Consider the following 55,597-nt stretch of genomic DNA (forward strand, 5'->3'; position numbering starts at 1 on the left):
GCTTCGCGTTTGCAACCCCGTGTTCCCGGAGTGTTTCCGCACCGCCCGAATCCTCAGTCTGGCTCGGCGTCACCGCCACCATCCTGATGCCCGCTCTCGGCCGGTTTGCCCGGCTTCCCGCGTGCAGAGAGAAAGTTACGCGGAGGTGCTCCGGAAGGCAAATCAATGATCGTCATTATCTGTGGCGACACGGGTTCCGGGGATGGCGCTCGCGGGGAGGGTCCGGATCGGGACCCGCCGTGCCAGAGTGGTCCGCATGGCTGACCTGTCCCGGCTCCCGGCCCTCGCCGAGGAGGCTCTGCTCGGTCTCCTGCTGCCGTTCTGGCAGCTGGTCATCGGCGCGTTCGTGCTCGCCGTGCTGGTGCTGTCGGTGGGACGGCTGGTCCGCCGGGGCCCGTCCCGGATGGCCACCGCGCTGCTGGTCACCGCCGCGGCCATCGCCTGCTTCGCGGTGCTGGGTGTGCTCCTGGAGACCTGAGCCGGGTCAGAGCCGGCGGTTGGCGAGACTGGGCAGCTCGGCCCGGATGGTCCGCAGCCGCTCCAGGTCCACCTCGGCGACCGCCAGGCCCGGGCCGTCCGGAACCTGGCTCACCACCGTCCCCCACGGGTCCACCACCATGCTCCGCCCGAAACAGGTCCGGCCCGGGTCGTGGTCACCGGTCTGGCCGGCCGCCGCCACGAAGCACTGGTTCTCGATCGCCCGGGCCCGCAGCAGCACCTCCCAGTGGTCCCGCCCGGTGTGCATCATGAACGCGGCCGGCACGACCAGGAGTTCGGCGCCGCCGTCGACGGCGAGTTGCCGGTAGAGCTCCGGAAACCGCAGGTCGTAACAGATCGACAGGCCGACGCGGAGACCCTCGACGTCGACCACCACGGGCTTCTCCCCCGGAGCGACAGTGGCCGACTCCTGATAGGAGACCCGGCCGGGAATCTCCACGTCGTACAGGTGGATCTTCCGGTACGCGGCGGCGAGCGCGCCCGCACGGTCGAAGACCAGCGAGGTGTTCCAGGTGTGCGCCGGGTCCGGGCCGGCCTCGTGGAACGAGCCCGCGATCACCCAGAGGCCGAGCCGGCGGGCGGTCTCGGCGAAGAACCGGCCCACCGCGCCGTCGACCGGTTCGGCCGGCGGCATCCGGTCGGCGTGGCCGAGGTAGTCCACGTACTCCGGCAGGAGGGCCAGGTCGGCGCCGGCCGCCGCGGCCCGGACCAGCAGGGCCTCGGCGGCGGCGAGGTTCGCCGCCCGGTCGTCGCGGGCGTTGAGCTGGCAGACGGCGACGCGCATGAGGAGAGGGTACGGCTGCCGGCCGCTGGACGACAGGGCTCAGACGCTGGCCAGCACGAGCGCGGCGGCGGCGAATCCGAGCCCGGCCAGTTGCACCGGTCGTAGCCGTTCCCGATCCACGGCGAGCGCGAGCAGCACCGTGCTCGCCGGGTAGAGCGACGCGATGGCCGCCACCACACTGAGATGGCCCCGCGCGGCGGCGGCGAGGTAGAGCGCGTTCGCCGCGGAGTCGAGCAGTCCGGCCGCGGCGGCCCAGCCGAGCACCCGCCGGCCCAGCCGCAGGCGGACACCGGCGCGGGCGGCGAGCGCCAGACCGAACGCGATGGAGCTGACGCGCAGTGCCAGCACCGGCCACATGCCGGCGCGTTCGTCGGCCTGCCCGAGCAGCGCGAAGAAGATGCCGAAGAGCAGGCCGGCGGCGAGCGCGGTGCCGATGATCCGCCCCGAGACGCGGCCGGCGCCGCCGCGCTCGCCGAGGCTCACCAGAGCGATCGCCACCACGGCCAGCCCGGCGCCGCCCAGCGCGACGGTGCCCGGGGAGTCGGCGACGAGCAGGCCGGCGACGATCGGCACGATAGCGGCGGTGATCGCGGTGACCGGTGCCACGACGGCCATCACGCCGGTGGCGAGCGCGCGGTAGAGCAGCACCACGCCGGCCGCGCCGGCCACGCCGGCGAGCAGGCCCCAGGCCAGGTCGCCGGCGGTCGGTGCGCCGGGCACGACGAGCACCAGCACACCGAGCAGCGGCAGGCTGATCATCTGCGACACCACGGTCACGGCGATCGGGTCGGCGTGCCGGGAGGCCTTGCCGCCGGAGAAGTCGGCCGTGCCGAACGCGATCGCGGAGACCGCGGCGAGCACAATGGGAAGCATCCGGCAGTCGTATCACAATAGTGACCGTGAAGGATAGTATGATGACCGAAAGCGGTGGGCGGGTGGGCGCGGTGACCGCCGCGGTCGCCCGGCAGGTACGCGAACTGCGAGCCGCGCGCGGCTGGTCCTTCGAGGAACTCGCCGGCCGGTCCGGGGTCAGCAAGGGGATGCTGGTGCAGATCGAGGGCGCCCGCACCAACCCGAGCATCGGCACGCTCTGCCGGGTGGCCGACGCGTTCGGGGTCAGCATGGCCCGGTTGCTGGAGCCGGCCGAGGAGAGCACCGTCCGGATCACCCCGGCGGACCAGGCGCCGGTGCTGTGGCGCGGCGCGCACGGTGGCGTCGCCCGCCTGCTCAGCGGCCTGGGCGAGCCCGACCTGGTGGAGCTCTGGGACTGGCGGATGCGGCCCGGCGAGGCGTTGCACTCCCCCGACCACGCCCACGGCACGCGGGAGATCCTGCACGTGCTGGACGGCGCCGTCACGGTCACCGTCGACGGCGTCGACCACCGGGTGGACGCCGGCGAGACGGTGGAGTTCCACGCCGACCGGGAGCACGGCTACCGCACGGCCGGCGACGAGCCGGTGCGACTGATGATGGTGGCGGTCACCCCGTCGGGCGAGTGGGACCGCCGGACCCGTTCACGCGGACCGCGCCCGAGCTGACCCGGGCGCGGTCGCGACGGGCGGTCAGGCCGACTTCTCCTCGCGGTCCCGGCGACGCCGGCCGGTGAACTCGCGGGGCACGATCGTCGGGTTGACGTTCTCCAGGACGGCCTCGCGGGTGATCAGCACCCGGGCGGCGTCGGGGTTGCTCGGCACCTCGTACATCACGGAGAGGAGCACCTCCTCCATGATCGCCCGCAGGCCACGGGCGCCGGTGCCGCGGAGCATGGCCTGGTCGGCGATGGCCTCCAGCGCCGGCTCTTCGAACTCCAGCTCGACGCCGTCCAGCTCGAAGAGGCGCTGATATTGCCGGACGAGCGCGTTGCGCGGCTCGGTGAGGATCCGGACCAGCGCGCTGCGGTCGAGGCTGCGCACGTTGGTGATCACCGGGAGTCGGCCGATGAACTCCGGGATCAGGCCGAACTTCAGCATGTCCTCCGGCATGACCTGGCTGAAGATGTCGTCGGTCGACCGCTCCGAGACCGACCGGAGCCGGGCGCCGAAGCCGGTGCCGCCGGAGCCGGTGCGGGACTCGATGATCTGGTCGAGGCCGGCGAACGCGCCACCGCAGATGAACAGCACGTTTGTGGTGTCGATCTGGATGAACTCCTGGTGCGGGTGCTTCCGACCGCCCTGCGGCGGCACGTTGGCCACCGTGCCCTCCAGCATCTTCAGCAGGGCCTGCTGCACGCCCTCGCCGGAGACGTCGCGCGTGATCGACGGATTCTCCGACTTGCGGGCGATCTTGTCGACCTCGTCGATGTAGATGATGCCGGTCTCGGCGCGCTTGATGTCGTAGTCGGCGGCCTGGATCAGCTTGAGGAGGATGTTCTCCACGTCCTCGCCGACGTAGCCCGCCTCGGTGAGCGCGGTGGCGTCGGCGATCGCGAACGGGACGTTGAGCATCCGGGCCAGCGTCTGCGCCAGGTGGGTCTTGCCGCAACCGGTCGGGCCGAGCAGCAGGATGTTGGACTTGGCCAGCTCGACGCCGTCACTGCCGGAACCGGGCGCGCCCGCGGCCTCGGCCTGGATCCGCTTGTAGTGGTTGTAGACCGCGACGGCGAGCGCCTTCTTGGCCTGCTCCTGACCGACGACGTAGTTGTCGAGGAACTGGCAGATCTCCATCGGCTTGGGAAGCTCTTCCCACTTCACCTCGCCGGACTCGGCCAGCTCCTCCTCGATGATCTCGTTGCAGAGATCGATGCACTCGTCGCAGATGTAGACCCCGGGGCCCGCGATGAGCTTCTTGACCTGCTTCTGTGACTTGCCACAGAAGGAGCACTTCAGTAGGTCGCCGCCGTCACCGATCCGTGCCACCTACGTTCTCCCTGCACTCATCGGCCGGAGCGCCGGCCCTGACCTGCGGACGCCACCGCGCCCGTCCGTCCTGTCGTCCTGCTGTGCTGTCGGATCCCCCGATCCGACCCCGGAGCGGTACAGACCCGACGTTACCCGGTGGCCGGGTTTTCTCCGACCCCCAAAACGGGTGTGTCAGAGGTCGGCCGGGAACCGCCCCCGGCCGACCTCCGATCCCCGTTCGTGCTCAGCCCGCGGCGTGAGTCGCCAGCAGACCCTTCTTGCGGCTGGTCAGGATGGTGTCGACAAGCCCGTACTCCTTGGACTCCTCGGCCGTCATGATCTTGTCACGGTCGATGTCCTTACGGACCTGCTCGATCGGCCGGTTGCAGTGACGGGACAGCATGTCCTCCAACTGCGTCCGCATCCGCAGGATCTCCCGGGCCTGGATCTCGATGTCCGAGCCCTGGCCGTAGCCGCCCTCGGTGGCCGGCTGGTGGATGATGATCCGCGAGTTCGGCAGCGCCATGCGCTTGCCCGGCGTACCGGCCGCGAGCAACACCGCCGCCGCGCTGGCCGCCTGCCCGAGGCAGACGGTCTGGATGTCCGGCCGGACGTACTGCATGGTGTCGTAGATCGCCGTCATGGCGGTGAAGGAGCCGCCGGGCGAGTTGATGTACATGATGATGTCGCGGTCCGGGTCGGTGCCCTCAAGCGTCAGCAGCTGGGCCATCACGTCGTTGGCCGACGCGTCGTCCACCTGGACCCCGAGGAAGATGATCCGGTCCTCGAAGAGCTTGTTGTAGGGGTTGGACTCCTTCATCCCGTACGACGTGCGCTCGACGAACGACGGCAGGACGTAGCGGTTGTGCACGGCCGCGAACTGGGGCGGCAGGCTCAGGTCGGTCATCGTCAGCTCCTCGGTCAGCTCAGGGTCCCGGCGCCATCCGGAACCTGCGTGGCCCCGATGATCACCTTGTCGATGAAGCCGTAGTCCATGGCCTCCTGGGCGGTGAACCAGCGGTCGCGGTCCGAGTCCGCCTCGATCTGCGCCTGGGACTGGCCGGTGTGGTGCGCGACCCGCTCCTGGAACATCCGCTTGGTGTAGAGCATCTGCTCGGCCTGGATCGCGATGTCCGACGCGGTGCCGCCGAGGCCACCCGAGGGCTGGTGCATCATGATCCGCGCGTGCGGCAGGGCGTAGCGCTTGCCCTTGGTGCCGGCGCAGAGCAGCAGCTGACCCATCGAGGCGGCCATGCCCATGGCCACGGTCGACACGTCGTTGTCGATGTACTGCATGGTGTCGTAGATCGCCATGCCGGAGTAGACCGAGCCACCCGGCGAGTTGATCCAGAGGAAGATGTCGCGGTCCGGGTCCTCCGCGGCGAGCAGCAGCAGCTGCGCGCAGATGCGGTTGGCCACCTGGTCGTTCACCTCGCTGCCCAGGAAGATGATGCGTTCCTTGAGCAACCGGTTGTAGACCGAGTCGTCGAGGTTGCCAATGGAGTCGCCACCGCGGGCCTCGATCGCCCGGAGCGACTTCTTGGGGATGTGCATGTCGGTCATGGCAGCCCTTCGCTCTCCGTACCGTCCTGTCCGACACTAACCGCTCGCCCTACGGGCGTACTCCCGGTCGGGGCACTGTTCGCTCTCAGCGCAGTCACCCGCACGGCGTACCCCGGAAAGGGTTTCGGCCGCCGCCCGGCGCACAGCGCGGGACGACGGCCGTCGCCGGAACGATCAGTGCTGGTGGTCGTGCTCGGCCTCGTTCTGGGCCCGCAGCGCGTCGAGGGAGACCTCGTTGCCCGCCGCGTCCTTGATCTTGATCTTCTCCATCACCGCGGCGAGCGCCTTGCCCCGCCGGACGTCACCGAAGACGGCCGCGGCGGCGCCGGAGCGGGCGAGCTGGTCGTAGTACTGCTGCGGGGCCATGCCGGCGCGCTGCGCCCGGTGCACGATCTCGTGGCCGAACTCGTCGTCGGAGACCTGCACGTCCTCCGCGTCGGCGAGCGTGTCCAGCAGCAGCTGGATCTTGACGCCGTCGGTCGCCGCCTCGGTCAGCTCGGCGTCGATCTGCTCCTCGGTCTTCTCCTCCGCCGCGAGGTACTCCTCCAGGGAGGCGCCGATGCGCTCGAGCTGGTCGACCATCGCGGCCTTGCGGCTCTCGACCTCCTCCTTGACGACACCCTCCGGCGCCGGCACCTCGGCGGCGGCCACCATCTGCTCCAGCGCCTTGTCGCGGGCGGCGTAGATCTGCTCGACCTGCTTGCCGCGGGTGACCCGCTCGCGCAGGTCGGCGCGCAGCTCCTCGATGGTGTCGAACTCGCTGGCCATCTGCGCGAAGTCGTCATCGAGCTCGGGGAGCTCCTTCTCCTTCACCGTGCGGACGGTCACCGCCACCTCGGCGTCGCGGCCGGCGAAGTCACCGCCGACGAGCTGGGTGGTGAAGGTGGTGCTGTCCCCGGCAGCCAGGCCGACCAGCGCCTCGTCCAGCCCCGGCAGGAGCTGCTTGCTGCCGACCTCGTGCGAGATGTTGCTCGCCGAACCGCCGGGGACGTCCTCGCCGTCGACGGTCGCGTTCAGGTCGATCTGGACGAAGTCGCCGTCCTGGGCGGCGCGCTCCACCGTCTTCAGCGTGGCGAACCGCTCGCGCAGGCTGTTGACCTGCTCGTCGATCTCGCTGTCGGCGATCTCGATCTCGTCGACGGTCACCTCGATGGTGGCCGGGTCCGGCAGGGTGATCTCCGGACGGACGTCGACCTCGGCGGTGAAGTTGAGCGAGTCACCGTCGTTGAACTCGGTGATGTCGACCTCGGGGCGGCCGAGCGTCTTGAGGTCGTGCTCCCGGACCGCGGCGAGGATGTTCTGCGGGATGGCCTCCTGGATCGCCTCGTTGAGGACGGTCCCCCGGCCCACCCGCTGGTCGATCACGGCGCTGGGAACCTTGCCCCGGCGGAAGCCGGGAACCTGGACCTGCTGCCCGATCTCCCGGTACGCCTTCTTGAGGCTCGGCTCGAGCTCGACGAACGGCACCTCGATGGCGAGCCGCACGCGCGTCGGGCTCAGAGTCTCGACGGTGCTCTTCACAGGCGTACTCCTTGACGGATCTGGGTGTCGATTCTGGGGCGTGATTGCGCGCATCGAGTGTAGGCGAGTCGGCCTGCGGCATCGGCAGGGCCCGGGTACCGCGCGGAGAAACCGGCGGTTCCCGGGACGATCCGGTCGCGAACGACAGTCGGGGTGGCGGGATTTGAACCCACGGCCCCTCGCTCCCAAAGCGAGTGCGCTACCAAGCTGCGCCACACCCCGTGGCGACAAAGAGTGTATGCCGTCCGGGCCCTCCCGCGGGTGACCGGGGCACCACGTGCCCGCGTGGGGCGCGCGGTCCGCCGGTGGGGGATGCGCGTGCGGCCCGGAGGATTCGGTACGCTGTCGCGTGTGCCCCGTCGACGCGGGGCGCTCGCGGGCGTAGCTCAATGGTAGAGCTTCAGTCTTCCAAACTGACTACGCGGGTTCGATTCCCGTCGCCCGCTCCACCGGCGTTCAGGCGTCGATTCGTCTCCGGATCCGTTCCGCGTCCTCCGCCGGCAGCGCGTCGGCCACCAGCACCCGGGGCAGCAGGTCCGGCTCCGTCGTCACGGCCCGGAACAGGAACGCCACGGTCACCTCGTGGTCCGGCCGGTGCACGACCTCCACCGGATCGCCGGCCCGGACCGCGCCCGGCTCGACCACCCGCAGGTACGCCCCCGGCACCGCGGCCCGGGTGAACCGCCTGATCCAGCCCTGCTCGCCCAGCCAGCCCTGGAACGTGCCGCACGGGATGCGCGCGCAGGAGACCTCCAGGACCAGCTCCGCCCCGACCCGCCACCGCTCGCCGACCAGCGCGCCGTTCACGTCCACCCCGGCGGTGGTCAGGTTCTCGCCGAAGCTGCCGTTGCCCAGCGGCCGCCCCAGCTCGGCCTGCCAGCGGTCCAGATCCTCCCGGGCGTACGCGTAGACCGCCTGGTCGGTGCCGCCGTGGTGGGCCACGTCGTAGACCCGGTCGCCGGCCAGACCGACCTCGCCGGCGCCCTTCGGGCCGGGCGCGCTGACCGCGACCGGGCCGTCGACGGGTCGCTTGTCGATGCCGGTCGCCCCGAGCCCCTTCCAGGGGTTGGGTCGGGGCCGGCCCACGTTCACGGAGAGCACCTTCATGGCGGCGACGGTAGGCGCTGACCGACCGACCGGGCCACCCGATTCCGCGTACCGGGCGAGGTCCGGTGCGGCGCGGGCTGCGTACGATGCGGGGCCGGACGTGCCCTCGTCGGGTGGAGGTAGTGACGGATGTCAGGCCAGCAGGACGGTTTCGCCCTCGGCGTGGACCTCGGCACCTCGAACACGGTGGCGGTGCTGCGCCGGCCGGACGGGACCACCCGACCGCTGCTGGTGGACGGCCACCCGATCCTGCCGTCCGGCGTGTACGCCGACACCGCCGGCCACCTGCACGTCGGGCGGGACGCCCAGCGCCTGGCCCAGGCCGACCCGGCCGGCTACGAGCCGAACCCGAAGCGGCGGGTCGACGAGGAGACCGTCGAGCTGGGCGGACGGGCGTACCGGCCGGCGGAGCTGCTGGCCACGGCGCTGCGGACGGTCGCGGACGCCGCGGTGGCCGCGGTCGGTCTGCTGCCCCCGGCGGTGGTGACGCATCCGGCGGTCTGGCCGCCGGCCCGGCGGCAGGTGCTGCACGACGCGCTGGAGCTGGCCGGCTGGCCGGCTGCGGCCGAGCACACGCTCGCCGGACCGATCGCGCCCGGCACCCGCCTGCTGCGCGAGCCGGTGGCCGCGGCCCGCTACTTCACCCAGGTGCTGCGCCGGCCGGTGCCGGTGGGCGGCGCGGTGGCGGTGTTCGACTTCGGCGGCGGCACGCTCGACGTGGCCGTGCTGCGCAACGAGGGTGCCGACCCGTGGGGCGACTCCGGCTTCCACCTGGTCGCCACCGGCGGGATCGACGACCTGGGCGGCCTCGACCTGGACGCGGCCCTGCTCGGGCGGCTCGGCGAGCTGGTGGGTCCGGCCCACCCCGGGCGCTGGGCCCGGCTGACCGACCCGGCGACCACCGCCGACCGGCGCGACCGGCAGCAGCTCTGGGACAACGTGCGCGGGGCCAAGGAGATGCTCTCCCGGGTGATGGTCGCGCCGGTGGCCGTGCCGGGGGTGGAGGCGGCCGTGCCGCTGACCCGGGAGGACTTCGAGCGTCTCGCCGCGCCGCTGCTCGCCCGCGCGGTCGCCGAGACCCGGCAGGTGACCGCCGCCGCCGGGGTGCGGCCCGAGCAGCTCTCCGGCCTGTTCCTGGTCGGCGGCTCCACCCGGATCCCGCTGGTGGCCCGGCTGCTCCACGCCGAGCTGGGCATCGCGCCGACCGTGCTGGAGCAGCCGGAACTCCCGGTCGCCGAGGGGGCGCTGACCGATCTGCCGCTGCCCCGCCGGGCCGGCCGGCCCGGTGCCCGGCCGCCCGCCGGAAGCCCCGCCGCACCGGCCGGGGCCGCGGGAGCACCGGCCGCCGGCTCGTTGACGCCGGACCCGACCGTGGCCCACCCGACGCCCGGCCCGACGTCCGAGGACCGGGCGGCGACCGTCGGCGCGGCGACCACCGTCGCCGGCCCGACCGCCGGAGCGGCGACCACCGCGCCCGGCGGCCCGCACGGCACGCTGGTCGCCGACGTGGCCGGCCACACCCTTGCGGGGTACGCCGCGCCGGCGTACGCCGGGAGTGGTGCTCCCGCGACGTCGGCCGGGCAGCCCGCGCCGACGTACGCCGCGCCCGGCGTACCCCCGGGTTGGGCGCCCCCGGCGGGCGGTCCCGGCACGCCGGACGGCGCGTCCTCCGGCGGCGGCCGGCGCGGCCGGTGGCTCGCGCTGGGCGCCGCGCTCGCGGTGGTCGGCGTGACGGCGGCGACGCTGCTCTGGGTGTTCCGGGACCGGCACCCGGCGCTGGACTTCCACCCGCCGGAGCTGGTCGGGACCGTGGCCGCGGGCGACGAGCGGCCGGGTGAGATGTTCACCGCGACGCTTGCCGACCGCGCCTACCTGGCCTGGTCGCTGCCCGACGACCGGCTGAACGTGGTCGCGGTGGACGCCGCCACCGGCCGGCGGATCTGGGAGAAGCAGACCCGGGCGAGCGCCGACCGGTGGGCGGGGGTCCGGGCGCTGCCGGACGGGGTGGCCGTGGTGGCCGACGCCTCCGGCACCAGCACCCCCCGACCGTTCGCGGTGCTCGACGGCGACTCGGGCGAGCAGCGGTGGACCATGGACATCCAGGGCGACGACCAGATCTTCGTCAGCGCCGACACCGTGGTCCGGCTGGACCGCGCCGGCAACCGCCTGGTCGGGTTGCGGTTGGACAACGGCCGGCAGCGGTGGGAGCGGGCCAACCCGCGCACCGAGTACGGCGACGCCCGGACCGTGGTGGTGCCGGTCGCCACCGGGGCGGCGCTCGACGGCACGGCGTACCGGGACGGCTCGCCCCGTGCGCCCTGGTCGGGCGAGGCCGACCGGCTGGTCCAGGTGGGCGCGGACCGGTCGGTGCGGGTGGTGGCCATGGACGACGGGAAGATCCTGCGCAGCCGGGGCAACGTGGCCGACCTGGACGACCCGGTGGCCGCCCGGGACGACCGGCTGTACGTGGCGGAGAGCGACCGGGGCCTGCGGTTGGTCTCCTACGACCTCGGCAGTCTCGGCACGCCGGACGTGCGGTACGAGGCGACGGAACGGGACAGCCGGGCGCGGGCGCTGGTCACCTGTGGTGAGCACCGCGCCTGCCTGTTGGAGGTGCCGAGCGCGGGCGCCGACGACACCCGGGTGGTGGTCGTGGCGGACGGCGAGGACAGCCGGCGCTGGCCGGCCCCGGGCGCGCAGCGGCTGGTCCCGCTCGGCGACCACCTGCTGGCCGCGCGGGACTCGCCCCGGGACGCGGTGACGGTGTTCACCCCGGACGGCACGGCGGTGCTGCGCGACCGGGACGGGGTGGCGGTCCGGCTGGACGCCGGCAACCTGCTGCTCTTCGGCAAGGCGCCCAGCGGCTACGAGGACGACCAGGTCCTCGCCGGGCTGGCGGTGGACGGCAAGCCGGTCGAGATGGGCGAGGTGAAGCAGATCCGCGGCGAGTCGTGTTCCTGGACCACCGAGGTGCTGGTGTGCGGCGCGGAGAAGGAGTTCCGGCTGTACCGGTTCGCCGGCTGACCGGTGCCGCCGGTGCGCCGCCGGCCGCCGTGAACCACGGCCCGACCGGCGCGACCGAAAGTGAGCTTGACAGGCGTCGATGTCTCGACTGGTCTGGTGGGCAGTGAGATCGACGTCCGTCAGGAGGCACCTTGTTCGTCCGACGACGGTGGACCGCACTCGCCACCACCGGCATCCTGATCACCGCCGCCCTGTCCCACCCCGGTCCCGGCGTGGCCGCGCCGGCCGCACCCGCGATCACCCTCGCCCCCACCGAGACCGCCCTGGTCCGGGTGCGCCTGGCCGACGAGGCGCAACTCGCCCGCCTGGTCGCCGCCGGCGCTGACCTGGCCAACCGCCCCCGCTACCGCGACGGCCACCCGGTCGCCGACCTCGTCCTCACCGGCCGGCAGCTCGCCGACCTCACCCGGCAGGGGGCGGACGCGCTACAGGTGGTGCAGCGCGCCGACGACGGCGCCCGGCGGCTCGCCGAGAGCGCCCGCGCCGCGCAGGCCCGTACCCGCGCCGGACTGCGCGCCGCCGACGGCGCCGACACGCTCCAGTTCCTCCAGGCGTACTGGTGGACCACCGGCGGGAAGACGTTCCTCCAGGCCCAGGTGGCCACCACCGCCACCGACGACCCGGACGTGGAGATCACGGTGAGCTGGCGGACGGCGGACGGCGCCACCGGCTCCTTCCCGCTGTACCGGTTCGAGGACTCCGGCGAGTACCAGTACCACTACGCGCTGCCGCAGCCGGCGCCCGGCCGGCCGGTGCAGTTCACCGCCACCTCCAGCCTGGGTGGCACGAGCCGGCCGGTCACCCCGGCGCGCTGGCCGGACGCCACCCCGCCGCCGCAGCCGGCCGGCTACCAGAAGGACTTCATCGACGCCTACCTGACGCCCGTCGACATCAAGGCGCGGATCGCCCGGCTGGGCCGCCAGTACCGCGACCTGGTCGACGTCATCGACCTGCCGAACCGCACCCAGGGCTACCGCCGCACCGCCGCCGCGTACCTCGGCGACCCGGCCGTCGCCGCCCTGGTCGTGGAGTCGGTGCGCTTCGGCGACCAGGGCATGAACGGCGTGCAGGCGCGTACCGTCGACCCGGGTCGGGCCAGCCGGCCGCTGACCGTCCGGTACCGGGACCGGGTGCTCACGGTCTCCCTGGCCACCGACGCCGCAGGCAAGGTGACCAGCAGCACCGACGACGTCGCCGCCGCGATCAACGCGCGGCAGGGCAGCCGCTTCCGGGCCACCGTGGAGGACGGCTCGGCCGGACTGCCGATGCCGGTGGCCGGCCCGGTACGCCTCGACGACGGCCTCCAGGGCACCGAGGTGCCGACCCGTCCGTGGACCGTGCAGGCGCTGCGGATCGGCAGGCACCGGGACGGCTCCCGGGTCGGGGTGCTCGCGTACTCGCAGGAACACGCCAGGGAGTGGGCGACGCCGCTGGTCACGCTGGAGTTCGCGGAACGGCTGCTGGCCAACGCCCGCACCGACGCGGCGACCCGGCAACTGCTGGAGCAGGTCGACGTGTTCGTGATCCCGACCGTGAACCCGGACGGCGCGAACTACTCGTTCCACGACTACAACCTCCAGCGCAAGAACCTGGTCAACCACTGCACCGGCACCGCCCGCGACCCGAAGTACCGCAGCACCTGGGGCGTGGACGTCAACCGCAACTACACGGTCGGGTCGCTGTTCGACGGGTACGTGGGCGCCAGCGCCAACTGCCTGTCCGGCAACTACGCGGGCACCGCCGAGCTGTCCGAGGCGGAGAGCCGCAACGTGATCGACCTGGCCCGGGCGCATCCCAACATCAAGTTCGCGATGAACGTGCACTCCTACGGCGGCTACTTCATGTGGCCGCCCGGCGCGTACCGGGCGGACGGCCGGGTGACGCTGCCGCGGCCGTCGATCGACGAGTCGACGCTGTTCCTGGCCAGCGCGCGCCGCATCGTCGGGGCCATCGCCACCGAACGCGGCACGGTCACCTGGCCGTCGCAGACCGGCCCGGTCGCCGACGTGCTCTACTCGGCGGCCGGCAACTCGGCCGACCAGCTCTACTACGAGCTGGGCATCTTCGCCTGGGACTTCGAGGTCGGCAACGACCGCTGGAACGAGGCCACCGGGCAGTGGGAGGGCGTCGGCTTCCAGCCGCCCTTCGACGAGGCGCACGGCGAGTCCCAGGAGTACGCCGGTGGCCTGGTGGAACTGGTCCGGGTGGCCCGCGACTACGCGGCCGGGGCGCGTTGACCCGGGCGGTCCCCGGCCGGCACCTCGGCCGGGGACCGCGGTTTCCGGCCACGGCCGGGGGTAGGGCGGTCACGGCGAGCCGGGTGTCGAGGATCCCGCCGCGCGGGTCGCCTCACCGAAGGCCGACGCCGAGGAGCAGTGAGCCCTCAGCCCAACGGGCGACGGATGAACCGGGCGGCGCGGGGTAATGCGAGCGCCGTCCTGGTGGAGTGACGGCCGGCGTCGCGGCGTACCGCGACCGGGGCCCGGGCGGGCGGCGGCAGCGTCGCCCGCCCGCGGCGAGCGCCCGCGCATCCTCGTCGATCATGGAACCGGCACCGACCAGCGTGCGCTCACGTGAAACCGGTGCGCATCCTCCCTGTTCTCCTGGCCTGCGTCGCGGTCACGGCGCTCACCGCCTGCGGCGGCGAGGACACCTCGACGAACGACGCGCGGGCGGCGGCACCGAAGCCGACCGACCCGCGCGTCCCGGACGTCAGTTGCCGGTGACCCAGTTCCAGGCCGAGACCACCCACTCGGTCTGCTGGAGGTAGGCCACCCCGACGCCGGCCAGGAACAGCGCGGTGATCATGTGCGCGCCCCGCGCGCTGCGGCGCACCCGGCCGAGCTGCCGCTCCAGGATCAGCCGGCCGAGCAGCCGGGCCAGCGCGAACAGGCCGACGGCGGTGAGCAGGCTGAGCACGAACGTGAGCAGCGGGGCGACCAGGTTGCCCCGGCCGGAGATCGCCCAGATGCCCCAACAGACGAACGTGAACAGGGCGCCCGCCGCGCTCCACTCCCCGCCCCGGCGGGCCTGGGCGAGGTGCCAGCTCATCGACCGGCGGGGCGTCGAGGCGTCGGCCCAGTCGCCGGACGCCCCGTGCTCGACGGTGGGGAACTGTTCCGTCCGGGGCGTACGCGGCCGGCCGACCGCCGCCACCCCGCGCTGGAACGCGTCCCGCTGGGAGGGCACCACCCCCGGCTGGGGCGGCACCTCCACGGTGCGCTCCGCCCACGGCTGTGTCTGGTCCGCCATGCTTCGTCCTCCCCCTCGACCGACGTCCGCCTCCGCTGTCGAGGGTAGCCACCCGGCAAATAGGGTGCCGACCCCGGCGGCGATGGGGTAGACACGGGCGATGACCGACGCGGTGGTGCCCCGGGCCGACGACTTCGACGAGATCGCCGCCTTCCTGGCGCTCTGCTTCCACGGCGACACCGACCCCGAGGTGCAGGAGGTCGAGCGCCCGATCTTCGAGCCGGAACGTTCCCTGCTGATCCGCGACGGCGGGACGGCGGTCGCGCACGCCGGCGCGTTCAGCCGCGACCTGGCCGTACCGGGCGGGAGCGTGCCGGCCGCGCACGTGAGCATGGTGGCGGTCGCCCCGACGCATCGCCGTCGCGGCCTGCTCACCGGCCTGATGCGGCGGCAGTTGCGCGAGATCCGCGACGCCGGGCGGGAGCCGGTCGCGGTGCTCTGGGCCAGCGAGGGCCGCATCTATCCCCGCTTCGGCTACGGCTCGGCGGCGCAGCGGCTGATGCTGACCGCGGACACCACCGGGCTGCGGCTGCCCGCCCCGACGCCCGCCGAGGGCACGCTGCGCCTGGACCGGCCGGCCCCGCACACCGACGAGTTGGCCCGACTGTACGAGCGGGCGCGCGCCGACCGCCCCGGCTGGTCCCGACGGGACGAGCGCTGGTGGGCGTACGTGCTGTTGGACGCGAAGGGACGCCGGGGCGGCGCCACGGAGCGCCGGGTGCTGTTGCACCACGGGCCGGACGGGCTCGACGGCTATGCGCTCTACCGGACGAAGGAGGACTGGGTCGGCGACGTCCCCCGGGGCGAGGTGCAGGTCGGCGAGGTGGTGGCCGTCACCCCGGAGGCGTCGCTGGCGCTGTGGCGGCTGCTGCTCTCGGTCGACCTGACCCGGCGGCTGTCGTTCCCGACCGCCGCCGTGGACGAGCCGCTGCTGCGCCTGGTGGACGAGCCGCGCCAACTGGCCCCCCAGCTCGCCGACGCGCTCTGGGTGCGGGTGGTGGACGTGCCGGCCGCGCTCGCCGCCCGCCGGTACGCCACCGACGTGGACGTGGTGATCGAGGTCACCGACGATCTGCTGCCGGAGAACACCGGCCGGTGGCGGCTGGTCGGCGGGCCGGCCGGCGCCGAGTGCACGGCCACCACCTCGCCGGCCGGGCTGGCCTGCGACGTCCGCGCGCTCGGCGAACTTCTGCTGAGCGGCACCACGCCGGCCGCGCTGGCCGCCGCCGGCCGCGTCCGCGAACTACTCCCGAACACGTTGACCGCCGCCACCCCCGCATTCACCTGGCACCGTGCCCCGTCCCCGATGGAGAACTTCTGACCCATCCGGTCCCGCCCCTCGTCGACGATCATGAGGTTGGCGGTGCGGTGTGTCCGGATCGTCCCCGCCAACTTCATGATCGTCCGGCGTGGACGCGGACGGACGAGGCCGGTGGGCGGCGCGGTTGGGCGGTACGGTCGGGGGGTGGGTGAGGCGGAGCGGCGGCGGCGGAGACTGCGGCATCACGGCGAGGCGACCGAGCCGTCGGCGGCCGGGGAGACGAGCGCGGCCACGGCCGCGGTCGACGACGATGTCGCCCCCCGACCGCCGCGCGGCGTCAGACGCGCCGAGCCGGAATCGTCGGACGACGGCTCCAGGGCGCCGCGCGGCGTCAGACGCGCCGAGCTGGAGTCGTCGGAGCCTCGCGGGCGTCGCGGCGCCCCGTCCGCCGACGACGGCGAACGGGGGCTACGCGGTCTCGTCGGCTCGGGGTCGTCGCAGGTGAGCGTCACCGCCGCGCTGCGGGCCCGGGACGCCGCCCGCCCCAGCGAGGACGACCTCGCCGCGGCCGAGGCACGGGTGGTGCTGGTGCGCCGCAACTGGGTGCCCCGCGAGGACCTGCCGCGCGGCGGACGCTGACCACCACGCCGGGCCGCGCCGGGCCCGGCCGGACGCGTCAGGCCGGCAGCTCGGGCAGCCGGCGGCTCTGCTCGTAGTCGGCCACCTGGGCGATGCGCCGGCTGTGCCGGGGATTGCCGGAGAACGCCGTGGTCAGGAACGCCTCGACCAGGGCGGTTGCCTCGTCCAGCGTGTGCTGTCGCGCGCCGATCGCGACGACGTTGGCGTCGTTGTGCTCCCGGGACAGCTGCGCGGTGTCGATGTTCCAGGCGAGCGCCGCCCGGACGCCGGCCACCTTGTTCGCGGCGATCTGCTCGCCGTTGCCGGACCCGCCGATCACCACGCCGAGGCTGCCCGGGTCGCCGACCACCCGGTCGCCGGTGTGCAGGCAGAACGCCGGGTAGTCGTCGTCCGGGTCGAAGGCGTGCGGACCCACGTCCACCACCTCGTAGCCCTGCTTGGCCAAGTGGTTGGCCAGGTGCACCTTCAGCTCGAAACCGGCGTGGTCGGATCCCAGATAGACGCGCATACCGCGCAGTCTGACAGGCCCGCCCCCGGGCCGACGCGCGGGCGGCGACCCGGAGGCGGATTCGTCACACGGGTGCTCAGCGGGGCAGCTCGGCGACGACCAGGCCGGCCCGCGCCTTCGGGGTGAACCAGGTGCTCTTGCGCGGCATCTTCTCCCGGGCCAGGTTGACCGCGACGAAGTCGTCCACGGTCACCGGCGCCACCAGCACGGCCAGCTCGGCCCGGCCGGCGTCGACCTCACCGGTGAGCCAGCTCGCCGGGTAGTCGCCGCCCACGTACGTGATCCGCTTGTCGCCCGGGTCGAGGCCCAGCGCGTCGCGCAGCAGCAGCCGCTCGACGAGCGCGTGGTCGAGGTTCTCCAGCCGGCCGGCGCCGACGTGCGGCAGCGCCACCGCGTACCCCCGGCCGGCGAGGTGCAGGTGCACGACGCCGCCGGTGGCCGGGACGCCGACCGGGCCGGCGGCCTCGGTGACCTCGGCGCCGGCGGCGCGGAGCCGGTCGAGCAGCTCGTCCGGGGTGGTGGTCAGCTCGCTGACCAGCCGGTTGTAGGGCTGGATGGCGACCGACGCGGGCGTGGTGACCACCGCGAGGAAGCGCGGGAAGCCGCCGGTCTGCGCGGCCAGGCTGCGGTGGTTGCCGTCCGCGACCACCAGCTCGCCGCCACCGGCCAGCGCGGTCAGCTCGTCCTGCGCGGGGCCGGGGCCGACCAGCCAGATCGCGTGCGTCCGGCCGGACTGGTCGACGTCGGTCGCGGCGGGCGCGCCGGCCGTCTCGGTCGCCGCCGCGAGCGCCGCGTGCAGCTCGTCGCCGCGTCCGGTCTGAAGCAGGAGTACGGGTGAGAGCAGGTGGCCGACGGCCTCCGCCAGCGCGACGCGCTCCCGCACCTTGGCGATGAACACGTCCTCGTTGCGGATCACCAGGCCCGGCTCGTCGGCGCGGGTGGAGATCTGGTCGGTGTCGACCATGGCCCACAGCCCGTACGCGTTCTCCTCCCCCGGCGCGCTGATCCGGTAGAGCACCACCACCTGCTCGGCCGGGGTGTAGCTGCCGTCCGCCTTGGCCTCGGCGAGGCGGGACACCGCGTCCGGGAGCGCGTCGAGGAAGGACTTCCCCAGGCTGCCCGGCGCCCGGTGGGGCATCTCGATGCCCAGGGCACTGTGCGGATTCGCCTCGACGATGGCGGTGATCTCCGCGTCGTCGGCGAACTCGTCGTAGTTCTGCGCGCCGGTGCCGCCAGTGGTGATCCAGGCCCGGGCGATCGGATGCACGACCGTCATGTCCGCTGACGCTACCCGCGCCCGTTCCGACCCCGCCGCCGGACTCGCCCCCTTCCACCAGGTGAAAGGAGGGGCCCCCGATTAACGCCTGAGGTAGAGGTGGGGCCCCTTCTCAACGGCCGGGCGGCTCAGGCGACGGGGTCACGGTGGCGGCCGGGACCGACCGGTCGACGGGGTGGCGTGGACGGGCGGGAGCCGGCGTTGAGGCGTACCGTCGTCGCCCCGGCGAGGGCCGGCGGGGCGGCGGGGCCGAACCGGGTCGGGACGCGGGCGGGGCGGTCCGCCTCGGGCGGGGTGATCCGCGAGGTGGCCACCACCCGGGCCACCCCGACCACGATCGGCGGGGCCAGCAGGTCGGCCAGCCCGGCCGGCCCGGCGGGCCAGTCGCCTTCGGCCACCGACCAGTACGTCGCACCGGAATCCTCGGTCGCCGGCTGCGTCGCGTCGTCGGACAGGCGGCGGTGCTTACCCATTCAGAACGCCTCCAGGAGCTGCCGTGGTGCGGCCAGAAGCGGGCCGCCGGCTGGGACACCCGGTGAAACGAGCCCCGCACCGGCCTGGTGACGGGCGGCGCGGGGCTCGGCACGGTGTCAGTAAGGGCCCCCGCCTATACCGGAGGCGTTAAGCGGGGGCCCCTCCTTGCACCTCAGTCGAAGATGGGGTTCTGGGTACGGGTGCGCTTGAGTTCGTAGAAGCCGGGGGTGGCGCTCACCAGCAGCACGCCGTCCCAGAGCCGGCCGGCGGCCTCGCCCTTCGGCGCCGGCGTGATCACCGGGCCGAAGAACGCGACCTGACCGCCGTCCGGACCGGGCGCGTGCACCACGGGGGTGCCGACCTCGGTGCCGACCGGACGCATGCCGGCCTCGTGGCTGGCCCGCAACGCGTCGTCGTACTGCGTCGACTCGGCGGCGTCGGCGAGCGCCGGGTCCAGCCCGACCTCGGTGAGCGCGCCGACCAGCATGTCCCGGTCCAGGTCCTGCCGGCCGAGATGGATCCGGGTGCCCATGGCGGTGTAGAGCTTCGCCAGCTTCTCGGCGCCGTGCGCCTGCTCGACGGCGATGCACACCCGTACCGGACCCCAGCCCTTGCGCATGATGTCCTGGTACTCCTCGGGCAGGTCCCGGCCTTCGTTGAGCACGGACAGGCTCATCACGTGGAACCGGATGTCCACGTCCCGGACCTGCTCGACCTCGAGCAGCCAGCGGGAGGTGATCCAGGCCCACGGACAGAGCGGGTCGAACCACATGTCCGCGGTGATACGTTCGGTCACGGTATCGTCCCTTCGCGTATTCCCCCCCGCGCCGGCCTTCCGGCGCCTTCTCCTGTCGAGTCTCACCCCGCACCGCATCGACACGCACCCGAATGAGAGCCTGACCTCGGCCGCCGAATGGGGCGTCTGCATGGAAGACTCGGTTTCGGACCGCCCGTCACGAGCGGACGGGGAGGCCGGTGCCGCGGGGCGCGGCGAGACGACTGGGATGGAGACGAACAGTGCCGGGAGTGCGCAACCTGACCCAGGTCGAGGCGATCGAGCGGGCCCGCCTGCTCGAGGTGACCGGGTACGACATCAGCCTCGACCTGTCGACCGCCGTGCAGCCCACCGGCCGCACGTTCCGCTCGGTGACCGAGGTCCGGTTCCGCTGCGCCGAACCGGGGGCGACCACGTTCATCGAGGCCGCCGCCGACACGGTGCGGTCGGCCACGCTGAACGGTGAGCCGGTCGACCTGTCCGACTGGTCCGCCGAGCGGGGTCTCACGCTGACCGGCCTGGCCGCCGAGAACGTCCTCGTGGTCGACGCCGACTTCGGTTACTCGAACAGCGGTCAGGGCCTGCACCGCACCGTCGACCCGGTCGACGGCGAGACCTACCTGTACAGCCAGTTCGAGACCGCCGACGCGCAGCGGGTCTTCGCCTGCTTCGACCAGCCCGACCTGAAGAGCGTCTACACCTGGCACGCCACCGTCCCGGACCACTGGAAGGTCGTGTCGAACATGCCGGTGGCCCGCGAGGAGGCCGCCGACGAGGGCATGAAGACGCTGCACTTCGCCCGCTCCGAGCGGATGAGCACCTACATCACCGCGCTGTGCGCCGGGCCGTACCACGAGGTGCGCCACACCCACGACGGCATCGACATGGGCTACTTCTGCCGGGCCAGCATGGCGCCCCACCTCGACGCGGACGACCTGCACCTGATCACCACGCAGGGCTTCGACTTCTTCCAGGAGAAGTTCGGCGTGCGCTACCCGCTGCCCAAGTACGACCAGCTCTGGGTGCCGGACTTCAACGCCGGCGCGATGGAGAACTTCGGCTGCGTCACGCACGCCGAGTCGCACTACATCTTCCGCTCACAGGTCACCGACTTCGAGTACGAGCAGCGCGCCAACACGATCCTGCACGAGTTGGCACACATGTGGTTCGGTGACCTGGTCACCATGCGCTGGTGGAACGACCTGTGGCTGAACGAGTCGTTCGCCGAGTGGGCCAGCCACTGGTGCAACACCCACGCCACCCGCTTCACCGACGCCTGGACGACGTTCCTGTCGATCCGGAAGAACTGGGGCTACCGGCAGGACCAGCTCTCCTCCACCCACCCGGTCTACTGCGAGATGCCGGACCTGGAGGCGGTCGAGGTCAACTTCGACGGCATCACGTACGCCAAGGGCGCCAGCGTGCTCAAGCAGCTCGTCGCGTACGTGGGCGAGGAGCCGTTCCTGGCCGGCCTGCGGGCCTACTTCGGCAAGCACGCCTGGGGCAACGCCACCTTCGACGACCTGCTCTCCGAGCTGGAGGCGGCCTCCGGCCGGGAGCTGCGCAAGTTCGCCGCCCAGTGGTTGGAGACCGCGCAGGTCAACACGCTGCGCCCGGACGTGGCCATCGGCGCCGACGGTGCGTACGAGCGGGTGGTGGTGCGGCAGGAGGCGCCGGCCGGGCACCCGACGCTGCGTACCCACCGGATCGGGGTGGGCCTCTACGACCTGACCGACGGCCGGCTGGTCCGGCGCGAGCTGGTCGAGGTGGACGTGACCGGCGAGCTGACCGAGCTGTCCGCGCTGCACGGCAAGCCCGCGGCCGACGTGCTGCTGCTCAACGACGAGGACCTCACCTACACCAAGCTGCGGCTGGACGAGCGGTCCATGTCGACAGTGGTGCAGCACATCGCCGGTTTCGACTCGTCGCTGGCCCGGGCGCTGTGCTGGACGGCCGCCTGGGACATGACCCGGGACGCCGAGCTGTCGGCGCGCGACTACGTGGCGCTGGTGCTGGCCGGGCTGACCGCCGAGACCGACATCAACCTGGTGACCGCCACGCTGCGGCAGGCGTCCACCGCGCTCACGTTCTACGCCGACCCGGAGTGGGCGCCGACCGGCTGGGCCGACCTGGCCCGGACCGCGCGGACCGCGCTGGCCGCGGCGGAGCCGGGCAGCGGCTTCCAGCTCGCCTGGGCCCGGGCGTACGCCTCGTCGGCCCGCTCCGGCGAGGACCTGGCGACGCTGCGCGGCTGGCTGGACGGCAGCGGGGTGCCGGCCGGTCTGACCGTCGACACCGAGCTGCGGTGGACCGTGCTCCAGTCGCTTGTCGCCAACGGCGCGGCCGGGGTCGCCGAGGTGGAGGCCGAGCTGGCGAGCGACCGCACCGCCAGCGGCGAGCGGGAGGCCGCGTACGCGTACGCGCTGGTGCCGACCGAGGCGAACAAGGCCGCCGTGTGGGCGCAGCTCACCGGCCCGGACGCGCTGCCCAACTGGCGCAACCGCGCGCTGTTGCAGGGCTTGACCCACCCGGCGCAGGTGGAGCTGACCGCGCCCTACCGGGAGCGCTACTTCGCCGTCGTCGACCAGGTGTGGGCCCAGCGGGACAGCGAGCCGGCGCAGGAGTTCGTGCAGCTCGCCTACCCGGCGTACCTGGTCGACGAGGACACCGTCGCGGCCACCGACGCGTGGCTGGCCCGCGACGGCCGGCCGGCGTCGCTGCGCCGGCTGGTGGCCGAGGGCCGCGACGGCGTGGTCCGTGCGTTGAAGGCCCGCGAGCGGGACGCCCGCAGCGCCTGAGCAGGGATACGACGGCCGGGGCCGGCGTGGGCGGAAGCCCGCGCCGGCCCCGGCCTTTATCGTGTACGGAGGAGGTGGACGTGATGGCACAGCCGATCTACGAGTGGCGGCCGCCCGAGCGCGACTGGCGGGAGCAGGATCTGTTCAGCCTGCCCGAGGACGGGAACCGCTACGAGATCATCGACGGGAGCCTCCACGTGACTCCACCTCCGGGGTTCGCCCACCAGGAGCTGGCGGACGATCTGCGCATGGCGTTACGTCTCACTGCGCCTGAAGGATGGCGGGTCATCCGGGAAGCCGGTCTCCGCGCGCCTGGCAGCAATCTCATTCCGGACATCAGCGTGGTCAAGCCGAATGCGCCGCGCGACGGCCTGTGGCTGCACGCGGCCGACGTGGCGCTGGTGGTGGAGGTGGAGTCGCCGAGCAGTCGGCGGCACGACCGCTTCACCAAGCCGTCCGTCTACGCCGAGGCCGGCATCCAGCACTACTGGCGGGTGGAGCGGGGTGAATTCGGGCCGGTCATCTATCGCTACCAACTGACCAAGGGCGTCCACTACGACTCGCTCGGCACCATCGGGCCCGACGACCCCGTGGAGATCGACGAGCCGTGGCCGATGCGGCTGGACCCCTCCGCCTGGCCCCGCTGAGCCCACGAGAAAGCCCGGTCCACGCGTTACGCGCGGGCCGGGCTTCGTCGTGTGTGCGGTCGGCTGCTCAGCCCTTGCCGGCGTGGCTGGCGAGCTGGTCGAGGCCCTGGATGACGCCGCCGGCCAGGTCGCCGCCGCCGAAGGACGCCACCATGGAGAGCGCGGCCAGCTTCGCGTACGTGTCCGGGATGCGCTTGCGGGCGTACTTGCCGGTGACGATCTCCAGCTGCCGCTGGTTGGGCGACACCGCGATCAGCACCGACTTGTCCGGCTCGGCGAGCTGCCGGTGCAGCCGTTCGGCGTGCTCCCGGATCGGCTCGTCGAGGCCGCCCACGTAGACCGAGAAGACCAGGCCGGTGCCCTGGTCGGCCAGGCGGAGCGCCTCGTCGATGCGGAGCAGCTGTCGGGTCGAGAACGGCCCGTCCAGCACGTCGGGCGGGGTGCCCGTCCCGGTCGTGGGCCGCGCTTCACCAACGGTCACTTGCGCCTCCGGTTCCACCGGCCGGCGCCTCCCGGCCGGCCTGCTCCTGCTTGTGGCTGGTCAGCGCCGGCGCCTGCGCGCCGGCGGTCAGCGCGGTGCCGGCCGAGTCGGCCAGCTGCTCCGGGCGGCCCAGGAACCAGACCGGAGTGAAGTCGAAGGGCCGACCCGGCCGGTAGCGCTTGACGCCGCCACCGTGGCCACGGCTGCCGGCGGCCGCCAGACCGGCGATCACCAGCACCGCGGCGACCGGGATGCCGACGAAGACCACCAACGTCTCGGTAACAGACAATCCCAACGCCCCCAGGCGGAAGAGAGACCAGGAATGTTCCGGGTCGGGTGGACGGTCACGACGGGCCGCGCCCGACCTCGCTTGTGATGTTCACGTTAGCGGAGTCGACGGCCCGCCAGATTGCGGGGTGCTGATCCCACCCGCCACAGCAGTGCTCCAGTTGCGCGGCAGTGGCGATCAGCGTGGCGTCGTCGCCGTACCGGCCGGTGAGCAGCACCCCGACCGGCAGGCCCTCGGCGGTCCGGCCGACCGGCAGCGAAACGGACGGGTCGCCGGTGACGTTGAAGACCGCGCAGTACGGCGAGAAACGCCGCTGCCTGTCGAAATCCGTTGCCGGGTCGAGCGCGGCGAACGCGCCGACCGGCGCCTGCGGGGCCGTCAGCGTGGGGCAGAGCAGCAGGTCACAGCCGGCGGTCCGGCGCGCGCCCCGGCGGACCTGGGCCTGGAGCTCGCCGAGCGCGGCCATCAGTCGGGCGGCGCCGATCGCCTCGCCCCGCTCGCGCAGGAACCGGGTCAGCGGCAGCAACTCGTCCTCCCGACCGGCCGGGACGGGGGCGAGCGCCAGCGCGTACCAGACGGTCTCGAACATCGGCCACGCCTCCGGGCCGAGCGGCGCGGGAACCTCGACCACGTCGTGGCCGGCGTCGGCGAGCAGCGCGGCGGCCCGGTCGACGGCGGCCACGCAGTCGGGGTGGACCGGCTCGTCGGCGAGCATCCCGGTGGTGAAGCGGCCGATCCGCAGCCGGCCGGGCCCGGCGGCGCGGGCGGCGCCGAGGTAGCCGCCGGCGGGCGCGGCCGGCGGCAGGTAGGGCTCGCCGGGCACCGGTTGCGCCAGCACGTCGAGCAGCGCCGCCACGTCGGCGACGGTGCGGCCGAGCGGGCCGTTGGTGGGCAGCCCGAACGCGCCGAAGCCGAGCGGGCCGCCGGAGACCAGGCCCCGGCTGGGCTTGTGGCCGACCAGGCCGCAGAGCGCGGCCGGGATGCGCAACGAGCCGCCGCCGTCGGAGCCCTGCGCGACCGGCACCAGGCCGGCGGCGACCGCGGCCGCCGCGCCGCCGCTGGATCCACCCGCGGTGTACGCCAGGTCCCACGGGTTGCGGGCCGGCGGCGCGACCCGCCCCTCGGAGTAGAGCGAGCAGCCCAGCTCGGAGGTGCTGGTCTTGCCGAGGCTGACCAGCCCGGCACCGGCCAGGAAACGCACCACGTCGGCGTCGACGGGCGGGACGAAGTCGGCGAACGCGGCCGAGCCGAACGTGGTCCGGACGCCGGCGGTCAGCGTGAGGTCCTTGATCGCGGTCGGCACCCCGTGCAGCGGCCCGCGCGCGTCCGTCGGCACGGCGTCGGCGGCCCGCGCGGCGGCTCGGGCGCGCTCGGCGGTGACCGTGACGAACGCGCCGACGGTGTCGCCGAGCGCGTCGACCCGGCGCAGGTGGTGCTCGACCAGTTCCAGGCTGGACAGTTCGCCCCGGCGGATCGCGGCGGCCTGCTCCAGCGCGGTCAGGTCGTGCGGCTCGGCCATGGCCACCATCCTGCCCGCTTCGTGGCGGGATCGCCGGCCGACACGTCCGGCCGGGCGGCGGCCCGGCCATACCCGGCTGGCATGACCGGATCGGGATTGCCGCGCGACGGACGCGGGACGGACCATCAATTAATCGGTCATCTTCGATCGATTTTCACCCCGACCACCGCCAGGAGCATGCCGTGCAACCCATCACCGCCCCGCACGACCCCCCGCCCCGGGGCCGGCCGGCCCACCGCCGCCGTCTCGCGCGTACCCTCCGCCCGCTGCTCGCCCTCGCCCTGGCCGCCGCCGGGCTCACCGCGCTGCCCGCCGTGCCGGCCGGGGCCCGCGACGGCGCCCCGGTCGCCCCGCTGGCCGCGAACCCCTACGAGCGGGGTCCCGCGCCCACGGTGGCCAGCATCGAGGCCACCCGGGGTCCGTTCGCCATCGCCCAGACCACGGTCGCCGCGTCGGCCGTGAGCGGATTCCGGGGTGGCACGATCTACTACCCGACCAGCACCGCCGAGGGCACGTTCGGCGCGGTGGCCGTCTCCCCCGGGTTCACCGCCAGCCAGTCCTCGGTCGCCTGGCTCGGGCCGCGCCTGGCCTCCCAGGGCTTCGTGGTCATCACCATCGACACGCTCTCCGTCTACGACCAGCCGGCCAGCCGGGGCACCCAACTGCTGGCCGCCCTGGACTACCTGACCACCACCAGCGCGGTACGGACCCGGATCGACCGCAACCGGCTCGCGGTGATGGGGCACTCGATGGGCGGCGGCGGCAGCCTGTCCGCGGCCAACACCCGCCCCACGCTCCAGGCGGCGATCCCGCTGACCGGTTGGCACACCGTGAAGAACTGGTCGTCGGTACGCGTGCCGACGCTCGTCGTCGGCGCCGAGAACGACACGGTGGCGCCGGTGTCGTCGCACTCGGAGCCGTTCTACACCAGCCTGCCGGCCACCCTGGACAAGGCGTACCTGGAGCTGAACGCGGCGACCCACTCCGCGCCGACCTCGCCGAACGTGACGGTCGCGAAGTACAGCATCTCCTGGCTCAAGCGGTTCGTCGACGACGACACCCGCTACGAGCAGTTCCTCTGCCCGGCGCCCCGGGGCAGCGCCATCGAGGAGTACCGCGACACCTGCCCGCACTCCTGAGCCGCGCGGCCGTCCGCGGTTGCTGGCGACCGTCAGGGCGATGGGGACTTGTCGTCGATGAGCCCTGTCCAGTCCCGGTCGATCGCCAGCAACTCGCGGACGGCGGTCCGCCGGTCGAGGCCGAGGAAGCGCAGGGCGTTGCCGCCCAACAGCGCGGTCCGCTGCGCGTCGGTGAGGAAGTCGGACCGGTGCACGACCTGCCCGACCGGCCGCTCCCCCAGCGGGTACGGGTAGTCGCTGCCGAGCAGCACCCGGTCGACGCCCATGGTGTCCACCAGCAGCCGCAACGCGGCGGGCTCGAACACCACCGAGTCGACGCTGAACCGGTCGACGTACGAGCTGGGCGGCGCGGCGGACGCGCCGCGTACCAGGTCGCCGCGGCGGTGCCAGGCGTTGTCGGCGCGGCCCAGCCAGAACGGGAAGCTGCCGCCGCCGTGCGCGAAACAGATCCGCAGCGTCTCCGGCACCCGGTCGAACACGCCGCCGAGGATCAACGCCAGCACCGACAGGTGTGTCTCCGCCGGCATGCCGGTCAGCCAGCGGGCCATCCACCGGTTCAGGCGGGGCCCGCCGGGCATGTCCCACGGGTGCACGAAGACCGGCGCGCCGACCTCGGCGCAGTGGGTCAGGAACGCCACGATGCCGGCGTCGTCGAGGTCCCGGTCGCCGACGTGGTTGCCGATCTCCACACCGGCGTGCCCGGCCGCGAGGCAGCGGTCCAGCTCGGCACAGGCGGCGTCCGGGTCCTGCAACGGCACCTGGCAGAACGGCACCAGCCGGTCGCCACCGGCGGCGGTGACCTCCAGCGTGAGGTCGTTGAAGATCCGGGCCACCTTGACCGCCTGGTCGGCCGGACGGTCGTAGCCGAAGAAGACCGGGGTCGGCGAGACGACCTGGACGTCGACGCCGTCGGTGGTCATGTCGGCGAGCCGGGTGGGCGCGTCCCAGCACGCCGCGCCGACCGGCCGGAACTCCGTCTCCCCCACCATGATCATGGCGGCGCGCTCGGAGTCGACCCGCAACCAGGGCCAACCGGACCCGCCGCAGGCCGCGTCGAGGTCCGGCCATCCCTTCGGTACGACGTGCGTGTGCACGTCGACGACCGGCACCGGCATCAGCCCTTGCCCGGGTGCAGCGCGCCGCAGTTGTCGCAGGTGCGGGCCTTCTCGTCGGCGTAGAACGCGGCGAAGACCGGGGGCAGGTCGGCGGCGATGTCGCGCACCTGCAACTCGACCTCGTGCACCTTGTTGCTGCACTCGGCGCAGTACCACTGGAACTTCTCCAGCGTGCCCTCCTCGCGGACCCGCTCGATCACCATGCCGATCGAACCGGCCTCCGGACGCTGCGGCGAGTGCGGGGTGTTGCGCGGCAGCATCCACATCTGACCCTCGCGCACGTGCACCGTACGCGGCCCTTCGGGCGTCATCAGGTTGATGTGCATGTTGCCCTTGACCTGGTAGAAGAACTCCTCGTACGGGTCGACGTGGAAGTCGGTGCGCTGGTTCGGCCCGCCCACCACCATGACGATGAAGTCGTCGCTGCCGGGCAGCATCTCCTTGTTGCCCACCGGGGGCTTGAGCAGGTGCTGGTTCTCGCCGATCCAGCCGGAGAAGCTGAACGGCTCGGCGATCTCACTCATGGGAACCTCCCGACGGAAGTAGGGCGACGGCCTGCATCTCGATCAGCAGGTGCGGGTGCGGAAGCTGGTGCACGGCCACCGTGGTCCGGGTCGGCCCGGCGGCGTCGAAGAACTCCGCCCACACCTCGTTGTAGCCGCCGAAGTCGTTCATGTTGACCAGGTAGCTGGTGACCTGCACCAGGTCGGTCAGCTCCGCGCCCACCGACCGGAGCAGGTCCCGGATGTTCTCGACCACGGCCCGGGTCTGCGCCCGGATGTCCAGGTCGGTGGTGCCGAACTCGTCCACCGACACACCGGCGAACGTGTTGTCCGGCCGGCGCGACGACGTACCGGAGACGAAGACGAACCCGCCCGCCACCTTGACGTGCGGGAACGCGCCGCGCGGCACGGCCTTCCCGGCCACCACGCGGCTGCTCATGGGCGGGCCCTCAGGGTGGCGGCGCCGAGCTTCTCCACCACGGCGCGGACGTGCGCGCCCGGACGCAGCGGCACCGCGGCGGTGGCCGCGCCGGCCAGGAACACCCAGCCCTTGCGCAGCCGCACACCGTACCGGCCGGCCAGCCGCAGGCCCTCGTCCAGCGCGCGGCGCGGGTCACCGAGGATGGCGGCGGTCGAGCCGACCTGCGCCACCCGCCCGTCGATCTCCAGCAGCACGCCCAGATTGTCCAGCCCGTCGGGCACCGGTGACCAGGGCCCGATCGCGAACGCGGCGGCCGAGGTGTTGTCCGCGACCACGTCCGGCAGCGAGAACGTGAAGTTCGCGTACCGGGAGTCGATCAGCTCGATCGCCGGGGCGACCGCGCGGACGGCCCGGGTGAACGAGCCGACCGGCTCGCCGGGCTCGGGCAGCCGGTCCAGCAGGAACGCCACCTCCGGCTCGACCCGGGGGTGGATGAGGCCGCCGGTGTCGACCGTCCCGCCGTCCGGCACCCGCATCACGTCGGTGAGCCGGCCCCAGATCACCTCGTCCACGCCGACCTGGGCCATCTTGGCCCTGCTGGTCAACCCCATCTTCAGCCCGACCAGCCGCTCGCCCCGGTCGAGGCGGCGCTGCACCAACGCGGCCTGCACCGCGTACGCGGCGTCCACGTCGAGGCCGGTCTCGGCGGCGAGCTGCGGGATGGCGGTGGCGGAGTCGGCCGCCGCGCCCAGCTTCTCGGCGATCCCCGCGACGTCCGGCCCGATCATGAGTTCTCCTTACCGGCCAGGTCCAGTGCCACGTCCACGATCATGTCCTCCTGGCCGCCGACCATCCGGCGGCGACCCAGCTCGACCAGGATCGAGCGCACGTCCACGCCGTACTTCGCCGAGGCCCGCTCGGCGTGGCGCAGGAAGCTGGAGTAGACGCCCGCGTACCCCAGGGAGAGCGTCTCCCGGTCCACCTGGACCGGCCGGTCCTGCAACGGGCGGACCAGGTCGTCGGCGGCGTCCATCAGCGCGAACACGTCGCAGCCGTGCTTCCAGCCGTGCAGCTCGGCGACCGCCACGAACACCTCCAGCGGGGCGTTGCCGGCGCCCGCGCCCATGCCGGCCAGCGACGCGTCCACCCGCACGGTGCGCCCGGACGGCGAGCCGACCGGACCGTCGCCGAGCACGCGGCCGTGCTCGACCGCCAGCACGCTGTTCGCCACGCCCAGCGACAGGTTGTGGTGCGCGTGGATGCCGATCTGCGTCTCCGGCGCCAGCACCTGCCGGTACGCGTCGACGCGCTGCGCCACGTCGGACATCAGCAGCCGGCCGCCGGAGTCGGTGACGTAGACGCAGTGCGCGCCGTACGACTCCATGAGCCGGGCCTGGGCGGCCAGCCCGGCCGGGTCGTTCAGGTGCGACATCATCAGGAACCCGGCGACGTCCATGTCGTTCTCCCGGGCCCAGGCGATGTGCTGGGCGGAGATGTCCGCCTCGGTGCAGTGGGTGGCGATCCGCACGCTTGTCACGCCGAGCGCCTTCGCCGCCTTCAGGTCGGCGATGGTGCCGATGCCGGGCAGCAGCAGCGTGGTGAGCCGGGCGTTCGTCAGCACCTCGGCGGCGGCCGAGATCCACTCCGCGTCGGAGGCCGCGCCGTGGCCGTAGTTGACGCTGGAGCCGGCCAGCCCGTCGCCGTGCGCGACCTCGATGGCGGCCACCCCGGCGGCGTCGAGCGCGGCGGCGATGGTGCGGACCTGGTCGACTGTGTATCGGTGGGCGATGGCGTGCATGCCGTCGCGCAGCGTCACGTCCTGGATGTAGAGGTCGGTCATCGCACAGCCGCCTTCCGGAGCGTGACCAGCCGCTCGGCGGTGCGCAGCGCGGCCGACGTCATGATGTCCAGGTTGCCGGCGTACGCGGGCAGGTAGTGCCCGGCGCCGGAGACCTCCAGGAACACCGAGACCTGGAGCCCGGAGACGTGCCGCCCGAGCACCGGCGCGTACGTGTCCACCGGGTCGAACTGCACCTCCTGCTTGAGCCGGTAGCCGGGCACGTACTCCTGCACGGTCTGCACCATGTCGGCCACCGAGGCGGCGATCGCGGCCCGGTCGGCGTCGGCGTCCGGGCAGAGGCAGTAGACCGTGTCCCGCATGAGCAGCGGCGGGTCGGCCGGGTTCAGCACGATGATCGCCTTGCCGCGTTCGGCGCCGCCGACCACCTCGATGGCCCGCGCGGTGGTCTCGGTGAACTCGTCGATGTTGGCCCGGGTGCCCGGCCCCGCCGACTTCGAGGCGATCGACGCGACGATCTCCCCGTACGCGACCGGGGTGACCCGGCCGACCGCGTGCACGATCGGCACGGTGGCCTGCCCGCCGCAGGTGACCATGTTGACGTTCGGCTCGGCCAGGTGCTCGTCGAGGTTGACCGGCGGCACCACGTACGGGCCGAGCGCGGCCGGGGTCAGGTCGACCACGGTCCGGCCGTGTGCGCGCAGCACCTCGTCGTGGCAGCGGTGCGCGCCGGCCGAGGTGGCGTCGAAGACCAGCTCCACGTCGGCGAACCCGGGCAGCGCCACGAGGCCGTCGACGCCGTCGGCGGTGGTGGTCACGCCGAGCCGGCGGGCCCGCGCCAGCCCGTCCGAGGCCGGGTCGATGCCGGCCATCGCCACCATCCGCAGTTCGGTGCTGAGCCTGAGCACCTTGATCATCAGGTCGGTGCCGATGTTGCCCGACCCGAGCACCGCCACGCCGACACTCATGAGGTGGTCTCCTTCGAGAAGCAGGTCCGCACCGAGCCGAGCCCGGAGATCCGCGCCTCGTACGCGGCGCCGGGCGTGACCGGCACCATCGGACCCAGCGCCCCGGACAGCACCACGTCACCGGCCTTCAGCGGGTCACCGGCGCGGGCCAGCGTGCCGGCCAGCCACGCCAGCGCGTGCAGCGGGTTGCCGAGGCAGGCCGCGCCCGCGCCGACCGAGACCGGCTCCCCGGCGTGCTCCAGCACCATGCCGCACAGCCGCAGGTCCACGTCGGCCAGCCGGCGCGGCGCGGTGCCGAGCACGAACAGCCCGCTGGACGCGTTGTCCGCGATCGTGTCCACGATGGAGATGTCCCAGCCGGCGATCCGCGAGTCGACGATCTCGATGGCCGGCAGCACGTGGTCCACGGCCCGGACCAGGTCGACGGTGGTGACCCGCTCGTCCGGCAGGTCGACGGCGAGCACGAACGCGATCTCCGCCTCCACCCGGGGCTGGAGCAGCCGGTCGATCGGCACCTCCACACCGTCGCCGACGGCCATGTCGTCGAAGAGGATTCCGAAGTCGGGCTGGAAGACGCCGAAGCTCTCCTGCACCGCCCGCGAGGTCAGGCCGATCTTCGCGCCGACCCGGCGGCGCCCCTTGCCGAGCCGCTGCCGGGTGTAGACCTGCTGCGCCTGGTACGCGGCCTCGACGTCGCCCTCCGGCAGCAGCCGGCCGCGCAGCGGCGGGCAGGGTTTCCCCTCCTGCCGGGCCACCGCCAGCTCCCGGTTGGCGGCCTCGATGTCCACGGTCATGTCGGCTCCTCGCTCACGGTCCTCGGGCTGCCGGCCATTCTCACTCACGCAGGTCCACCCTTCGTTCGCGACTGCGGGGCTCGCAAACCCGGCTCACTCCTCGCGCTCACGCAGGTCCACCCTTCGTTCGCGACTGCGGGGCTCGCAAACCCGGCTCACTCCTCGCGCTCACGCCAGGTCCACGCAGACGTTCGTCAGTTCCGAGTAGAAGTCGAGCGAGTGGACGCCGCCCTCCCGGCCGACCCCGGACGCCTTCACGCCGCCGAACGGGGTGCGCAGGTCCCGCAGGAACCAGGTGTTGACCCAGACGATGCCCGCGTCCAGCCGCGCCCCGGCCCGGTGCGCCCGGCCCACGTCCCGGGTCCAGACGGTCGCCGCCAGGCCGTAGTCGGTGCCGTTGGCCAGCGCGTACGCCTCGTCCTCGGAGTCGAACGGCGCGACGTGCACCACCGGCCCGAAGATCTCCTCGCGGTTGGTCCGGGCGTCCGGCCCGAGGCCGGTGAGCACGGTCGGCTGCACGTACGCGCCGCCGTCGCGGGCGTCGCCGAAACGCGGCGTGCCGCCGCCCGCGCGCACCTCGGCGCCCTCGGTACGGGCCAGCGCGTAGTGGCCGAGCACCTTGTCCCGGTGGGCGTGCGAGATCAGCGGCATGTTCACCGTGGCCTCGTCCGCCGGCCAGCCGTACGCCAACTCGTCGGCGCGCTTCGCCAGCCGCGCGGTGAACTCCTCGAAGACCGGCCGCTGCACGTAGATCCGCTCGGTGCAGAGGCACACCTGGCCGCCGTTGGTGAAGCTGGAGCGCACCGAGCCGGCGACCGCCGCGTCCAGGTCGGCGTTCGCGAAGACCAGGCCGGCGTTCTTGCCGCCCAGCTCGAAACTGACCGCCTTCACGCCGTCGGCCGCGGCCCGCATGATCGCGCTGCCGGTGGCCGACTCACCGGTGAACGTGATCGCGTCGACGCCCGGGTGCCGGGTCAGGTGCTCGCCGGCCGAACCGGGCCCGAAGCCGTGCACCAGGTTGAACACGCCGTCCGGCACGCCGGCCGCGGCCATCACCTCGGCCAGCAGCGTGGCCGACGCCGGCGTCTCCTCGCTGGGCTTGACCACCACCGCGTTGCCGCAGGCCAACGCCGGGGCGACCTTCCAGGTGAGCAGCAGCAGCGGCAGGTTCCACGGCACGATGACGGCGACCACGCCGACCGGCTTGCGGACCGCGTAGTTGAGCGCCCGGCCGCCGGTCGGGGTGACCGTGGTGAACGACTCGGTCGGCGCGGTCGCCACGATCTCGGCGAACGCCCGGAAGTTGGCCGCGCCGCGCGGGATGTCCAGCGTGCGGGCCTGCGAGATGGCCTTGCCGGTGTCCGCCACCTCGGCCGCCACCAGGTCGTCGAAGCGGCGCTCCAACTCGTCGGCGACCCGGCGCAGCACCTCGGCGCGTTCCCGCTCCCCCATCCGGCCCCACGGGCCGCGCAGCGCGGCCCGGCCGGCGGCCACCGCGTCGTCGACCACCGACTCCGACGCCTCCACCACCTCGAAGACCGGCTCGCCGGTGACCGGGCTGCGCTTGGTGAACCGGGGGCCGGCGTCGACGAACGCGCCGCCGACGAAGTTGCGCAGCAGGCCGGGGCCGTCCGGCGCGTGCCCGGTCATCAGCCGGGGGTCCCAGCGCGTCATCGCCGCCTCCCCAACGCCGCGCCGACACCGGCGGCCAGCAGCGCCACCGCGCCCGCCGCGACCGCGCCGACGGCGGCGTACTGCCGGCGGACCCGGCGGCGCACCTGCGCGTACGGGGTGGTGGAGAACGAGACCAGCTCGTACTGGGAGACGTAGCGGCCGGGGAGCGCCCGTTCCAGCGCGTGCTCGACCGACTTGCGGGCCCGGAACACCGGCGAGGCGACCTTGTCCCGCATCTCCACGAAGTTGGCCAGCGCCATCCGGGCGATCGCCTCCGCGTCGTCCTGGCGGCGGTGCTGGAACAGCGGCAGCGCGGCGGCCCACTCGTCGTCGCACTCGTCGAGGCAACGGTCCAACTCGACCACGTCCTCGAACGCGCAGTTCGCGCCCTGGCCGTAGAACGGCACGATGGCGTGCGCGGCGTCGCCGAGCAGGCCGACCCGGCCGGCCACCTGCCACGGCGTGCAGCGCACCGTGCCGAGCACGCCGACCGGGTTGTGCTGGTAGTCGTCGACCAGGTTCGGCGCGAGCGGCACCAGGTCCGGGTAGTGGTCGGCGAAGAACCGCTCGATCGCGGCCGGGCTGCTCAGCGACGCGAAGCTGCTCCTGCCGTGGGTGGGCCAGAACAGCGTGCAGGTGAAGGAGCGGTCCGGGTTCGGCAGCGCGATCATCATCGAGGTGCCGCGCGGCCAGATGTGCAGCGCGCCCGGGTCCAGGGCGAACTCCCCGCCGATCGGCGGGATGGTCAGCTCCTTGTAGCCGTAGTCGAGGAAGTCCAGGCTCTCGGTCAGCCCCCCGTACGCCAGCAGTTGCCCGCGCACCGCGGAGCCGGCGCCGTCCGCGCCGAGGACGACCGACGCGGTGGCGGTGACCTTGCCCTCGGGGGTCTCGAACGTCATCTCGCCGCCGACCGGGTCGAGGCCGACCAGCCGGTGGTCGAACGCGACCCGCACGCCCGGCAGCGCGGCGGCGGCGTCGAGCAGCGCGTTGTTCAGCGCGCCCCGGCTGATCGAGTTGATCGCCCGGTCGCCGGAGACGCTGTACGACTGGAACTGCGGCTCACCCTCGACCGGGTGGATCATCCGGCCGCGCATCGGCAGCGCGTCCGCCATCACCTGCCCGTCCAGGCCGATCCGGCGCAACGCGTCCAGGCCGCGCTCGGAGAGCGCCAGGTTGATCGAGCGCCCGCGCTCGACGGTGCCGGTGCGCGGGTCCCCCCGCCGCTCGTAGAGCGCCACCGGGTAGCCGCGCCGGGCCAGGAAACACGCCAGCAGGCAGCCGGCCAGCCCGGCGCCGACCACCGCGATCTCGTCGCGTTCCGTGCTCATGAGGCGGCCTCCACGGTCGCGGCCAGCGCGTCGGCGACCCGCCAGCAGTCGTGGTACGTCGAGTAGAGCGGCACCGGCGCGAACCGGACCACGTCCGGCTCCCGGGCGTCGGCGATCACGCCGTGCTCGTGCCGCAGCCGCTTGGTCAGCTCGCCCGCGCTACCCGAGGAAATCCGCACCGAGAGCTGGCAACCTCGGCGGGCCGGGTCGCGCGGTGTGATGACGGTCAGCGGCCGGCCGGGCGTCACCTCGTCGAGCAGCCGTTCCAACCAGCCGGTGAGCCGCAGGCTGCGCTCCCGCAACGCGGGCATGCCGACGGCGTCGAACAGCGCCAGCGAGGTGCGTACCGGGCCCATCGCGAGGATCGGCGGGTTGGAGATCTGCCACGCCTCCACGGTGGCCGGCGGCCGGGACACCGGCGTCATCTCGAACCGGGTGGCCGCCTCGGTGCTCCACCAGCCCTCGAACCGGGGCAGCGACGCGTCGCCGAGGTGGCGTTCGTGGACGAAGACGCCGGCCAGCGCGCCCGGACCGGAGTTGAGGTATTTGTAGGAGCACCAGGCGGCGAAGTCGACGTCCCAGTCGTGCAGGGCCAGCGGCACGTTGCCGGCCGCGTGCGCCAGGTCCCAGCCGACGACCACGCCGGCGGCCCGCCCGGCGGCGGTGATCGCCGGGATGTCCATCAGCTCGCCGGTGAGGTAGTTGACGCCGCCGAGCAGCAGCAACGCCACCGTGTGCCCCTCGGCCGCCAGGAAGTCGGTGACGTCGGACGTGCGCAGGGTGTTCTCACCCGGGCGCGGCTTCAGCCGCACCACCGTGGCGTCCGGGTCCAGACCGTGGAACCGGGCCTGGCTGCGCACCGCGTAGCTGTCCGACGGGAACGCGCTGTCCTCGATGACGATCCTCGTGCGTTCCCCGGCGGGCCGGTAGAAGCTCACCATCAGCAGGTGCAGGTCCACCGTGAGCGAGTTCATCACCACGGTCTCCGTGGGCAGCGCGCCGACCAGTCGCGCGGCCGGCGCGGTCAACAACTCGTGGTACGACAGCCAGGGCCGCTCCGCCTCCAGGTGCCCCTCCACGCCCAGCCGACGCCAGGCGTCCAGGTCGGCGACGAGTTCGTCGCGGGTGGCCCGGGGTTGCAGGCCCAGCGAGTTGCCGGCCAGGTACGCCACGTCGGGGTACCGCCCGCCCTCGGCCGGCGGCACGTGGAACAGGTGCCGGTGGCCGGCGTCGGCGGCGTCGAGCCGGTGGGCTTCGCTCTCGGGGGTGATCATCGTGTGTTCTCCGGTCACATCGCGGTACGGGCCGACCACAGCTCCGGGAAGACCACCCGGGCCATGCTGCGCTGCAACCATGCCAGGCCGGCCGAACCGCCGCTGCCGACCTTCGCGCCCATGGTGCGCTGCACCGCCTTGACGTGGTTCCACCGCCAGTCGCCGAACTGCTCGGCCACCTCGGTGAGCGCGTCGCCGAGCAGGCGCAGGTGGTTGTCCGGACCACCGTCGCCGTAGACGCGCACCCAGGCCGCCTCGACCGCCGGGTGCGACTCGTGCTCGACCGCGACGTCCCGCTCCAGCAGCTCGGCCGGCAGCGGGAAGCCACGGCGGGCGAGCAGCGCCACCACGTCGTCCCAGAGGCTCGGCGTGGCCAGCGCGGCGGTCAGCTCGGCGTGCACGTCGGTCTGCCGGCGGAACGGGCGGATCAGCGCCGGGTCCCGCAGGCCGAGCAGGAACTCCAGTTGCCGGTACATCGCGGACTGGAAGCCCGACCCCTCGCCCAATCGGTCCCGGAACCGGTTGAAGTCGGCCGGCGTCATCCAGCGCAGCCCCTGCCAGGCGGCGTTGAGCCCCTCCAGGTGCAGCGCGGCGCGGCGCAGCGGCGGCAGCGCCTCCCAGATCCGGTTGGCCCGCAGCTCACGCTGGGCGTGCCGCAGCTCGTGGCAGGTCAGCTTGAAGTACAGCTCCATGATCTGGCTGACCATCAGGAAGGACATCTCGCCCGGGTCGTCGCTGAGCGGCTGCTGGAGCTGGTGCAGCGTGCTGGCGTGCACGTACGCGTCGTACGGCACGCGCTCGGCGAACTCCAGCGTCGGCTCGCCTCCGTTGCGCGCCGCTCGGGCCGCCCGCTGCTGCGGGGTGGCCGGGCGCACCGCCGTCGTCTGTTCCACCGTCATCTCCGTCCGTGCGCGGGGTAATCGCCATGATCTCGCCGGTACGCGCGCCGAGGGAATGCCGGTTCAACGGCGGTATGGTGGTCTGACCTCACGAGCCGAAAGCATCTCGGCTCTCCGACTTCACGGAAGAAAGGCCGCCGCGTGGACGACATGGACTGGGCGCTGCTCCGGGAGCTCCAGGCCGACGCCCGGCTCTCGTTCAGCGAGCTGTCCCGCCGGGTGCACCTGTCCCCGCCGGCCGTCGCCGAGCGGGTCCGGCGGCTGGAGGAATCCGGGGTGATCACCGGCTACCACGCCCACGTGGACCTGGCCCGGGCCGGGCGGACCGTGCTGGCGCTGATCCGGATGTCCTGTTACGGCGCGCGCTGCATCCTCAACGACCCGACGGTGACGCGGTGGCCGGAGATCATGGAGATCCACCGGATCACCGGCGACGCGTGCAGCATGCTCAAGGTCGCCGCCGCCTCGATGGGCGACTTCGAGGCCGTCATCGACCGCCTGGCCCCCTACGGCCAGCCCTCCAGCACGATGGTCCTCTCCACCCCCCTCTCCTGGCACCCCGTGGTGAAAGGCGGGGCCCCCGGTTAACGCCTCCGGTAGCGGAACGGCCCCCGGTTAACTCCCCGGTCGGCCGGGAAGGCAGCCCCCGCTGCCCGTCAGCAGGATTCCGGTGCGCCGTCGCACCGGGAGGGGGGAATCATGCCAGGGCTCCTGTCACATCGCGCGCTGTCATCCGTACTGGGCCTGCTCGGCCTGGTCGCGGCGTTCGTCCTCACCACGGCCGTACCGGCCCGGGCCGGGGAGAGTGTCTTCATCGAGGTGACGCCGAACAGCGTCCAGGCGGGCTCGCGGGTGAACCTCCGGGCCGGCTGCGACGCCAACAACAACCGCCAGGCCCAGGTCACCTCGGACGCGTTCGGCCGGGTGACGCTGCGGTCGAACAACGGCTTCCTCACCGGCTCGGTCACCGTGCCCGGCAACAAGGCGCCCGGCGACTACCCGGTGAACCTGGACTGCGCCAACGGCAACACCGCCTCGACCATGCTCACCGTGCTGAACATGTCGCAGCCGAGCAAGGGGCCGGCGACCGGGGGCGGGGGCACCGCGGGCGGGCGGGGCGCCGGCTCGCTGCTGCTGGTCGGTGGCCTGGCCGCGGTGGCCGTGGTGGCCGGCGTGAGCGCCCGCCGCAAGCCCGGTGGCCGCGTCTGACGGGACGCGGCCATGGCCCGCTCAACGCGCCGCGCCCGCCGCGGCCGGACCCGCCCCGTCGCCGACCCGCCGGGCCGGACCGGGCGGCTGCGGGCCGCGCTCCGCGTGACGTCCCGGGCCGCGCGCCGGATCGCCCACGCCGCCGGGCACGCGTTCTCGGCCAGCGTCACCACCGCCGACCCGCACGTCCGCCCGGTCGCGGCCCGCACCACCACGCCCACCACCCGCCGGTACGCCCCGACGCCCGGCCCCGGCATCCCGGTGCTGGTGGTGGCCGGCCTGATGGCGCTGATCGTGGCGATGCTCGGCGTGGAGCGGGTGACCGGCGCGAGCGTGCTGCCGGACCGGATCGTCGCCGGCCTGCGGCCACCGCCGAAGAAGTTCCCGGTGCTGCCGGCCAGCCCGCCGACCGACCTGACCATCGGCAAGCTGAACCTGCGGGCCCCGGTGCACCGGGTGGGCATCGCGCCGGACGGCAGCATCGCGGTGCCGGACGTCAGCCGGGCCGGCGAGGTCGGCTGGTACGACCAGGGACCGACCCCCGGCCAGTACGGCCCGGCGGTGCTCGTCGGTCACGTCGACACCACCACCGGCCCGGCCGTCTTCCACGGGCTGCGGGAACTCGACGACGGCGACCGGATCGAGGTGACCCGCCAGGACCGGTCGGTGGCGGTCTTCGAGGTGACCTCGATCGAGCGGTACGGCAAGGAGAAGCTGCCGGTGCAGGAGGTCTACGGCGACTTCAGCCGCCCCAACCTGCGATTGATCACCTGCGGTGGGCGCTGGGTGGGCGGCGAGACCGGGTACGCCGACAACCTGGTCGTCTACGCGTCGCTGGTGCAGGCGCGCTGAGCAGCCGGCCGGTCAGGCCGCCTCGGGCTCCGGCTCGCGCAGGTCGAGCCAGTCGGCCCAGCGCGGGTCGGGGGCGCGGTGCCCCAGCACCCGCCAGGCGCTGCCCTTCGGCGCCGCCGGCAGGTGGTGCAGCCGCCAGCCCAACTCGGCGGGCGTCTTGTCGCCCTTGGTGTGGTTGCAGCGCGCGCAGGCCGCCACCACGTTCTCCCAGGCGTGCCGGCCGCCCCGGCTACGCGGGAAGACGTGGTCGATGGTCTCCGCCGGCCCGCGACAGTAGGCGCACCGCCACCCGTCCCGGGCGAAGATCCCCCGGCGGGAGAGGCCCACCTGGGTGCGGTAGGGCACCCGGACATAGCGGGTCAGCCGCACCACGGAGGGCACCGGGAGCGCGTTGCGCGCGCTGTGCAGGATGCCCTCGCCGTCGGCCACGCAGACCGCCTTGGCGGAGAGGACGAGGATGGCGGCCCGACGCACCGACACGACGCACAGGGGCTCGTAGGTGGCATTGAGAACGAGTGCACCGGAGCCCGCCGTGGGTCGTATGTCAGGCATCGCGCTCACCCTCCCGGTCCAGCCCTCCCGCCGCCACCACGCCGAGACCGCCCCGCGCACTGCGCGGAACGGCCCCGGCGCCGGCCGGATCACCGACGTCCGTTGGGCCAATAGTCCCTGATCGCGCCCCGGATTGCACGCACTAATCCCGGAAGTGGTTTATTGATCATCTCGAATCGAGGTGGACCGCCATCGGGGCAGTCGAGAAACCATCGACAGTTGTCGAAGCTCGACGCCCACCTCCCCGCGCGGGCGCACCGGAGGCGGGCCCGCGAGCCGGCCACGGCGGCGGCCCGGCCGGGCGGCGGCGCCGCCGTCCCGCCGAGCCCCGCCATGACGCGCGGGCGCGGACGCCGGTCCCACCGGATCCCGCGCCGGCACCACTTCCCGCCGGGACCACCCGGTCCGAGAAGGCTCACCGACGTGGCTTGGGCGACGCATTCCGCGCAATAAGCGACCACTCCGCCGGAGGCGGTTTTCAGCAGCGCTTCAGCGAGCTGATCCTGTTCTCGGTATTCGTGCTCATCACGTCAATCTTCTGCCCCGCCGGCATGAGCGCCACCAAGCCCCCTTGGTAGCCCGTCCCGTCCCAGACACACCACGTGTCGGAGGTGCGATTCCACATGCTCTCGGTGTTGTTGTTCATGCCCTGCGGGCCGATGTCGTCGCCGAGGTTCACGTCTCCGGTGCTGTACGTGGCGAGCACGCCCGCCCCGCGAGGTGCGGAGAACAGACAGAACTTCCCCGACGGGCAATCGCTGAACGCCGCCTGCGCCGGGGTGGCGACAGCGAGGGGAGTCAGCAGGACCGGAACTGCGGCCCAACCGAATACGATCCGCTTCATCTTGTTCATGGCGTGAGACTAGGTCTTCCCATCGCACCCGTCAAACATTCACATCCATGAGAATCACGTTTCGGCAGCACACTTGCCGGAACACACTTTCCCCCGCCGGGAATAGACCCGTAATACCAGTGATCTACAGGTAAATGCGGGTAAGAGCAGGTCGACACCGGCCAATCAGGATTGCCGCACCAATCGTCGACGCGCTCCCGGGGAACGACACCGGCGTACCAAGATGACCGGTTCCGCCCGGGATGATCGCCGCCCGGCCCGCCGCCGCCGGGGCGGGCCCGTGCGGTCCCGGCGCCGCCGGTGGGGTACGAATTTCCCGTGAATGTCTCCGACCTGATCACCGCCGTGCTGTCCGCCGTCTCCGACCGGCGCCCGGACTGCAAGGGCAGCAGTTCCTGCGAGTGGGTGTACCGGGCCACCAACTCCGCCTGGTTCGCCGAGAGCAGCTACTGGATCCTGCTGAAGCCGCTGCGGATCGCGCTGATCCTGCTGCTGGCCGTCGCCGCCCGCTGGGCGTTGCACCGCACCATCAACCGGCTGGTGCGCACCACCACGCAGGGCTCGGTGCCGACGATGCTCCGTCCGCTGCGCGAGCGGATCCCCAGCGCCGCCCTCGACCCGGAGCAGTTCGTGCCGGAACGCCGGCGGCAGCGCGCCGAGGCGATCGGGTCGGTGCTGCGCAGCATGGTCACCGCGTTCGTCTTCGGCATCGCGCTGCTGATGGTGCTCAAGGAGTTCAGCTTCGACCTGGCGCCGCTGCTGGCCAGCGCCGGCATCGCCGGCGTGGCGCTCGGCTTCGGCGCGCAGAGCCTGGTCAAGGACCTGATCGCCGGCCTGTTCATGCTGATCGAGGACCAGTACGGGGTGGGTGACACGGTCGACCTCGGCGAGGCGACGGGCGTGGTGGAGGCGGTGGGCCTGCGGGTCACCACGGTCCGCGACGGCCGGGGCGTGCTCTGGTACATCCGCAACGGGGAGATCATCCGGGTCGGCAACAAGAGCCAGGGCTGGGCGCTGGTCGTGGTGGACCTGCCGATCGGCTTCGCCGGCACCGAGGAGGCCACCGCCGTGCTGCGGACCGCGGCGGCGTCGGTGGCGCTGGACCCGGAGCTGGCCCCACAGGTCGTGGAGCAGCCGGAGGTGCTCGGCGTGGAACAGATGACCGTCGACGGCGCGGTGATCCGCACCGTGGTCAAGACCACCGCCGAAGGACAGTTCGCGGTCGGCCGTGAGCTGCGCCGCCGACTCGCGGAGGCGCTGGAGAACTCCGGGATCACCGCCCGGATCGCCGCCGCCCGGCTCTATCCCGGGCTGCCGCCGCAGCCGCCGGCGCCGCTCCGGCCGGAGGGAACGGGCACCGGCGGGGCCGCCTGAGGGCCGGCGTGGACGACCGATTTCCGGGGGTCGCGCCTCGCGCGGCCCCTCGGGTATCGTCCGTTCGTTCAGTCGGAGATGCGACGATCAATCCGTTCGCCCTAGTCAGTTGTCAGACGATCGGGCAGAATCCGGTGAACACGCTCCCCCGGGGAGTGTGTCGTGTCCTCGCCGATCGGTTGATCTGACGACGGTTCCCGGTCGGGCCATCACAAGTGGCCGGCTCGGAACGATGGAGGCGACGGTGTCCGACCAGCGACCCGCCGAGGAGAGTCCGGCCACCTTCCGTGACGTGTTCGGCCAGTCGGAGTTCCGCGCGCTGTTCGCCGCCAACGTCCTGTCCTGGGTCGGCGACTACCTCGCCAAGGCCGCGGTCACCGTGCTCGTGCTGCGCGAGACCCAGTCGGTCGCGCTCTCCGCCGCCGCCTTCGCGGCCAGCTACCTGCCCTGGCTGATCGGCGGCCCGCTGCTCTCGGCGCTCGCCGAACGGCACCGCTACCGCCGGGTCATGGTGCTCTGCGACCTGATCCGGATGGCGCTGATGGTGCTGGTCGCCATGCCGTTCATGCCGGCCTGGTCGATCCTCGGCCTGATCTTCCTGGCGACGCTGGCCAACCCGCCGAGCCAGGCGGCGCGCTCGGCGCTGCTGCCGCACGTCCTCACCGGCGACCGGTTGGTGGTGGGCCTCGCCGCCTCGACCAGCGCGGCGCAGGCCGCCCAGGTCGTCGGCTACCTCGCCGGGGCGACCATCGCGGTGCTGGATCCGAGCACCGCGCTGCTGCTCAACGCGGGCACGTTCGCGCTGTCGGCCGCGCTGGTCCGGTTCGGCCTGCGCGACCGCGCCCCGTCGATGACCGAGGCGCACCGCAGTCACCTGCTGCGGGAGACCGCGCAGGGCTTCCGCATCGTCTTCGAACGACCGGTGCTGCGCGCCATCGCGGTGCTGGTGTTCAGTGCCATGCTCTTCTCGATCGTGCCGGAGGGGCTGGCCGCCGGTTGGGCCGCCGAACGCACCGACGGCGGCATGGACACCGGCACCGCCCAGGCGGTCATCATGGCCGCCAACCCGATCGGCTACGTCTTCGGCGGGCTGCTGATCGGCCGGCTCGCCACGCCGGCCCGCCGGCTGGCCCTGATGCCGCCGCTGGCGGTCCTCGCGCCGGCGGTGCTCGTACCCTCGCTCCTCGATCCGCCGCCGGTCGTGGTGGCGCTGCTGGCCGCCGCGTGCGGCTTCGCGGTCGGCGGCATCGTCCCGGTCGCCAACGGCCTCTTCGTGCAGGCGCTGCCGGACGGCTACCGGGCCCGGGCGTTCGGCGTGATGGCCAGCGGCACGCAGATCCTCCAGGGCGTCTCGGTGCTGGCCACCGGCGCGCTCGCCGAGCGGTTCACCATCCCGACGGTGGTCGGGCTGTGGAGCGCGGCCGGGGTGCTGCTCATGATCGTCGCGGCGGTCACCTGGCCCCGCCCGGCGACGATCGGGGCCGCCGTCGACGCCGCCCGCGCCGAGTCGGCCGCCGGGAGCGGCCCTCCGGCGGCCCGGGAGCCGGCCGGGGGCGACCGGGGGCGGGAGCCCGCCCGGCACCGGCACGCGGTGACGTGACCTCCGCCGCCCGGCGGGCGGGCGAGCGCGGCCACCGGGGCGCGCCTGGCAGGATGGGAGCGTGACTTCCCCAGGCGAGTCGATGACGCTGTTCGAGGCGATCGGCGGTGAACCCGCCTTCCGCAAGCTGGTCGACGAGTTCTACGCCGGCGTCGCCGACGACCCGCTGCTGCGGCCGATGTACCCGGAGGAGGACCTGGGCCCGGCGGCGGACCGGCTGACCCTGTTCCTGATCCAGTACTGGGGCGGCCCGCGCACCTACTCGGACCAGCGCGGGCACCCACGGTTGCGGATGCGGCACGCCCCGTTCCGGATCGGCGCCGCCGAACGCGACGCCTGGCTGCGCCACATGCGGCACGCGGTGGACACGCTGGACCTGCCGCCGCAGCTCGCCGTCGCGCTCTGGGACTACCTGGAGCGGGCCGCGTACTTCATGGTGAACGTGGCGGACGACCCGGCCGCCGGCTGACCGGCGCCCCGGGGGTGCGGGCTCAGAGCAGGGCGCCCTCGTCGTGCAGCCAGTCGACGAACGTGGTGGCCACCGCCGCGCCGCAGTCGAGCATCTCGACCAGCAGCGCGTCGTGGGTGCCGGCGCCGAGCGGCACCTGGAGCTCGGCGTAGATCGGGAGCTGGCCACGCTCGGTCGGGTCGCCGATGTACGCCTTACAGAACCGTCGGGTGTGGTTCCACTCGTTCACCACCCGGTAGGCCCGGTCGGCCCAGTCCGGCGGCACGGTCGCGTGTGGACGGGCCCGCATGACGAGGATCTCGTCCTCCGGCCCCTCCAGCGCGACCAGCACGGCGTGCCGCTCCCACATGGCCAGCAGGTTGCCGTCACCGTCGGCCAGGTAACGCACGTCGAGCAGGTCGAGCGCGTCACAGACCCGGCTCAGCGTGACCGGGGCGACCGTGGCCGGCATGTCCGCGATGACCGGCCGCTCGGGCGCCGCCGCGTCGTCGTCCGGCCGGCGTGGGGTCGGTGGCCCGACCCGGACGCTGTCGTCCACTGTGGTCCCGCTTCGGGTTTCCGGATCGCCGCCACCGGCGGGACCGGGGCGCCATGACCACCACGGCATCGCTCGCGCACCTCACTCCCCAGCGGATCCAGCCGCCTACGGTGCGTTGGATCCGAGGATGGACGGTACCCGGACAGCCGGCAGGAGGCATCCCCCCACCGGCCGCCCCAGCCCGGAAGAATGATGCCGGGTCATCCGTTCGGATGAACCCGGGTAGGCGTGAGTGCAAGGTCGGCGACCGTCCGCGACCATGCCGCCCCGTACGGGCCGACCAGCCCGACCCAGTGGCCGGCCACCCGCACCTGAACGTCGCCGGCGCCGGTGCCGAGGAAGCCGAGCCGCACCACGCCCTGCACCAGCCGCTGCGACACCTCCACCGGCGCGCCCGGCTCGCCGTCCGGGGTCACCACCACCGCGACGTGGTCCAGCAGCGCGTCCCGCAGCACCCGCTGGCCGACCGCCCGGCCCGCCACCCCGTGGGTGGCCGCCTCGCGCAGCGTCCCGGCCGCCGCGTCCGCGATCCGGCGCAGCTCCGCGCCGGGGAGCAGCTCGACCGGGCGGCTGACCGGTGGCGGCAGCGGCCAGCGCCAGCCGTCGTCGCGTCGCCGCGGCAACCCCGCGCCCCCGGCGGAGAGTTCGGCCAACAGGTCCGCGGCGGCGACCGTGACGTCGCCGGGCGCGTCCCCGGGCACGGTACGCACCACGAGCACCCCCCACGGCAGGCGGGCCCAGAGGGCGGTACGGCCGGCGCCGGGCACCGGACGGAGCCGGACCAGGACGGCCGGGTCGAGCCGGACCAGCCGGGCGAGGAACGCGCCGGCGTCGGCCACCCCGGTCAACCCGTGCCCGCCCGTCGTCCCGGTCATCCGGTCAGCCCGGGGGCGTGGCGGAGCAGGAACACCCGCTCGTCGGCGGAGATCCGGCGCGGGCGCTGGGTGGACAGATCGAACGGGACCAGCACCGACCGGGCGGTGCCGGCCAGCGTGTCACCGTCGTACAGCTCGTACGCGACCGAGAAGGAGGCGGCCCGGATCTCGTCGACCCACAGCTCGATCCGCACCGTCGGCGCCGCCTCCGCGCTGGCCCGGCCGAGCGCGTAGTCGACCGGGCGCAGGTAGTCGACCTCGTGCCGGCGGATGACCACCCCGTCGGCGAACGAGTCGACGCCCCACGCCCGGCCGCCGGCGAACATCATCGCCACCCGGGCCTCCTCGTACAGCGTGAGGAAGCGGGCGTTGTTGACGTGGCCGTACGCGTCCAGGTCGGACCAGCGCAGCGCGCAGTGGTAGACGAACCGGTCAGTCACGGGTGAGCTTGCGGTAGGTCACCCGGTGCGGCCGGGCCGCGTCGGCGCCCAGCCGGTCGATCTTGTTCTTCTCGTACGCCTCGAAGTTGCCCTCGAACCAGAACCACCTGGCCGGGTTCGCGTCGTCGCCCTCCCAGGCCAGGATGTGCGTGGCGACCCGGTCCAGGAACATCCGGTCGTGGGAGATGACCACGGCGCAGCCGGGGAACTCCAGCAGCGCGTTCTCCAGGCTGGAGAGCGTCTCCACGTCCAGGTCGTTGGTCGGCTCGTCGAGCAGGATGACGTTGCCGCCGATCTTCAGCGTCAGCGCCAGGTTGAGCCGGTTGCGCTCGCCGCCGGAGAGCACCTTGGTGGGCTTCTGCTGGTCCGGCCCCTTGAAGCCGAACGCGGCGATGTACGCCCGGGACGGCATCTCGACCTTGCCCACCATGAGGTGGTCCAGCCCGTCGGAGACGACCTCCCAGACGGTCTTGTCCCCGTCGAGGCCCTGCCGGTTCTGGTCGACGTACGACAGCGAGACGGTCGGTCCGACCTTGACCTCGCCGCCCGTCGGCTGCTCCAGCCCGACGATGGTCTTGAACAGCGTGGTCTTGCCGACGCCGTTCGGGCCGATGATGCCGACGATGCCGTTGCGCGGCAGCGAGAACGACAGGTTGTCGATCAGCACCCGGTCGCCGAAGCCCTTGGTCAGGTTGTGCGCCTCGATGACGGTGCTGCCCAGGCGCGGGCCCGGCGGGATCTGGATCTCCTCGAAGTCCAGCTTGCGGGTCTTCTCCGCCTCGGCGGCCATCTCGTCGTACCGGTCGAGGCGGGCCTTGGACTTGGTCTGCCGCGCCTTGGCGTTCGACCGGACCCAGTCCAGCTCCTCGGTGAGGCGCTTGCGCATCTTGGCGTCGCGACGACCCTCGACGGAGAGCCGGGCGGCCTTCTTCTCCAGGTAGGTGGAGTAGTTGCCCTCGTAGCCGATGGCCCGGCCGCGGTCCAGCTCCAGGATCCAGCCGGCCACGTTGTCGAGGAAGTACCGGTCGTGGGTGATGGCCAGGACGGTGCCGGCGTACTTGGCCAGGTGCTGCTCCAGCCACTGCACGCTCTCCGCGTCCAGGTGGTTGGTGGGCTCGTCGAGCAGCAGCAGGTCGGGCGCCTCCAGCAGCAGCTTGCACAGCGCCACCCGGCGGCGCTCACCACCGGAGAGCTGGGTCACGTCGGCGTCCGGCGGCGGGCAGCGCAGCGCGTCCATGGCCAGTTCGAGCTTGGAGTCGATGTCCCACGCGTCGGCGTTGTCCAGCTCCTCCTGGAGCTTGCCCATCTCCTCCATCAGCTCGTCGGAGTAGTCGGTCGCCATCTGCTCGGCGATCTTGTTGAACCGCTCCAGCTTCGACTTGGTCTCGGCGACCGCCTCCTCGACGTTGCCCAGGACGGTCTTGGCGTCGTTCAGCGGCGGCTCCTGCGCCAGCATGCCGACGGTGAAGCCGGGCATGAGCCGGGCCTCGCCGTTGCTCGGCCGGTCCAGCCCTGCCATGATCTTGAGCAGGCTGGACTTGCCGGCGCCGTTCGGGCCGACCACACCGATCTTGGCACCCGGCAGGAAGCTCAACGTCACGTTGTCCAGCACGACCTTGTCGCCGTGCGCCTTGCGTGCCTTCTCCAGGACGTAGATGTAGTGAGCCACGGTGCGGGCTACCTCCGTCGGTTGCGATCGCGGGCTTGCGGGGTGCGGGGCGCGGGCTTCGACTCCGCCCGCCGCCGCCGGCCGGGAGCCGGCCGTGCGCACGCCGCCGTCAATCCTGACAGGTACGGGCGGCCGCGCCCACATCACCCCACCCCAGCCCTGGTACGGCGTGGCGCATTGCACCCCTCGATACCACTGGATAGCCTTACCGGTATGACCAAGAAGATCGCGATCAGCGTCCCGGACGACGTCGCGGCTCGACTGGCGGAGGAACCCAACGTCTCCGCCTTTGTCACGGAGAGCGTGCGGCAGCGGATGGCCGGGGAACGCACCCGTCGGGCCCTGCGACAGGTCGGCTTCCGACTCGCCGAGGACCGGCTGGCCGAGGCGGGACGCACGCTCGACGAGGCCCAGGCAGCGATCACGCCGGAACTGCGCGCCCGGGCGGCGGCGCTGCTGAGCGAGTCGTCCCGTGGCCGGTTGACCGTCGGTGGCTGACCCCGGGCTGGTGCTCGACACCGCGTGCCTGCTGGCCTATTCCGAGGGCGCCGAGACGGTCGGCGAGCAGATCGTCCAGGTGGCGGACCGAGGGCAGTCCGTGCTCGTGCCCGCGCTCTGCCTGGCCGAGGCGTACCGCCGGGTGACCACCGACGGGTGGCGCCTGCTGGACATTCTGGGCGACCTCGACCAAGTGGTGGTCGCCCCGGTCGCCCACGACATGTGCATGTTCCTCGGCGGCTGGTCGCGCACGCTGGGCAGCATGGACCTGGCCCAGACGGCGCTGGAGGCCGCTCGGGCCACCACACCGATCATGACGGACCGGCGGGAGCTGCTCGGCGAGGTGCTGCCGAAGGAATGGCCGGTCATCGACCTCTGAGCCGGGTGTCGACAAGATCACGGGCAGGGTTCGGCGGTTCCGGGGGCGGGTAGTGGACTCCGGCACGGGGGATCAGACGCCGCAGCTACGCTCAGTACGCTCATCGCGGTGGACCCGTCAGTACCCGGAGGTGGCCGATCGTGACCGTCCGTAGCTCCTTTGTCGTAGTGGCCAACCGACTGCCGGTCGACGAGGTGAGCACACCCGAGGGACGGCAGTGGCGGCGCAGCCCCGGCGGCCTGGTGACCGCGCTGCACCCGGTGCTCGCCGAGCACCAGGGCACCTGGGTCGGGTGGGCCGGCGGCACCGGCGCCGCGCCCGAGCCGTTCGACCTGGAGGGCATCCGGCTGCACCCGGTGCCGCTGAGCGCCGAGGAACTGGAGCGCTACTACGAGGGCCAGTCCAACGCGACGATCTGGCCGCTCTACCACGACGCCGTCGAGACGCCCGCCTACAAGCGGCGCTGGCGCGAGGCGTACCGGTTGGTGAACGCCCGGTTCGCGGAGGCCGCGGCGGACGTGGCGGCCGAGGGCGCCACGGTCTGGGTCCAGGACTACCAGCTCCAGCTCGTCCCGGCGATGCTGCGCGAGCTGCGCCCCGACCTGAAGATCGGGTTCTTCCTGCACATCCCGTTCCCGCCGATCGAGCTGTTCATGCAGATGCCGTTCCGCGCCGAGATCCTGCGCGGCCTGCTCGGCGCCGACCTGGTCGGTTTCCAGCAGCGGCTGGCGGCGCAGAACTTCGTCCGGCTGGCCCGGCACCTGCTCGGCCTGCGCTACGAGGGGCAGATGATCCAGGTCGACGGCCGGCAGGTGAAGGCCGGCGCGTTCCCCATCTCGATCGAGACCAGGGAGATGGAACGGCTGGCCGAGGACCCGACGATCCAGGCCCGGGCCAAGCAGATCCGCGAGGAGCTGGGCAACCCCAAGACGATCATCCTGGGCGTCGACCGGCTCGACTACACCAAGGGCATCGAGCTTCGACTCAAGGCCTTCCGGGAACTCCTTGCTGACGGAAAGTTGACAGTTCCGGACGCGGTTATGGTGCAGGTCGCCACGCCCAGCCGCGAGCGCGTGGAGCACTACCAGGCACTTCGGGTGAAGGTGGAACGCGAGGTTGGCCGGATCAATGGTGAATTCGGCCGGGTCGGCGTGCCGGCTGTTCATTATCTGCATCAGTCGTACAGTCGCTCCGAGTTGGCGGCGATGTACGTCGCCGCCGACGTGATGATGGTGACCCCGCTGCGAGACGGAATGAATCTGGTGGCCAAGGAGTACGTCGCATCGCGCGCCGACCAGGGCGGCGCGCTCGTGCTCAGTGAGTTCGCCGGCGCCGCCACCGAGCTGCGCCAGGCGTTCCTGTGTAATCCGCATGACCCGGACGCGGTGAAGGACGCGTTGCTCCGGGCCGTGCACGTCGAAAAACCCGAAGCCCGCCGCCGGATGCGCGTCATGCAGCGCCATCTGCGCAGCCACGATGTCGGCCACTGGGCCAAGTCGTTCCTCAGCGAGCTCGGTGTCCCCGATACGGAGGCTGCGTGACCCCGCCCGCTGCCGCCACCTCCTCCGGTGGCGTGCTCGACCCGGAACTGCGTGCCGCCATCGGCCGCATCGCCCGGACTCCCCAACTCCTGATCGCCTGCGACTACGACGGCACACTGGCGCCGATCGTCGAGGATCCGACCAGGGCCGTACCGCTGCCCGAGTCGGTGGCCGCGATCCGCGCGCTGGCCTCGCTGCCGCAGACCAGCGTCGCGGTGGTCTCCGGGCGCGCGCTGCGCGACCTGGCCACCCTCTCCCGGCTGCCGAGTGAGGTGCACCTGGTCGGCAGCCACGGCTCCGAGTTCGACATCGGCTTCGTCGAGCGGCTCAGCCCGGAGCTGATCGCGGTCCGGCACCGGCTCCGCCAGGAACTGCGCGAGATCGCCGCGGCCCACCCGGGCGTCCGGCTGGAACGCAAGCCGGCCAGCGTCGCCGTGCACACGCGGGGGGTCGACCCGCAGGTCGCCGCCGCCGCCGTGGACGCGGTCCGCGGCGGCCCCGCCACCTGGGACGGCGTCACCGTCACCCAGGGCAAGGAGGTCATCGAGCTGTCGGTGGTGGCCACCCACAAGGGCACCGCGGTCGACCAGCTCCGGACCCAGCTCGCGGCCGGTGCGGTGCTCTTCATCGGCGACGACGTCACCGACGAGAACGCGTTCGGCAACCTGCACGGGCCGGACGTCGGCATCAAGATCGGCCCTGGCGACACCCAGGCCGACTACCGGGTGGCCGAGCCGATCGAGGCGGCCCGCGCGCTCGGCCTGCTGCTGGAGACCCGGCGGCACTGGCTCTTCGGGGAGCGGGCGGTGCCGATCGAGCGGCACTCGATGCTCGCCAACGGGCGTACGGTCGCGCTCGTCACACCGGAAGCCAAGATCACCTGGCTGTGCCACCCGAAGCCGGACTCGGCGGCGATCTTCGCCGACCTGGTGGGTGGCAGCCCGGCCGGGCACTTCACCATCGGCCCGGAGCGCGGCGGCATCCCGCTGGGCCAGCGCTACCGCAGCAACACCATGACGGTGGAGACCCGCTGGTCCGGCCTGACCGTCACCGACTGGCTGGACCTGCCGGTCCGGGAGACCACACCTGACGACCCGGCCGTGGTCAGCGGCGACTCGACCCTGGTCCGGGTGCTCAGCGGCACCGGACGGGCCCGCGTCGAGTTCGCCCCGCGCCCCGAGTTCGGGCAGGTGGCGGTGCAGCTCCAGCCGCTCGACGACGGGCTGTTGGTGCTCGGCTCCAACGAGCCGGTCGCGCTGCACTCCCCCGGCGTCGAGTGGGAGGTCACCAACGACGCCGGGTACGAGACCGCGAAGGCGGTGGTGGACCTCTCCGCCGCCGGCGGGCAGGTGGTGCTGGAGCTGCGCTTCGGCACGCAGAGCCTGGAGCCGCACCGGGTGCCGGTGCACGAGCGGCAGGCCGCCGCCGAGCAGCCCTGGAAGGACTGGGTGGCCTCGCTGCGGCTGCCCACCACCGCCCGGGACCTGGTCGCCCGCAGCGCGCTGACCCTGCGCGGCCTCACCCACGAGCCGACCGGTTCGATCCTCGCCGCGGCGACCACCTCGCTCCCCGAGGAGCTGGGCGGCGTCCGCAACTGGGACTACCGCTACTGCTGGCTGCGGGACGCGGCGATGACCGCGCGGTCACTCGTCGACCTCGGCTCCACCGAGGAGGCCGAGGGGCTGCTGCGCTGGATCGACGGCGTGGTGGAGCGCACCGGCGGGCACCCGGAGCGGCTGCACCCGCTCTACACCGTCGACGGCTACGAGTTGGGCGCCGAGGCGGTCATCGACACGCTGCCCGGCTACGCCGGCTCCCGGCCGGTGCGGGTGGGCAACCTGGCCAACCACCAGCTCCAGCTCGACGTGTTCGGCCCGGTGGCGGATCTGATCGCCGCGGTGGCCGACGCCCGGGGCTCGGTCCGCGAGGACGAGTGGCGGGTGCTGGAGAACATGGTCGAGGCGGTACGCCGCCGCTGGCACGAGCCCGACCACGGCATCTGGGAGGCCCGCCTCCCACCCCGGCACCACGTGTTCTCCAAGGTCATGCTCTGGATGACCGTCGACCGGGCGCTGCACGTGGTGCGGCAGCACGGCGGCCAGGACCGGCCGGAGTGGGTCGACCTGCGCGACCGGATCGGGGCCAACGTGCTGGACGAGGGCTGGCATCCGGAGGCCGAGGCGTACAGCGTCGCGTACGGGCACGACGAGATGGACGCCTCGTCGCTCTGGATCGGCCTGTCCGGGCTGCTCCCCGGTGACGACCCGCGGTTCCTCTCCACCGTGCTCAAGATCGAGGCGGACCTGCGCAGCGGCCCGGTGGTCTACCGCTACCACTGGGACGACGGCCTGCCCGGCCGGGAGGGCGGCTTCCACATCTGCACGGCGTGGCTGATCGAGGCGTACCTGCGCACCGGCCGCCGCACCGACGCCGAGGAGCTGTTCACCCAGATGATCGACACGGCCGGCCCCACCGGCCTGCTCCCCGAGCAGTACGACCCGCTGGCCGAGCGGGGCCTGGGCAACCACCCCCAGGCGTACAGCCACCTCGGCCTGATCCGCTGCGCCCTGCTCCTGGACAACATGCTCAAGCAGTAACCCGACCACCTCTGACGCGGCCCGGGACCCCACGGTCCCGGGCCGCCCCACATCCCCCACCCCACCCCATCCACCCCAGGGGGTCAGGGGGTCGTCAGGGCGTTGACGACGTCGCCGATGACCACGATGGCGGGTGGGCGGAGGCCGGCGGCGGTGACGTCGGCGGCCACCGCGCCGAGAGTCGAGCGGAGAGTGCGCTGGGTGGCGGTGGTGCCCTCCTGGATCACCGCCGCCGGGGTGGTCGGCGGTCTGCCGTGCGCGATCAGCGTCGCCGCGATCGCCGCCAGGTTCTTCAGGCCCATCAGGACCACCAGCGTGCCCCGCAGACCGGCCAGCGACTCCCAGCTCACCAGCGATGCCGGCGAGTCCGGCGCGACGTGCCCGGACACCACGGTGAACTCGTGCGCCACCGCCCGGTGGGTCACCGGCACCCCGGCCACCCCGGGCACCGCGATCGCGCTGGTCACCCCCGGTACCACGGTCACCGGCACCCCCGCCTCGGCGCAGGCAAGCAACTCCTCGCCACCGCGCCCGAAGACGTACGGGTCGCCGCCCTTGAGCCGGACCACCACCTTGCCGGCCCGGGCGCGGTCCACCAGGATCCGGTTGATCTCCTCCTGGGCGCGCGACGGCCCGTACGGGATCTTCGACGCGTCGACCAGCTCGACGTCCGGCCGCAACTCGTCCAGGAGCAGCCCGGGGACGAGCCGGTCGGTGACCACCACCTCGGCCTCGGTGAGCAGCCGCCAGCCCTTCACCGTGATCAGCTCCGGATCGCCGGGCCCGGCCCCGACCAGAGCCACGCGTCCACCGCGGCCGGCACCGGAGGCGTCGGCGGTGCTGGCGGTGCGGGCGTCAAGCGGGTCCCTCTCCTCTACCGAATCCGTTAACAGGGGGCCCGTCCTTGCGCTCAGGAGGGTGCGGACGGCGTCACGGACCGCCCTCGCGCGGTGCGGGTCGCCACCGCCGAGCACGGCCACCGTCACCGGGCCGTGCCGGGTCACCGCGGGCGTCCACGCGCTGGCCGCGACCCGGTCGTCGGCCCGGACGCAGAAGATCCGCCGCTCGGCCGCGGCGGCGCTCACCGCCGCCGCGGCGGCCCGGTCGTCCACCGCGACGTGCGCCAGCCAGGCACCGTCCAGGTCACCGACGGCGAAGCGACGCGGCTCCCAGCGCAGCCGCCCGGCGTCGGCGTGGGCACGCAGCGCCGGCGTCAGCTCCGGCGAGACCAGCAGGACGTCCGCGCCGGCGTCGAGCAGCGCGGGCACCCGCCGGGTGGCCACCGCTCCCCCACCCACCACGACCACGCGCCGACCGGCCAACCGCAACCCAAGGGGGTACGGGCTGGGCGACGCCTCCGGGGCCGGCCCGCTCACTTCTCGGCCACCCCGGCCGAGTCGAACGTGGCCACCTCGTGCAGCACCCGGACCGCGCCGGTGACGACCGGCAACGCGAGCAGCGCGCCGGTGCCCTCGCCGAGCCGCAGCCCCAGGTCGACAAGCGGTTCCAGCCCGAGGTGCCGCAGCGCCACCGTGGCGCCCGGCTCGGCGCTGCGGTGTCCGGCGACCATGGCGCCCACCGCGTCCGGCGCGAACGCGGCGGCGGCCAGCGCGGCGCTGACCGCGATCACGCCGTCCAGGAGCACCGGCACCCGACGCGCGGCGGCGCCGAGGATCAGCCCGGCCAGCGCGGCGTGCTCCAGCCCGCCGACCGTCGCGAGGACGCCCAGCGGGTCGGCCGGATCGGGGGCGTGCCGCTCCAGCGCGGCCCGCACCACGCCGACCTTGCGGGCGTACGTCTCGTCGTCCACGCCGGTGCCCCGACCGGTCGCCGCCGCCGCGTCGACGCCGGTGAACGCGGCGACCAGCGCGGCGGCCGGCGTGGTGTTGCCGATGCCCATGTCGCCGGTGAGCAGGATGCCGGCGCCGGCGTCGACCAGCTCGCCGGCGATCCGGATGCCGGTCTCCACCGCTGCCCGGGCCTCGTCCCGGGTGAGCGCCGCGGTGACCGTCATGTCCCGGGTGCCGGCCCGCACGTTCGCCGCCACCAGACGCGGCCCGGCCGGGTCGGCGGGCGTCGCGACCAGGCTGGCGGAGAGCACCGCCGGGGCGGTGGGCGGGCCGTCCGAGGCGGCCGGGTCGACGAGCGGATCGTCCGAGGCGGCGGCGAGCGCGGCCGGGTCGGCGGACGGGCCGATCGGGAGCGGGGTGGCGACACCGACGTCGACCACGGTGACCGAGGCGCCGGCCTGCCGGGCGAACGCGTTGACCACCGCGCCGCCGGCCAGGAAGTTGCCGATCATCTGGGCGGTGACCTCCTGCGGCCACGGGGTCACCCCCTGGGCGTGCACCCCGTGGTCGCCCGCGAAGATCACCACCGCGGCCGGATCGGGCAGCGGCGGCGGACAGGTCCCGGCCAGCCCGGTGAGGCGTACCGAGAGCGGCTCCAGGGCGCCGAGCGAGCCGGCGGGCTTGGTCAGCCGGCCCTGCAGCTCGCGCGCCGCCGCCATGGCCGACTCGTCGAGCGGGCGGATCGCCGCGACGGTGGACTCCAGCATCATGCCTCCAGGATCCGTGCCAGTGTCTCGATGAACGCGTCGGTGGTGGCCCGGTCGCGTACCGCGATCCGGAGCCAGTCCGGGCCGAGCCCGGGGAACGTGTCGCCCCGGCGTACCGCCCAGCCGTGCTCGCGCAGCCGCTCCCGCAGCGCGGCGGCGCCGGGGGTGTGGATCAGGACGAAGGCGCTGGACGGACGCCCCGCCACGCGTACCCCGGGCAGGCCGGACAGGCGGCCCACCAGGTGCTCGCGGTCGGCGGCGAGCCCGGCGGCGATCGCGCGCTCGGCCGCGACCGCGACCGGCCCGGCGCAGGCGGTGGCGGCGGCGAGCGCCGGCGTGGAGACGGCCCAGAGCGGCTGGGCGGCGGCGAACCGGGCCAGCAGGTCGGCGGTGCCGAGCAGGTAGCCGATCCGCAGCCCGGCCAGCCC

55 protein-coding genes and 2 tRNA genes (1 of these 57 cut by a window edge) are annotated in these 55,597 nt (G+C 73.2%); 21 read left to right on the forward strand and 36 right to left on the reverse strand.

Annotated elements, in window-relative coordinates; all coding sequences use genetic code 11:
• Positions 1–256 precede the first annotated feature (256 nt).
• A complete protein-coding gene (locus TPA0908_RS11540; RefSeq protein ID WP_281937297.1) occupies positions 257–478 on the forward strand; it encodes a hypothetical protein in 222 nt (73 codons plus the stop codon).
• A gap of 6 nt (positions 479–484) precedes the next feature.
• Here the strand turns inward: TPA0908_RS11540 and TPA0908_RS11545 are convergent, their stop codons facing one another.
• The gene (locus TPA0908_RS11545; RefSeq protein ID WP_281937299.1) at positions 485–1,282 is read right to left on the reverse strand and encodes a carbon-nitrogen hydrolase family protein; all 798 of its coding nucleotides are present in this window, start codon (positions 1,280–1,282) and stop codon (positions 485–487) included.
• Positions 1,283–1,321: 39 nt separating this feature from the next.
• Positions 1,322–2,155 (reverse strand): EamA family transporter, encoded by an 834-nt coding sequence (locus TPA0908_RS11550; protein WP_281937301.1) that lies wholly within the window; start codon positions 2,153–2,155, stop codon positions 1,322–1,324.
• A 41-nt stretch (positions 2,156–2,196) separates the two neighbouring features.
• Between TPA0908_RS11550 and TPA0908_RS11555 the strand changes: the two genes are divergently transcribed.
• Positions 2,197–2,820: a helix-turn-helix domain-containing protein gene (locus TPA0908_RS11555; protein ID WP_281937304.1), complete on the forward strand. Its 624-nt coding sequence runs from the start codon at positions 2,197–2,199 to the stop codon at positions 2,818–2,820.
• 24 nt (positions 2,821–2,844) lie between these two features.
• Here the strand turns inward: TPA0908_RS11555 and clpX are convergent, their stop codons facing one another.
• The 5 genes from clpX to TPA0908_RS11580 form a co-directional block, all read right to left on the reverse strand.
• A complete protein-coding gene (gene clpX, locus TPA0908_RS11560) occupies positions 2,845–4,137 on the reverse strand; it encodes an ATP-dependent Clp protease ATP-binding subunit ClpX (protein ID WP_281937306.1) in 1,293 nt (430 codons plus the stop codon).
• Between the two features lie 226 nt (positions 4,138–4,363).
• On the reverse strand, positions 4,364–5,026 hold the full coding sequence (locus tag TPA0908_RS11565) for an ATP-dependent Clp protease proteolytic subunit (RefSeq protein WP_091069591.1): 663 nt from the start codon (positions 5,024–5,026) through the stop codon (positions 4,364–4,366).
• 14 nt (positions 5,027–5,040) lie between these two features.
• Entirely contained in the window at positions 5,041–5,682 is a 642-nt protein-coding gene (locus TPA0908_RS11570) for an ATP-dependent Clp protease proteolytic subunit (RefSeq protein WP_107155907.1), read from the reverse strand.
• Positions 5,683–5,856: 174 nt separating this feature from the next.
• Entirely contained in the window at positions 5,857–7,203 is a 1,347-nt protein-coding gene (gene tig / locus TPA0908_RS11575) for a trigger factor (protein WP_158273812.1), read from the reverse strand.
• Between the two features lie 148 nt (positions 7,204–7,351).
• Positions 7,352–7,425: transfer RNA gene (locus tag TPA0908_RS11580), tRNA-Pro, on the reverse strand.
• 153 nt (positions 7,426–7,578) lie between these two features.
• Between TPA0908_RS11580 and TPA0908_RS11585 the strand changes: the two genes are divergently transcribed.
• Positions 7,579–7,652, forward strand: a tRNA-Gly gene (locus TPA0908_RS11585).
• A 7-nt stretch (positions 7,653–7,659) separates the two neighbouring features.
• Here TPA0908_RS11585 and TPA0908_RS11590 read toward each other — a convergent pair.
• A complete protein-coding gene (locus TPA0908_RS11590; RefSeq protein ID WP_281937314.1) occupies positions 7,660–8,310 on the reverse strand; it encodes an MOSC domain-containing protein in 651 nt (216 codons plus the stop codon).
• Positions 8,311–8,439: 129 nt separating this feature from the next.
• Here TPA0908_RS11590 and TPA0908_RS11595 point away from each other — a divergent pair, with 129 nt between their 5' ends.
• The 3 genes from TPA0908_RS11595 to TPA0908_RS11605 all read left to right on the forward strand — a co-directional run bounded on the left by TPA0908_RS11595 (position 8,440) and on the right by TPA0908_RS11605 (position 14,060).
• Positions 8,440–11,334 carry an Hsp70 family protein gene (locus TPA0908_RS11595; RefSeq protein WP_281937316.1) on the forward strand — a complete coding sequence of 965 codons (2,895 nt, stop codon included), beginning with the start codon at positions 8,440–8,442 and terminating at the stop codon, positions 11,332–11,334.
• A gap of 131 nt (positions 11,335–11,465) precedes the next feature.
• Complete coding sequence (locus tag TPA0908_RS11600) at positions 11,466–13,571, forward strand: M14 family zinc carboxypeptidase (protein ID WP_281937318.1); 2,106 nt, start codon at positions 11,466–11,468, stop codon at positions 13,569–13,571.
• A gap of 345 nt (positions 13,572–13,916) precedes the next feature.
• A complete protein-coding gene (locus TPA0908_RS11605) occupies positions 13,917–14,060 on the forward strand; it encodes a hypothetical protein (protein WP_281937320.1) in 144 nt (47 codons plus the stop codon).
• Here the strand turns inward: TPA0908_RS11605 and TPA0908_RS11610 are convergent.
• Complete coding sequence (locus TPA0908_RS11610) at positions 14,047–14,586, reverse strand: hypothetical protein (RefSeq protein WP_281937322.1); 540 nt, start codon at positions 14,584–14,586, stop codon at positions 14,047–14,049. The two genes, TPA0908_RS11605 and TPA0908_RS11610, sit on opposite strands and share 14 nt — an antisense overlap.
• Positions 14,587–14,686: 100 nt before the next feature.
• On the opposite strand from TPA0908_RS11610, the gene TPA0908_RS11615 reads away from it, so the two are divergent.
• Positions 14,687–15,907: a GNAT family N-acetyltransferase gene (locus TPA0908_RS11615; RefSeq protein ID WP_281937324.1), complete on the forward strand. Its 1,221-nt coding sequence runs from the start codon at positions 14,687–14,689 to the stop codon at positions 15,905–15,907.
• A gap of 144 nt (positions 15,908–16,051) precedes the next feature.
• The gene (locus TPA0908_RS11620) at positions 16,052–16,486 is read left to right on the forward strand and encodes a hypothetical protein (protein WP_281937326.1); all 435 of its coding nucleotides are present in this window, start codon (positions 16,052–16,054) and stop codon (positions 16,484–16,486) included.
• A gap of 37 nt (positions 16,487–16,523) precedes the next feature.
• Here TPA0908_RS11620 and TPA0908_RS11625 read toward each other — a convergent pair whose 3' ends face one another.
• From TPA0908_RS11625 to TPA0908_RS11640, 4 genes are all read right to left on the reverse strand, one after another.
• On the reverse strand, positions 16,524–16,994 hold the full coding sequence (locus tag TPA0908_RS11625; protein ID WP_107155917.1) for a ribose-5-phosphate isomerase: 471 nt from the start codon (positions 16,992–16,994) through the stop codon (positions 16,524–16,526).
• 76 nt (positions 16,995–17,070) lie between these two features.
• On the reverse strand, positions 17,071–18,270 hold the full coding sequence (locus TPA0908_RS11630; protein ID WP_281937329.1) for a DUF1015 family protein: 1,200 nt from the start codon (positions 18,268–18,270) through the stop codon (positions 17,071–17,073).
• A 128-nt stretch (positions 18,271–18,398) separates the two neighbouring features.
• Positions 18,399–18,743 (reverse strand): hypothetical protein, encoded by a 345-nt coding sequence (locus TPA0908_RS11635; RefSeq protein WP_281937331.1) that lies wholly within the window; start codon positions 18,741–18,743, stop codon positions 18,399–18,401.
• A 173-nt stretch (positions 18,744–18,916) separates the two neighbouring features.
• Positions 18,917–19,540 carry a mycothiol-dependent nitroreductase Rv2466c family protein gene (locus tag TPA0908_RS11640; protein ID WP_281937332.1) on the reverse strand — a complete coding sequence of 208 codons (624 nt, stop codon included), beginning with the start codon at positions 19,538–19,540 and terminating at the stop codon, positions 18,917–18,919.
• Positions 19,541–19,770: 230 nt separating this feature from the next.
• Between TPA0908_RS11640 and pepN the strand changes: the two genes are divergently transcribed.
• Together pepN and TPA0908_RS11650 are read left to right on the forward strand one after the other, a co-directional pair.
• Positions 19,771–22,317 (forward strand): aminopeptidase N, encoded by a 2,547-nt coding sequence (pepN, locus tag TPA0908_RS11645; protein ID WP_281937334.1) that lies wholly within the window; start codon positions 19,771–19,773, stop codon positions 22,315–22,317.
• An 83-nt stretch (positions 22,318–22,400) separates the two neighbouring features.
• Positions 22,401–22,964 carry a Uma2 family endonuclease gene (locus TPA0908_RS11650; protein ID WP_281937336.1) on the forward strand — a complete coding sequence of 188 codons (564 nt, stop codon included), beginning with the start codon at positions 22,401–22,403 and terminating at the stop codon, positions 22,962–22,964.
• 67 nt (positions 22,965–23,031) lie between these two features.
• Here TPA0908_RS11650 and TPA0908_RS11655 read toward each other — a convergent pair whose 3' ends face one another.
• From TPA0908_RS11655 to TPA0908_RS11665, 3 genes are read right to left on the reverse strand one after another with little or no spacing between them, the layout of a single operon-like run.
• The gene (locus TPA0908_RS11655) at positions 23,032–23,445 is read right to left on the reverse strand and encodes a DUF5130 family protein (RefSeq protein WP_107155922.1); all 414 of its coding nucleotides are present in this window, start codon (positions 23,443–23,445) and stop codon (positions 23,032–23,034) included.
• Complete coding sequence (gene ctaJ, locus TPA0908_RS11660; RefSeq protein ID WP_458575189.1) at positions 23,432–23,740, reverse strand: aa3-type cytochrome oxidase subunit CtaJ; 309 nt, start codon at positions 23,738–23,740, stop codon at positions 23,432–23,434. Before ctaJ ends, TPA0908_RS11655 begins: the two co-directional genes overlap by 14 nt.
• Positions 23,741–23,789: 49 nt before the next feature.
• Positions 23,790–25,253, reverse strand: a complete 1,464-nt coding sequence (locus TPA0908_RS11665; RefSeq protein ID WP_281937339.1) for an amidase — start codon at positions 25,251–25,253, stop codon at positions 23,790–23,792.
• A gap of 191 nt (positions 25,254–25,444) precedes the next feature.
• Between TPA0908_RS11665 and TPA0908_RS11670 the strand changes: the two genes are divergently transcribed.
• Complete coding sequence (locus TPA0908_RS11670; protein ID WP_281938550.1) at positions 25,445–26,392, forward strand: poly(ethylene terephthalate) hydrolase family protein; 948 nt, start codon at positions 25,445–25,447, stop codon at positions 26,390–26,392.
• Between the two features lie 32 nt (positions 26,393–26,424).
• Here TPA0908_RS11670 and TPA0908_RS11675 read toward each other — a convergent pair whose 3' ends face one another.
• From TPA0908_RS11675 to TPA0908_RS11725, 11 genes are all read right to left on the reverse strand, one after another.
• Positions 26,425–27,507, reverse strand: a complete 1,083-nt coding sequence (locus TPA0908_RS11675) for an amidohydrolase family protein (protein WP_281937341.1) — start codon at positions 27,505–27,507, stop codon at positions 26,425–26,427.
• On the reverse strand, positions 27,507–28,031 hold the full coding sequence (locus TPA0908_RS11680) for a 3-hydroxyanthranilate 3,4-dioxygenase (RefSeq protein ID WP_281937343.1): 525 nt from the start codon (positions 28,029–28,031) through the stop codon (positions 27,507–27,509). The genes TPA0908_RS11675 and TPA0908_RS11680 overlap by 1 nt, the downstream gene beginning before the upstream one ends.
• Positions 28,024–28,449, reverse strand: a complete 426-nt coding sequence (locus TPA0908_RS11685) for a RidA family protein (protein ID WP_281937345.1) — start codon at positions 28,447–28,449, stop codon at positions 28,024–28,026. Before TPA0908_RS11685 ends, TPA0908_RS11680 begins: the two co-directional genes overlap by 8 nt.
• On the reverse strand, positions 28,446–29,219 hold the full coding sequence (locus TPA0908_RS11690; RefSeq protein WP_281937347.1) for a 2-keto-4-pentenoate hydratase: 774 nt from the start codon (positions 29,217–29,219) through the stop codon (positions 28,446–28,448). The genes TPA0908_RS11685 and TPA0908_RS11690 overlap by 4 nt, the downstream gene beginning before the upstream one ends.
• Complete coding sequence (gene dmpG / locus TPA0908_RS11695; protein ID WP_281937349.1) at positions 29,216–30,271, reverse strand: 4-hydroxy-2-oxovalerate aldolase; 1,056 nt, start codon at positions 30,269–30,271, stop codon at positions 29,216–29,218. The genes TPA0908_RS11690 and dmpG overlap by 4 nt, the downstream gene beginning before the upstream one ends.
• Positions 30,268–31,197, reverse strand: coding sequence for an acetaldehyde dehydrogenase (acetylating) (locus TPA0908_RS11700; RefSeq protein WP_281937351.1), 930 nt, complete (start codon positions 31,195–31,197; stop codon positions 30,268–30,270). Before TPA0908_RS11700 ends, dmpG begins: the two co-directional genes overlap by 4 nt.
• Entirely contained in the window at positions 31,194–31,991 is a 798-nt protein-coding gene (locus TPA0908_RS11705; protein ID WP_281937352.1) for a 2-keto-4-pentenoate hydratase, read from the reverse strand. Before TPA0908_RS11705 ends, TPA0908_RS11700 begins: the two co-directional genes overlap by 4 nt.
• Positions 31,992–32,159: 168 nt before the next feature.
• Positions 32,160–33,641 (reverse strand): 2-hydroxymuconic semialdehyde dehydrogenase, encoded by a 1,482-nt coding sequence (locus TPA0908_RS11710; RefSeq protein ID WP_281938552.1) that lies wholly within the window; start codon positions 33,639–33,641, stop codon positions 32,160–32,162.
• A gap of 20 nt (positions 33,642–33,661) precedes the next feature.
• Entirely contained in the window at positions 33,662–34,993 is a 1,332-nt protein-coding gene (locus TPA0908_RS11715; protein WP_281937353.1) for an FAD-dependent oxidoreductase, read from the reverse strand.
• Complete coding sequence (gene kynU, locus TPA0908_RS11720) at positions 34,990–36,267, reverse strand: kynureninase (protein ID WP_281937355.1); 1,278 nt, start codon at positions 36,265–36,267, stop codon at positions 34,990–34,992. The genes TPA0908_RS11715 and kynU overlap by 4 nt, the downstream gene beginning before the upstream one ends.
• A gap of 14 nt (positions 36,268–36,281) precedes the next feature.
• Positions 36,282–37,166 (reverse strand): tryptophan 2,3-dioxygenase, encoded by an 885-nt coding sequence (locus TPA0908_RS11725; RefSeq protein ID WP_281937358.1) that lies wholly within the window; start codon positions 37,164–37,166, stop codon positions 36,282–36,284.
• Positions 37,167–37,307: 141 nt separating this feature from the next.
• Between TPA0908_RS11725 and TPA0908_RS11730 the strand changes: the two genes are divergently transcribed.
• The 3 genes from TPA0908_RS11730 (at position 37,308) to TPA0908_RS11740 (ending at position 39,227) form a co-directional block, all read left to right on the forward strand.
• Positions 37,308–37,754, forward strand: a complete 447-nt coding sequence (locus TPA0908_RS11730; RefSeq protein WP_281937360.1) for an Lrp/AsnC family transcriptional regulator — start codon at positions 37,308–37,310, stop codon at positions 37,752–37,754.
• A 111-nt stretch (positions 37,755–37,865) separates the two neighbouring features.
• The gene (locus TPA0908_RS11735; protein WP_281937362.1) at positions 37,866–38,375 is read left to right on the forward strand and encodes a hypothetical protein; all 510 of its coding nucleotides are present in this window, start codon (positions 37,866–37,868) and stop codon (positions 38,373–38,375) included.
• A gap of 12 nt (positions 38,376–38,387) precedes the next feature.
• Positions 38,388–39,227 carry a class F sortase gene (locus TPA0908_RS11740; RefSeq protein WP_374709200.1) on the forward strand — a complete coding sequence of 280 codons (840 nt, stop codon included), beginning with the start codon at positions 38,388–38,390 and terminating at the stop codon, positions 39,225–39,227.
• A 12-nt stretch (positions 39,228–39,239) separates the two neighbouring features.
• Here the strand turns inward: TPA0908_RS11740 and TPA0908_RS11745 are convergent, their stop codons facing one another.
• Together TPA0908_RS11745 and TPA0908_RS11750 are read right to left on the reverse strand one after the other, a co-directional pair.
• Positions 39,240–39,779, reverse strand: a complete 540-nt coding sequence (locus tag TPA0908_RS11745; protein ID WP_107156075.1) for an HNH endonuclease — start codon at positions 39,777–39,779, stop codon at positions 39,240–39,242.
• 478 nt (positions 39,780–40,257) lie between these two features.
• Positions 40,258–40,632: a peptidase inhibitor family I36 protein gene (locus TPA0908_RS11750; protein ID WP_281937365.1), complete on the reverse strand. Its 375-nt coding sequence runs from the start codon at positions 40,630–40,632 to the stop codon at positions 40,258–40,260.
• 318 nt (positions 40,633–40,950) lie between these two features.
• Between TPA0908_RS11750 and TPA0908_RS11755 the strand changes: the two genes are divergently transcribed.
• The 3 genes from TPA0908_RS11755 (at position 40,951) to TPA0908_RS11765 (ending at position 44,075) form a co-directional block, all read left to right on the forward strand.
• Positions 40,951–42,006 (forward strand): mechanosensitive ion channel family protein, encoded by a 1,056-nt coding sequence (locus TPA0908_RS11755; protein WP_374709201.1) that lies wholly within the window; start codon positions 40,951–40,953, stop codon positions 42,004–42,006.
• 232 nt (positions 42,007–42,238) lie between these two features.
• Positions 42,239–43,606, forward strand: a complete 1,368-nt coding sequence (locus tag TPA0908_RS11760) for an MFS transporter (RefSeq protein WP_281937366.1) — start codon at positions 42,239–42,241, stop codon at positions 43,604–43,606.
• 82 nt (positions 43,607–43,688) lie between these two features.
• The gene (locus TPA0908_RS11765; RefSeq protein WP_107155936.1) at positions 43,689–44,075 is read left to right on the forward strand and encodes a globin; all 387 of its coding nucleotides are present in this window, start codon (positions 43,689–43,691) and stop codon (positions 44,073–44,075) included.
• A 22-nt stretch (positions 44,076–44,097) separates the two neighbouring features.
• Here TPA0908_RS11765 and TPA0908_RS11770 read toward each other — a convergent pair whose 3' ends face one another.
• The 4 genes from TPA0908_RS11770 to ettA all read right to left on the reverse strand — a co-directional run bounded on the left by TPA0908_RS11770 (position 44,098) and on the right by ettA (position 47,597).
• Positions 44,098–44,682 (reverse strand): type III secretion system chaperone family protein, encoded by a 585-nt coding sequence (locus tag TPA0908_RS11770; RefSeq protein WP_281937367.1) that lies wholly within the window; start codon positions 44,680–44,682, stop codon positions 44,098–44,100.
• A gap of 131 nt (positions 44,683–44,813) precedes the next feature.
• A complete protein-coding gene (locus tag TPA0908_RS11775) occupies positions 44,814–45,488 on the reverse strand; it encodes a hypothetical protein (protein WP_281937368.1) in 675 nt (224 codons plus the stop codon).
• Positions 45,485–45,928: an acyl-CoA thioesterase gene (locus tag TPA0908_RS11780; protein WP_107155939.1), complete on the reverse strand. Its 444-nt coding sequence runs from the start codon at positions 45,926–45,928 to the stop codon at positions 45,485–45,487. Before TPA0908_RS11780 ends, TPA0908_RS11775 begins: the two co-directional genes overlap by 4 nt.
• Positions 45,921–47,597 carry an energy-dependent translational throttle protein EttA gene (ettA, locus tag TPA0908_RS11785; RefSeq protein ID WP_281937369.1) on the reverse strand — a complete coding sequence of 559 codons (1,677 nt, stop codon included), beginning with the start codon at positions 47,595–47,597 and terminating at the stop codon, positions 45,921–45,923. The genes TPA0908_RS11780 and ettA overlap by 8 nt, the downstream gene beginning before the upstream one ends.
• A gap of 213 nt (positions 47,598–47,810) precedes the next feature.
• Between ettA and TPA0908_RS11790 the strand changes: the two genes are divergently transcribed.
• The 4 genes from TPA0908_RS11790 (at position 47,811) to otsB (ending at position 52,612) form a co-directional block, all read left to right on the forward strand.
• Positions 47,811–48,095, forward strand: a complete 285-nt coding sequence (locus TPA0908_RS11790) for a hypothetical protein (RefSeq protein WP_281937371.1) — start codon at positions 47,811–47,813, stop codon at positions 48,093–48,095.
• The gene (locus TPA0908_RS11795) at positions 48,088–48,474 is read left to right on the forward strand and encodes a hypothetical protein (RefSeq protein ID WP_281937373.1); all 387 of its coding nucleotides are present in this window, start codon (positions 48,088–48,090) and stop codon (positions 48,472–48,474) included. The genes TPA0908_RS11790 and TPA0908_RS11795 overlap by 8 nt, the downstream gene beginning before the upstream one ends.
• Positions 48,475–48,614: 140 nt before the next feature.
• Positions 48,615–50,015 (forward strand): alpha,alpha-trehalose-phosphate synthase (UDP-forming), encoded by a 1,401-nt coding sequence (locus TPA0908_RS11800; RefSeq protein ID WP_107155943.1) that lies wholly within the window; start codon positions 48,615–48,617, stop codon positions 50,013–50,015.
• Positions 50,012–52,612, forward strand: a complete 2,601-nt coding sequence (gene otsB / locus TPA0908_RS11805) for a trehalose-phosphatase (RefSeq protein ID WP_281937376.1) — start codon at positions 50,012–50,014, stop codon at positions 52,610–52,612. The genes TPA0908_RS11800 and otsB overlap by 4 nt, the downstream gene beginning before the upstream one ends.
• Positions 52,613–52,695: 83 nt before the next feature.
• Here the strand turns inward: otsB and cobA are convergent, their stop codons facing one another.
• The 3 genes in view from cobA to cobC are tightly spaced (each overlapping or abutting the next) and all read right to left on the reverse strand, a layout consistent with a single transcriptional unit that may run on beyond the window.
• The gene (gene cobA, locus TPA0908_RS11810) at positions 52,696–53,988 is read right to left on the reverse strand and encodes a uroporphyrinogen-III C-methyltransferase (protein ID WP_281937378.1); all 1,293 of its coding nucleotides are present in this window, start codon (positions 53,986–53,988) and stop codon (positions 52,696–52,698) included.
• Positions 53,985–55,169: a nicotinate-nucleotide--dimethylbenzimidazole phosphoribosyltransferase gene (locus TPA0908_RS11815; RefSeq protein ID WP_281938556.1), complete on the reverse strand. Its 1,185-nt coding sequence runs from the start codon at positions 55,167–55,169 to the stop codon at positions 53,985–53,987. Before TPA0908_RS11815 ends, cobA begins: the two co-directional genes overlap by 4 nt.
• On the reverse strand, positions 55,169–55,597 hold the end of the coding sequence (gene cobC, locus TPA0908_RS11820; RefSeq protein WP_281937380.1) for an Rv2231c family pyridoxal phosphate-dependent protein CobC. It continues 648 nt past the right edge of the window; the window shows 429 of its 1,077 coding nt (coding positions 649–1,077); the start codon falls outside the window, past its right edge; it ends in the stop codon at positions 55,169–55,171. The genes TPA0908_RS11815 and cobC overlap by 1 nt, the downstream gene beginning before the upstream one ends.

Origin of the sequence: Micromonospora sp. AKA38 (assembly GCF_027925725.1) — a bacterium.
In the GTDB taxonomy this organism is placed as follows: domain Bacteria; phylum Actinomycetota; class Actinomycetes; order Mycobacteriales; family Micromonosporaceae; genus Micromonospora.

Coding starts and splice junctions, on each gene's coding strand:
- TPA0908_RS11540 (WP_281937297.1), top strand. CDS start 257: ATGGCTGACCTGTCCCGGCTCCCGGCCCTCGCCGAGGAGGCTCTGCTC.
- TPA0908_RS11545 (WP_281937299.1), bottom strand. CDS start 1,282: ATGCGCGTCGCCGTCTGCCAGCTCAACGCCCGCGACGACCGGGCGGCG.
- TPA0908_RS11550 (WP_281937301.1), bottom strand. CDS start 2,155: ATGCTTCCCATTGTGCTCGCCGCGGTCTCCGCGATCGCGTTCGGCACG.
- TPA0908_RS11555 (WP_281937304.1), top strand. CDS start 2,197: ATGACCGAAAGCGGTGGGCGGGTGGGCGCGGTGACCGCCGCGGTCGCC.
- TPA0908_RS11565 (WP_091069591.1), bottom strand. CDS start 5,026: ATGACCGACCTGAGCCTGCCGCCCCAGTTCGCGGCCGTGCACAACCGC.
- TPA0908_RS11570 (WP_107155907.1), bottom strand. CDS start 5,682: ATGACCGACATGCACATCCCCAAGAAGTCGCTCCGGGCGATCGAGGCC.
- TPA0908_RS11590 (WP_281937314.1), bottom strand. CDS start 8,310: ATGAAGGTGCTCTCCGTGAACGTGGGCCGGCCCCGACCCAACCCCTGG.
- TPA0908_RS11595 (WP_281937316.1), top strand. CDS start 8,440: ATGTCAGGCCAGCAGGACGGTTTCGCCCTCGGCGTGGACCTCGGCACC.
- TPA0908_RS11610 (WP_281937322.1), bottom strand. CDS start 14,586: ATGGCGGACCAGACACAGCCGTGGGCGGAGCGCACCGTGGAGGTGCCG.
- TPA0908_RS11615 (WP_281937324.1), top strand. CDS start 14,687: ATGACCGACGCGGTGGTGCCCCGGGCCGACGACTTCGACGAGATCGCC.
- TPA0908_RS11625 (WP_107155917.1), bottom strand. CDS start 16,994: ATGCGCGTCTATCTGGGATCCGACCACGCCGGTTTCGAGCTGAAGGTG.
- TPA0908_RS11630 (WP_281937329.1), bottom strand. CDS start 18,270: ATGACGGTCGTGCATCCGATCGCCCGGGCCTGGATCACCACTGGCGGC.
- TPA0908_RS11635 (WP_281937331.1), bottom strand. CDS start 18,743: ATGGGTAAGCACCGCCGCCTGTCCGACGACGCGACGCAGCCGGCGACC.
- TPA0908_RS11650 (WP_281937336.1), top strand. CDS start 22,401: ATGGCACAGCCGATCTACGAGTGGCGGCCGCCCGAGCGCGACTGGCGG.
- TPA0908_RS11665 (WP_281937339.1), bottom strand. CDS start 25,253: ATGGCCGAGCCGCACGACCTGACCGCGCTGGAGCAGGCCGCCGCGATC.
- TPA0908_RS11675 (WP_281937341.1), bottom strand. CDS start 27,507: ATGCCGGTGCCGGTCGTCGACGTGCACACGCACGTCGTACCGAAGGGA.
- TPA0908_RS11680 (WP_281937343.1), bottom strand. CDS start 28,031: ATGAGTGAGATCGCCGAGCCGTTCAGCTTCTCCGGCTGGATCGGCGAG.
- TPA0908_RS11685 (WP_281937345.1), bottom strand. CDS start 28,449: ATGAGCAGCCGCGTGGTGGCCGGGAAGGCCGTGCCGCGCGGCGCGTTC.
- TPA0908_RS11690 (WP_281937347.1), bottom strand. CDS start 29,219: ATGATCGGGCCGGACGTCGCGGGGATCGCCGAGAAGCTGGGCGCGGCG.
- dmpG (WP_281937349.1), bottom strand. CDS start 30,271: ATGACCGACCTCTACATCCAGGACGTGACGCTGCGCGACGGCATGCAC.
- TPA0908_RS11700 (WP_281937351.1), bottom strand. CDS start 31,197: ATGAGTGTCGGCGTGGCGGTGCTCGGGTCGGGCAACATCGGCACCGAC.
- TPA0908_RS11705 (WP_281937352.1), bottom strand. CDS start 31,991: ATGACCGTGGACATCGAGGCCGCCAACCGGGAGCTGGCGGTGGCCCGG.
- TPA0908_RS11710 (WP_281938552.1), bottom strand. CDS start 33,641: ATGACCGGGCACGCGCCGGACGGCCCCGGCCTGCTGCGCAACTTCGTC.
- TPA0908_RS11715 (WP_281937353.1), bottom strand. CDS start 34,993: ATGAGCACGGAACGCGACGAGATCGCGGTGGTCGGCGCCGGGCTGGCC.
- kynU (WP_281937355.1), bottom strand. CDS start 36,267: ATGATCACCCCCGAGAGCGAAGCCCACCGGCTCGACGCCGCCGACGCC.
- TPA0908_RS11725 (WP_281937358.1), bottom strand. CDS start 37,166: ATGACGGTGGAACAGACGACGGCGGTGCGCCCGGCCACCCCGCAGCAG.
- TPA0908_RS11735 (WP_281937362.1), top strand. CDS start 37,866: ATGCCAGGGCTCCTGTCACATCGCGCGCTGTCATCCGTACTGGGCCTG.
- TPA0908_RS11740 (WP_374709200.1), top strand. CDS start 38,388: ATGGCCCGCTCAACGCGCCGCGCCCGCCGCGGCCGGACCCGCCCCGTC.
- TPA0908_RS11745 (WP_107156075.1), bottom strand. CDS start 39,779: ATGCCTGACATACGACCCACGGCGGGCTCCGGTGCACTCGTTCTCAAT.
- TPA0908_RS11750 (WP_281937365.1), bottom strand. CDS start 40,632: ATGAACAAGATGAAGCGGATCGTATTCGGTTGGGCCGCAGTTCCGGTC.
- TPA0908_RS11760 (WP_281937366.1), top strand. CDS start 42,239: ATGGAGGCGACGGTGTCCGACCAGCGACCCGCCGAGGAGAGTCCGGCC.
- TPA0908_RS11765 (WP_107155936.1), top strand. CDS start 43,689: ATGACGCTGTTCGAGGCGATCGGCGGTGAACCCGCCTTCCGCAAGCTG.
- TPA0908_RS11770 (WP_281937367.1), bottom strand. CDS start 44,682: ATGCCGTGGTGGTCATGGCGCCCCGGTCCCGCCGGTGGCGGCGATCCG.
- TPA0908_RS11775 (WP_281937368.1), bottom strand. CDS start 45,488: ATGACCGGGACGACGGGCGGGCACGGGTTGACCGGGGTGGCCGACGCC.
- TPA0908_RS11790 (WP_281937371.1), top strand. CDS start 47,811: ATGACCAAGAAGATCGCGATCAGCGTCCCGGACGACGTCGCGGCTCGA.
- TPA0908_RS11815 (WP_281938556.1), bottom strand. CDS start 55,169: ATGCTGGAGTCCACCGTCGCGGCGATCCGCCCGCTCGACGAGTCGGCC.